This is a genomic window from Bacillus massiliigorillae (genome assembly GCF_000380245.2).
Taxonomy (GTDB): Bacteria; Bacillota; Bacilli; order Bacillales; family DSM-1321; genus Bacillus_AD; species Bacillus_AD massiliigorillae.
In genome coordinates this window covers 978,119-1,035,789 of sequence record NZ_HG428741.1, presented here as the reverse complement: position 1 = coordinate 1,035,789, position 57,671 = coordinate 978,119, and the positions used below count along the sequence as shown (strand labels likewise).

Sequence of the window (57,671 nt, the reverse complement as noted above, 5' to 3'; positions counted from 1 at the left end):
CATTATTAAACTCTTCTACTTCTTTTATTAATTTTCTAATTAACTTTGCTGTCTTTCTTGATATTGGAACAGTACGTATTTTTCTGCTCTTGGTCTTATTAAAAGTTATGGTTTGATTTTCTAAATCCACATCTTGTTTTTTTAACGCTAACGTTTCACCTATCCTACTAAATGTGTCAATGAGTACATGAATCATCACATAATCTCGAAATTCCGTATACTTACTCAAATCCATACTTTTTAATATACCTTGAACTTCTTCAAGAGATAATACAATTATCGCTTTCTCATCCTCTTTCAAATACTTTATATTCTTGAAAATGTGTACACATATATCTTCCTCATCCAGAATCTTAAATGCACCTTTAGCATTTGTAATATAACTATTAATTGTATTATTTTGTAATCCCTTTGTGATTAAGAAATGGATGAAATTTTTAGCATCCTTTTCAGTTAGTTCACTCACATTCTTTTCTTCATTTTCTTTCATAAATTCCCCAAGATGTTTAAAAAACTTTTTATAGTTCCTAACAGTCTCAATACTCAATCCTTCAATTTCTTTATTTTTTATAATGATTGATTGTGCTTCTTCTAATGAAACATCCCCCATCTTATCATTTTCAATAGTTAACTTACGTTTTCTACCCAAATAAAAAACCCTTCTTTCATCCAATTATAAATTAGATAAAAGAAGGTTTTTAACATTCATAACTACTGGTTGTATCAGAGAAATTATGTTCACTTCTGGCTTTATACAGATGGCTTTATAAGTCCGAAATTATTTATACACACAAATTCCGATAACGATACTAAGACATCTCATAAACCCTGATATGAAGCACTATCTCTCCACATTAAAGTATCTCGCCTCAGGATGGGCAAATACTATCGCTGATACAGATGCTTCTGGCTCCATCATGCAACCATCGGTCAATCGAACACCAATATCTTCTGGCTTCAGTAATCTAAATAGCTTCTCTTGATCTTCAAGATTCGGACATGCTGGATAGCCGAATGAGAATCTTTGACCAACGTATTTGGCAGCGAAGCGTTCTTGCATTGTCATGTCGATTGAATCACTAATACCGAATTTATCGCGCATTACTTGATGAATTCTTTCAGCAAATCCTTCCGCTGTTTCAAGAGCAATTGATTGAATAGCATGGCTCTTTAAGAATTCACCACTCTCCTTCCATGCGTCGCTTCGTTGTCTAATACCTTTACCCGCTGTTACTACGAAGAACCCTACATAATCCATTTCTCCCGATGAAACAGGCTTTAAATAATCAGCTAGGCAAAGGAATGGCGCACTTTCTTGTCTTGGAAAATCAAATTCTTCTAACACTTCACTATGGTTTTCTGGATTGTATACAATCACTTTATTACCATCGCTTTGTGCAGGGAAGAATTGATACACCGAATTGACACTATATTCACTTTGTAATAGGTCAGCATATAATGTATCTACTAAATCTGTTAATTGCAGTGCTTTTTCATCCTTTTCAGCTAATAACTTGTCTAATTTTCCTTTTAAACCTAAGTGATGACCGATTAACATTTGACGGTTCACATAAGGCATGATTGTTTGTAATGGATAATCAATTAGCGTATGTCGCTTCGTATCTTCAGGAACTTTTACTTCTGCTGGATTAACAGTAATAACTACTTCTTCTACTTTCTTTTCTTTTACTGGTCTTTGTGCCGCAAGAGCTAAAGATTTCTTTCTTTTTTCATCTAGCGCATCAACAAATTCTTGTTTTCGCTCCTCATCATGCATCGTATTAGCAAGAGCTAGACCGTCCATTGCATCTTTCGCATAAAGAACCGTACCTTCATACTCTGGTGCAATTTTGAAATCCGTAAACTTTCTCGATAGTGCTGCCCCACCAACCATAATTGGTGTATCGATATTTTTTTCTTTTAAATCTTGAGCTGTTAATACCATTTGTTGTGCGGATTTTACTAGCAATCCAGATAATCCAATCATCGATGGCTTATGTTCTTCAACAGCTTCTATAATTTGTTGAGCTGTTACTTTAATACCTAAGTCAACAATTGTATATCCATTATTAGCAAGAATAATTTCTACTAAGTTCTTTCCGATATCATGTACGTCACCTTTAACAGTAGCCAAAATGATTTTCCCTTTAGAATTCCCTGTTTCACTCACTTCCATGAATTGCTCTAAGTGAGAAACAGATGTTTTCATTACTTCAGCACTTTGAAGTACTTCTGCAACAATTAGCTGATTATCATTAAATAGAACACCTACTTCACTCATACCTGCCATTAAAGGTCCATTGATTATATCTAACGGAGCCATTCCTTTCGCTAGAGCTTCGTCCAAGTCAGGTATTAATCCTTCTTTCGTTCCTTCAATAATGTATTGTGCTAATCGTTCTTCAAGCGGTAACTGCTTCGTATCTATTTTCTTTTCAACTTTTTTATCACGGAAATACGCCGTGAATTGTTGAAGAGTCTCATCACTCGTTTCGAATAATAGTTTTTCAGACAGCTCTACTTCTTCTTTTGGAATACTTGCGAAACGCTCTAATTTCTCTGTGTTAACAATGGCGTAATCAAGTCCCGCTTTCGTACAGTGATATAGGAATACTGCATTAAGTACTTCTCTACCTCTAGGTGGTAAACCAAACGACACATTACTTATCCCTAAAATGGCTAAGCATTGAGGTAGTTCTTCTTTAATTGCTCGAATACCTTTCACAGTTTCTAATGCGGAACCAACATATTGTTCATCACCTGTTCCTACTGGGAATACAAGTGGATCATAGATGATATCTTTCGGATTCATACCATATTTATTTACTAACAAGTCATATGAACGTTTGGCAATTCTTAATTTATCTTCCGCTGTGATTGCCATCCCTTTTTCATCGATAGTACCAACAACAAGAGCACCACCATATTTATGAATAAGAGCAGATACGCTTTTGAATTTTTCTTCTCCATCTTCTAAGTTCACTGAGTTAATAACCGCTTTACCTTGCGAATATTTTAATGCTTGCTCAATAACAGCATCATCCGTCGAATCGACTACAAGCGGAACCTTAACTTTTTTAACAACTTCTTTTACAAATTCCTTCATATTACCTAATTCATCATCATCAGGATCAGCTAAACAAATATCAATAACATGTGCCCCTTTTTTCACTTGAGCACGAGCAATTTCAGATGCTTGCTCAAAGGCTTTATCACGAATTAGTTGTTTAAACTTTCTAGAGCCAATTACATTTGTTCGCTCACCTACAAATAACGGTCTCATGCTATCATCGTATAATAAAGAATCTGTACCCGAAACGGCATGATTATGTGTTTCTGAAGGAATTGGGCGCGGAGGAAGTGTCGCTACTTCTTCTACCATTGCCTTTACATGTGCCGGTGTCGTACCACAACAGCCTCCAATAATATTAATCCAACCTTTTTCCGCAAACTGTCTTACTTTACTCGCTAAAGAGGCAGGAGATTCATGATAATGCCCCTCTTCATCCGGTAAACCAGCATTCGGGTAACAACTAATACCTGTATTAGCTAACTGAGACAATGTACGCACATGATCCGTCATAAACTCTGGACCTGTTGCACAGTTTAAACCTACAGCGATTGGTTTCATATAATCACATGAGAAATAGAATGCGTCAATTGGTTGTCCAGCTAACGTTGTTCCCATTGGCTCAATTGTTCCTGAAATAATAATCGGAAGTGTTTTCTTAGTTTTAGCAAATGCTTGCTGAATACCTGTGTAAGCAGCTTTTACATTCAGCATATCTTGACATGTTTCTACGATTAACACATCACATCCACCATCAATTAGACCTTCTACCTGCTCACTATATGAAGCTTGCAAAGCATCAAATGTTGTTCCACCCGTTAAAGATAATGTTTTCGTCGTAGGACCAATTGAACCACCCGCAAAACGGGGTTTTTCTGGAGTACTATATTTCTCACATGCCACTTTGGCAAGTTCAGCTGCTTTTTTATTCAACTCGTACGCAATTGAGCCGAGATTATATTCATCTAGTACAATACTTGCTCCACCGAATGTATTCGTTTCGATAATATCTGAACCAGCTTCTAAGTATGCTTCGTGAATACGTGAAATTGTATCAGGGCTAGTAAATGTTAAATATTCATTACAGCCTTCATATTCTTCCCCACCAAAATCTGCTGCTGTTAAGTTAGCATCCTGAATCATAGTTCCCATCGCACCATCAAGAACCAAAATACGTTCTTTCATTAATGTTGATAAATCATATTTACTCATAGACGATCACTTCCTCTTTCTGCTTTGCATCTATTTCGCGAACGAATTTTGTTAGTTCTACCGTAATGTTATATCGCAAAAATGGTGTAATTAAATAAATACCTTTGAAACGTTCCATCGTTGCTTGTACCAACTCTTTAGCAATAGCTAATCCTTCTCTCTCCGCTTGCACACGATCATTCCCTGCCTTTTCCATCGCACGAAGAACTGAATCAGGAAGTGTAATTCCCGGAACTTCATGATGAATATATTCCGCATTACGATAGCTTGTTAAAGGCATAATTCCCATGAATATTGGTGCTGTTATATGTTTTGTAGCTTGATAGATTTCCTCTACTTGATTCACAGAATAGATAGGCTGCGTTAAGAATGAGTCTGCACCAGCTTTTATCTTTCTTTCCATTCGTCCAACCGCTTTATGAAGGTACTTCACATTCGGATTAAAAGCCGCTGCAACTTTGAAATTTGTTTTCTGCCCTAATGGTTTTCCGCTATATGATAGACCATCATTATATTGCTTCACTAAGCTAATTAAATCCATAGAAGATACATCGTAAACGGATGTTGCTCCTGGAAAATCTCCCACTTTTGACGGATCACCAGTAATAACAAGAATTTCATCTAATCCTAATGTGTGAAGCCCCATTAAATGTGATTGTAATCCAATTAAATTATGATCTCGACATGTTAAATGAACGAGTGGATTAACGCCTTGTTGCTTCAAAATAGAACCCATAGCCATATTACTAATACGTGGTGAAGCTAGAGAATTGTCCGCCATCGTAATAGTATCAGCTCCAGCCTCGATTAATGCTTTAGTTCCTTCTAAATACGCTGAAATATCTAATTTTTTAGGAGGATCTAATTCTACTAGTATAGTTCGTTTATGTTCTACTTTTTTATATAGCGCTTCCTCATTTTCTTGCTGTGCTGTTTCATTCACTTCAATTTTTCTAGGAGAAACATTTTTTTCAAATATCGGTGGAAGCCCATTTAAATTTTTCTTTACTTCTTCAATATGACTTGGCGTTGTACCACAGCAACCACCAATGATTCTTACACCTTGTTCTCTTAGGAGTAGTGCGCTTTTACCGAAATATTCTGCATTTGTTTCGTATTGTAATCGTCCATCAATATACTCTGGTAAACTAGCATTCGGATACGCACTTAATACCGACTTGGATGGTACTGGCACTTGTTCTAAAGAACGAATAGTATGATGAGGGCCTAAGCGACAGTTTACACCAACTGCATCTGCTCCCATATCTTCTAAAATAGGCAATGCTTCACTTAAATGCATGCCATTTTGTAAATAACCTATTTCATGAAGGGAGATGTTTGCGATAATCGGTAATGGTGTTTCTTGTCTAGCGATTTTCAGCACCGTTTCCATTTCTTCAAAATCATAAAATGTTTCTAATATAAGCCCATCTGGATTTTCTAGCAGTAAACTAAAAAGTTGTTCTCTGAAATTTCTTTTAATTTCTTCTAAAGTAATATCCGACTTACGTAGGCTCCTAGTAGCACCGATTGTTCCAAAGACAAAATTATGTTCCAAAGCGGCACTTTTCGCGATTCTCATTCCTTCGCGATTTATAGATGATACTTTATCTTCTAGTCCATATCGTTTCAGCTTATAATGATTCGCACCGTACGTATTCGATTGTAAAATATCGGAGCCAGCATGCACATATGCCTGATGGACGCTTCTTACTAAATCAGGATTAATGATGTTTAATTCTTCATAGCATTGATCCACACCTGTTGAATATAGAAGTGTGCCCATTGCACCTTCTCCAATTAAAATTCTATTCTGTATTTCGTCACGAAAGTTCACGAAGTCTTCACCTCAAATATTTTGTTAGCAACTGCCTCTAGTTTTCTTTTATTCTATTATGAATGGATAATTTTTTGTTTACTACATTGAAAAGCTTGATTTAAATCCGCAATTAAATCTTGCACATTTTCAATTCCTATTGAAAAGCGTAATAAATAATCACTTACACCCTTTTCTTCACGATATTCTTTTGGAATATCAGCATGCGTTTGCGTAGTAGGATATGTTATAAGTGATTCTACACCACCTAAGCTTTCTGCAAAACTAATAACATTTACATTTTTCAACAAATCTGCAACGATGGACACTTCCGTAACTTCAAAGGAAATCATAGCACCAAAGCCACTACATTGCTTCTCCATTATTTCTCTACCAGGATGATTTGCCAAACCAGGATAATAAACACTCTTCACCAATTCATGTTTTTCAAGCCATTCAGCAATTTTTTGAGCATTTTCTTGTTGTCGTTCCATTCTGATTGCTAATGTCTTCAAACCGCGTAATAATAACCACGAATCTTGCGGCCCAAGTATAGCACCCGCACTATTTTGTAATCTTCCTACTTTTGCACTTAATTCTTCTGTAGCAGTAACGACTAAACCACCTATTACATCATTATGTCCACCGATATATTTAGAGGCACTATGAATTACAATATCCGCACCAGATTGAATTGGTTTTTGTAAGAATGGTGTTAAAAATGTATTATCTACAATGGTTAATAAGTCATTTTCTTTTGCTAGCTTACTAATTGCCGCCAAATCTGTTATTTTCATCAATGGATTTGTTGGTGTTTCAATAAACAATGCAACCGTTTCTTCTTTAATTGCTTCTTCTACTTGACTAATACACGAAGTGTCAACATAAGTGGCTGAAATACCATAGTTAACGAAAATCTCTTCCAACAAACGATACGTCCCTCCATATAAATCGTCCGATATCACAATATGATCACCAGATTTAAATAGGAATAGAACAGTTGTAATCGCCGCCATCCCCGAAGAAAAAGCAAAGCCTGCATTTCCTTCTTCTAGTATAGCAATCGCTTCTTCTAAAGCCTTTCTAGTTGGATTAGCCGTTCTTGAATAATCAAAGCCAGTGCTTCTACCGAGCTCTGGATGCTCAAATGTAGCATTTTGATAGATTGGCGTACTAATAGAACCCGTTGCAGGATCTTTCTTTGTTCCCGCTTGAACTAATTTCGTTTCAATATTCATATTTCATCCCCCATTAACATCTTGTTTTCGTATGCATACAAAAAGCGCCCTTCTATTCAGAAAGAGCGCTAGTAATCATATAACTGTAACTTCTCGCTCTCATCGACTAGAATTTTATTTCTACTGGCATTGGCACCGTTCATAAATGATGGTTGCCGGGCATCTCAGGGCCAGTCCCTCCGCCTCTCTAGATAAGAGTATATTATTTAATTTTTTGATATTTCATTTTTTTATCATAATAATGAAATGGTTTTTTGTCAATGGATTTTCCTGAAACTTGTAAATATTATATTAATTGTACTTTGCGAACGTTCCTATCGCGAACAATTATAGTCTACTATCTATGTCTAAACTCATAGTAATTTAAGGCTAGCCCACATATACAAACCCAAAATCCCCCCGCAGCAAATCCAGCCACCACATCACTTGGGAAATGAACGCCTAAATATATGCGGCTAATACCAATTAACAGCACAATAACTGCAAATGAAATCGCAATTACTATATCTAATAGCTTATTTTTAGCAACCTTAGCTAAAACAACTGCTAATGATGTATAAAAAATAAAAGAAGCCATACTATGCCCACTCGGAAAACTATAGCCATGCTCCACAATTAGCGGATAAAAGTCAGGACGTTCTCTTTGGAACAACCATTTCAAGAAATAATTGAATAGCGCTCCTAAGCCTGATGATAGGATTAAATATAATGCATACCGCTTCTTAAAAAAGAAAAATATAGTTGATGCAATAAGCACACCAAGAACGATACCTAGTTTTCCACCAAAAAACGTAATGGCTTTCATAACAAACGTTAACCGATCAGAAATATGACTTTGAATGAACTCAATAATCGTATAATCAAAATTTCGCAATTCATTCTCTTTTAATTCATCGACAAGCCAAGAAAATACGAATGAATATACAACAATCAAACATGCGATTAAAATAATATATTGAATATTTTTCTTCGTTAGTCTTTCTACTTTTATAGAATTCAAATTTTATTCTCCTTCTGCAATGAATACAATATATATTATTTTGTACGTTTTCTTTTATTTCAATCGTTTAATAACTCTACTATCTCCTCCAAAAACAATTCATTATGTCACTATGTACCTTCTGTTTAACATAGCCTGATAATAATACGACTTAAAGAGTAATAGGTTTCATCGTATACCCAGCCTAAAAAAGAAAAAGCTGCAATAAAGAGAAAAATTTCTCATTTCTCTTTATTGCAGACTTTCTGTTTTTAAATATAGTTTTTCGCATATTGCTGACAAGCTTCTTGCATAGCACGATAGGCTACTGTTTCTTCTGGAAATTCTTTTTTACTTGTAGTTGAAAATGCTGTTAATGCATCATTCAGCTCTACTTGTACTTCAAATTCATATGTGGCATTTCCGATTAAATCAATTGTGTAAGTATCATTGTTTTTATGAACTTGACAGTTTACTTTTCCACCAGGATTATAAACTGCGATGTTTTCTTCAACCTTGTTTTCACCTTGCAAGCACGTAACAAGCGTTGAAGCACTCATTGCCGTTCCACAAGCATTTGTGAATCCCACGCCTCTTTCAAATGTTTTCACGAAAATACTTCCACTTTCCAGCAATTTAACAAAGCTCACATTAACACCGTCAGGAAAATATGGGTTTTTACCATTTACATAAGTCGATAATTTCTCTTGAACATCGCTAGCTAATACTTCTGAATCAACAATTGTAATAAAATGCGGATTCGGAACAGCTACCGCAGTAAATGTTAATCCTGGAGCTAACTCTTTCAACTCTTGATTAATGAAAGTTTCACTATTAGCGTTGAATGGTAAATCTTTAACAGCGAATGATACAGGAGAAATTTCCACTTTGAAAGTAGGAATATTTTCAAAAATATCTTCTGTTTGTTCCACTGCTAAAACTGCCTTCATTGTCTCAATGGAAAGTTGCTGCTTCCCTAACAACTCACATGCATAACGTGCCACACAACGTAAGCCATTACCACACATTGACGCTTCCGAACCATCAGAATTGAATACGCGCATTTTCCCATCTGCTATATCACTTTTTTGAAAAACAAAATGCCATCTGCACCGATACCTGTTTCTCGATTACACATCGTTAATGTAAGCTGTGCTCTTTCATCATCCGATAATTGTAATGAATGGCTATATTCATCTAATATCAAAAAATCATTACTTGAACCATGACATTTCACAAATTCCAATTCCATATTAATCCCCCATCTATGTACGTGTCTACAATGTATTTTATTAATACATCTTAATATAATTGTAGCAAAGAGTATAGTGAGGTGTGGAAATTTTGAGAATTAACATTGCTAAATTTGATTAGAGTCATAAGCTAACATCGGAATCCGTTTCATAAACGGTGTCTTTTCCCCTGACGCAAATACATGAAGTTCATGCATTGCTCTCGTACAAGCCGTGTAAAACAACTTGCGCTCAACACTGCTTTCATTACTATATTGAGATGCATCATAAATGATTACTGCATCAAATTCTATTCCTTTTGCTAAATACGCCGGTAAGACTAAAATACCTTTTGTGAACGTATATGTTGTTTGACTCATAAATTGAATATTTATCTCATTAACTAGCGCTTCATATGCTCGCATACTTTCTGCATTTGTTTTGCATATAACAGCAATCGTTTGATAGTTTGATTCCTGTAACTGTTTTAATAACTGCACTAATTGCAACTGTAACATTTCCTCATTTTCTACTTCGATATATGTTGGTTTTTTTCCATTTCTGTTAAAGGCCTCGATTATTTCTCCACCCAAGATAATATGCTTCGTAAACTCAATTATTTGTCTAGTAGATCGATAACTTTTCGTTAATATCATATTTTCTTGTTTACCATCATGAAATATATCACTAGATAATAAAGATGGTGCATTTAGCGTATGAGCAAAAATAGCTTGATTGAAATCGCCTAAAATCGTCATCTTACAATACGGAAACCATTGCTTTAATACCGCAAATTGAAAAGGTGAATAGTCTTGAGCCTCATCAATAAATAAATGACGTATCATAGTGTTCATACTACTTCCTTCTATTTGTTCCTTTAGGTACAAATAAGGCGTTGTATCTTCATAATATAATTCACGTTTTCGAATTTTCTCTAATGTATAACGACAAATCTCTTGCCAATTAACAGGAACATTTATTAAAGACATCCCTCTTTGTAAATCAAACAATTGCTGATAAATTGCTCGAAAATGGATGAACTTTAATTGCTTTATCGCAAGAATAATCGGTTTAAAATGCTTTTGAACTACCTGCTTAGCTAATAGCATCTGTTCTTGATCGAAGTCATTAAATGTATTCTCAGAATATGCCCCTTTACTTTGCAATTCTTGATAAGCATTAATAAACTGTTCGTTTTCCATTAACTCAGCTTCTTCTATTGCCCATTCCTTAGTTCTTTCTATTTTCTCCTTTTTCTTTACTTCTTTTAATAACCATTTTTTCACTTCCTCCATCCGGTTAGATATAGACATCGTTGAATCTAAAGAATAGAAATATTCCGCAATTTGCTTCCTTGTAATCAACGTTTCTCCGCGAAAACGGATTGTTTTAAATATAAGTTGTTGCTTTGAAAGAAAGTCTAAATAATCATCAATTAATACTTTAAAATCCAAGCTAGCTTTATATTGTATCCCTTGCATACGATCATTAAAGGATGGTTCATTTTGCTGTGTCAGTACATATTCCATTTGCTCAAATGGACCTTCAACTTTAAATTCACCATGGATTCGTTTCTCTACATATTCTTGATATGTAGCTTGCTGCATATTGTCTTCTCCTAAGTCTGGCAGTACAGTAGCTACATAGCTATTAAACAAAGGATTTGGCGAAAAAAGCATAATATTTTCAGCTCTAAGTTCATTCAGATGTCGATACAATAAATAAGCAACTCTTTGTAGTGCGGCTGATGTTTTCCCACTCCCAGCAACACCTTGAACAATAAGATATTTACTGTTTTCATTTCGAATAATTTGATTTTGTTCCTTTTGGATAGTGGCTACAATATTTTTCATTTGAGTATTCGCATTATTTCCAAGTACTTCTTTTAATAGTTCGTCCCCAATCGTTACACCTGTATCAAACATACTTTGGATTTCTCCATTTTTGGTGATAAACTGGCGCTTTAAATCCATTTCACCTTGAATAATTCCATCCATCGTTTCATATTGTGCCGGTCCTGGAGAGTAATCATAATAAATACTTGAGATAGGCGCTCGCCAATCATAAATTAGAAAATCTTCTTCATTTTCATCCATTAAGGAAGCAATACCAAGATAGACAACATCTTTATTTGTTTCACCATTCTCCCAAAAATCTACTCTTCCAAAATACGGAGAATCTTGTAAACGCATTAAAGTCTTTAATTGTTTGTGTATTTGTTGGTGCGTTCGCTCTCTTTCAGACAACATTTCGGATTGTTGCTTTATACTCGCCAGTGTTTCCACCGCTTCCTCAGGGTTATCTATATTCACTGTTACATCATCCCAAAAGGTTTTTCGTAGCTGAATGACATCACTCTTTAAACCACCTGAGTCTTGATTTAATTTAGTGATTTTATTATTTATCTCTATTAAAACCTTTTGAATGCGAAGCTCTTCTTGTTTGCGATCGTGATTAAATTCAGTCATTCTAGTCACTCTCCTAAAAATAATAGTTGACAACAGTGATAATTTGATGTAAAATTAAATTGGATACATATAAACTATTTATTAATTGTGTGTTCCAACTTACATTTTATCATAACAATTAGGAAGCGAACAAGACTAAGTTCGTTTTTTTATTTATAAAAAAATCTAAAAACGTCTAGACTAAAAGCCTAGACGTTTTTTTGTATTGATATTTTTATTATTCTTATTTATTTTTACTTCCATCTACAACTACATCTAACTTACCAGTTGCAGGGTCAATTACTAAGCCATGAACGTTTACATCACCCGGCATTAATGGGTGATTTTTAATCACTTCCACACTGTTTTGTACACTTTCAGAAACATCTTTAAAACCTCTTAACCAAGCTTCAATATCAATTCCTGAATGTTCAAGAGTTGAAAAGATTTCAGGCGAAACATTACGCTCCTTCATTTTCTCAACCATTTTATCTACTGATACAGCAGACATACCACAATCATGATGACCAATTACATACACTTCATCAGCCTTCAATTCATAAATTGCAACCATAATACTACGCATAACACTACCAAATGGATGCGAAACGACAGCACCTGCTGTTTTAATGATTTTCACGTCACCATTTCGAATATTCATCGCTTTAGGAAGCAATTCTACAAGACGAGTATCCATACAACTTAGAATTACCATACGTTTATCCGGAAATTTGTCTGTTATAAATGCTTCATAATCTTTGTTCTCTACGAATTTTTCGTTAAATGCTAAAATTTCTTCTAAACTTTTCATAGTAACCCCACTTTGCTTTATGTATTTTTTCAAATTATACCAAAAAACTTTTTAGATTACTTAAGATATGCCTGAAAAATTTTAATTTTTACAATTACTTAATAAACGAGCACATAAACCATATATACATAATCGATCATTTTTTGTAGTCAACGAAGTAAATGTGAGGATAGGTGTATTCAGTTCTTTAAATCGTTCTGCCCATTCTAAAGGCATCCACCCCTTTTGATAAGATGCTAGCATCTTCCCTTCCTGCGTAGGAATAATAAACGATTGCAAAAAAACACTTATATCTATATTCATTCGAATAGAACCATCACTAGCCCTCACCGCCCCATTATACCGCACTAATGATTTCTTCCAATCTTCCTGATAAAAACCAATCTCTTCGCCCATTTCATCATAGAAAACCATATCATTAGAAAACCATCGATTCACTTCAAAAGTCGCTAATATATTTCCCTTACAATCCGTTAATACATAAGCGTTTGGCATAAGTGATAATAAATTATTAGGAATAAACCACTTATACCAAGATGTATTTGAATCATTGATTTCACCAAGCAACTGCCCCTTCCCGTTGAATAACAATACTCTAAGGGTAGGAGCTGGCATAAACACCATCAAAACATCCTTTTCCTCCAAAAGAGTTTTGCTACTTGGTGAAAAAACGCTCGGTACACTTTTATATCGCCTTTTATAAACAAGCGAACAAATAAAATACACACAACTTAAAAACATAAAGAGAATTGTACTCCCATAAATCCCACTCTTATTAAACAAAATGAAATTAACTATAAACATAATGACACTTAGCGCTACAGCAAATAGAGAAAGATTCAAATATATAATTGTAGTTGAATAATAGTATTGCTTTAAATTCATTTGACCACCTTATTAATAAAAGTGACTAAGAAAAAAAGACTACAATCCATAAGATGTAGTCTTTCTTCTCAGTCAGCTTTTTAAAATAAACATTATTAGTTCTGATTATAAAATTCTAAAGATAAATGGAAAACGATATTCTGTACCTTCATAAGCTTTGACAGCCCCAATGATTGTGAAAATAAATCCTGCAATACCAACAATTGGTCCAATAACGAAACCTATTAATAAGAAGGTCAGCAAGAAAGAAATAAGCCCATACACACTATATGAAATGAAAAAGTTAAAATATTCACGACCATGATAGTCGATAAATGATGATTTGTCTTTTTGCAATAACCATATAATAAGCGGTCCAATAAATGCAGTAAAAAAACTAATAACATAAATTAATGCTGCTAACAATCTGTCATCCCTAGATGCCATAATAAAAACTCCTTTTTTCCTTCCACCTTATGATGGAATTCTTTTTCTCTTATAATAATATACGAACGACTAGACTATACGTTTCATTTTTTAATAAAATTATCTAAATATATTTTCCTAACAATAAATGTCTTATACAATTCCAACTTTTTTCGCTCAATTGGATGTTTCGTAATCCCAATTGACTTTAGTTGTGATAAATACCACCCTTTTGAATACTTGTACGCCACTATTAGTGCCCCCCTAACCTCTACATTATAGTATTCAATATATGTACAAAAATGAAATGTATGACAAGCCTTTCCCTGCTTATTTATCGGAAAATTATAAGTTTTCATCCTACAATTTATATATGTTATAATGCTCAGATATGCACAAAGAAATGGGGAGACTATATTGCATATTACACGAACAAGAAAAGAAAAAACCCTATTATTTTTACAAATTATGCTACCTGTCCTTGTCACACAGCTCGGTTTGTTCTCGATGACTTTCGCAGATACTGTTATGTCAGGAAACTATTCTTCAAACGATCTTGCAGGTGTAGCCATCGGTAGTTCAATATGGGTACCAATCAATACCGGCTTAAGCGGTATATTAATTGCCATCACACCAATTGTTTCACAACTCGTTGGTGCCAGAAAAATAAAAGATGTGCCGTATTCTGTTATTCAGGGATCCTATTTATCTATTATTATGGCAATCATTGTTTTATTCATCGGTTTCTTTACTTTGAACCCTATCTTAAACAATATGAGTTTAGAGCCACATGTTCGAGAAGTTGCTCATGATTATTTAGTGGCATTATCCTGGGGAATTGTTCCACTATTCTTCTATAGTGTCTTACGATCATTCATTGACGCTTTAGGACAAACACGAATCTCAATGTTAATAACATTAACCGCATTACCTATCAATGTTCTTTTTAATTATTTTTTAATCTTTGGTAAGTTTGGATTTCCCGAATTAGGGGGCGTCGGTTCAGGAGTCGCTTCAGCGATTACATATTGGCTCATTTTATTTATTTCCATTGTAGTCATTATGAAGATTCATCCTTTTAAAGAATATAATATCTTTAAAAAGTGGATAGCATTTTCATTCAAAGAATGTATATCAATATTGAAAATTGGCATTCCAATTGGACTAGCTATTTTCTTTGAAAGTAGTATTTTTGCGGCAGTAACATTGCTAATGAGTTCGTTTGATACAATCACAATAGCAGCTCATCAAACAGCCATGAATTTTGCATCATTCCTTTATATGGTTCCATTAAGTATTTCAATGGCTTTAACGATTGTTGTTGGATTTGAAGTAGGCGGAAAAAGGTTTAATGATGCTCGTGAGTACAGCCGTATAGGGACGGTATTCGCTGTCGGTATGGCACTAGTATTCGGTATCGTACTATATTTCTTCCGTGCAGAGATTGCATCTATCTATACAAAGGATGTAGAAGTGATTTCACTCGCTTCTCACTTTCTTATTTTTGCGCTCTTTTTCCAGCTTTCAGATGCGATAATGGCCCCGATTCAAGGAGCTTTACGAGGATATAAAGATGTAAATGTTACTTTTATATTATCCTTTTCCTCTTTCTGGGTAATTGGTCTACCAACAGGTTATGTTTTTGCAAATTATACAAGCATGGGCGCATTTGGTTATTGGGTTGGATTAATCGTCGGATTAGCAATAGGTGCAATTAGTTTAGCATCACGTTTGTTATATATTCAAAAACGGAAATTTGTAATAAAAACGATGTAACAACTCATAAAAAGCCACCACCTTTTCATATTATTAGTGAAAAGGTGGTGGCTTTTATTATGTCAAATAACCATAATTCAATGCCTGATTGGGAAGGTTTATCAAAAGAAACAGAAAATGTCCTTGGTGATCGATTCTGGACCGATTTTCAGAAAATCATGCCAAAGAAAACACCTCCAATCGATATTGTTGAAACCGAAACAACAGGCTTTATATACATTGAACTTCCAGGAATCACAAAAAAAGAACATGTTAAAATATCATTTCATGGACAAAATCTAATCATTGAAGGAAATGTTCCGGAGCCTTTTCCTTCTGAGGAACATAAAATAGTGCATAGCGAGAGGTTTCTTGGCGCATTCAAACGTTCTTTTATCATCCCTTTCTCTTTTTCTCACAACAACGTCACAGCGAGCTATGAAAACGGCATTTTTATTTTAAAAATCCCAAAAACCGAAACTCATTTTCATGTTCCTTTCAACATTTCAAAAAAATAATCAAACACACCTTACAATCACATAGGTAAAAGCTTGCATATAATAAAGAAACTAATCTTTTCCTTTTACAAGGGAGGTTTCTTTCTAATGAATCCGTGGAATGTTCTGTTTCCTTTCCAAAAATACATGAAGAATTTCACCGCTGGAACCGAAGGCAAGGATATGGAATCATTTATGTCAAACATGTTTAATAACTGGCAAAAAAGTGGATACAATAATCAAGCGAACACTAATAATACTTCATCATTTTTTGAGCAACAAAGCAGCGATTACGAGGAAACGGTAAATCCAATTGATGCATCTGTCTTTGAGACTCATACCGATGTGTATGTAAGAATACCTATTCAAGATCGTTCTTCCATGCAAAATATGAAAATATATCATACATCCAACACTTCCATCGTGGAAGGATATCCTACTAAAGAAGACCGCCATGTCTTGACACTACCGTCCATCGTTAAGAAAAAAGGAGCAACAGCTCAATATAGAGATGGTACACTCGAAATCCGCCTTGCCAAAGCAACTGATCTACAATACTCAGAAATTAATGTAACTGAGCTATAAGAATAACCGTCAGCCGAATAATGCATTTATTTCTTGTTTGCAACTCAAAAAGCAGTGATACACCTTTCGGCAATATCACTGCTTTTTACATACTTTATTATTTTCCAATAAACATTTGAGTCCAATAGTTATTATCAGCTACATGTCCAATTCCGATATGTGTATAATTTGGATTCATGATATTTTCTCTATGACCTTGACTGTTCATCCAAGCTTTTACAACTTCTTCAGGTGAACGTTGACCTTGAGCAATGTTTTCTCCAGCATAGTTATATGAAATACCGAATTTCTTCATCATATCAAATGGTGAACCATAAGTTGGGCTGTTGTGATCAAAGTAGTTTTTGTCTTTCATATCTTGTGATTTAATACGAGCTACTTTACTTAATTCAACATCTAAAGTTAATGGCTTAAGACCTTGTTTCGCACGCTCTGCATTCGTTAACTCTACTACTTTTTGCTCATAAGCACTAACTGAAGTTGAAGGTTTTTCTTGCTCTGGTTTTGAGTTATCCACTTCTGGCTTACTGCTATCTGGTGTAGTTGTTGGTGGTGTTACCTCTGGTTTTGTTTCTGGCTTTGTTTCAGGTTTATTCTCTGGCTTAACTTCCGGCTTGTTTTCTGGTTTTACTTCAGGCTTAACTTCCGGTTTAGTATTTGGACAAGGATTTACTGTACTATTTGTAATAACGATAGGTTTCACTACAACTTTAGTAGTTACTTTACCATCCTTGCAATTTTGTACAACACTTTGAACTTTTTCATATTGTACTGTATTAGTAGATATATTAGACGCAGCATCTGCGTTCATCGCTCCAAAACCTGTAAATGTTACTGTAGCTGCTGTAGCTAATGTAAATAAAAACTTTTTATTCATGATAAAAAACTCCTCCTGTTAAAGCGTGATTTGTTGTTTACTCACACATCGTAACACGAGTTTTTTGTAATAATAGAACCATATTATTACATTGGAAAAACATCCTATAAAATTATCATTATCTCATTTACCATCATTTTCTAGGACTATCATGAATACTATTACAGCAGACTTCCAGTTATTTTCCAATTATTTACCTCTTTTCAATAAAAAAAGGAAATCCCTCCATTACTGTTACGGGGTTTCCATTTTACTACTAATAAATAATTATTGACACTTTTTGATATGCCTCTTGTTTATGACATTCATTACAAAAAAATGACTATTTTAATATACTTGTAACATAATTCGTTACTTAACTCCTTGCAAATAGATAATAACGGATGATATGTTCTTTCCTAAAACCCGAATTCTAGCATATTTTAAATAATCATCCGATGAAACCATCTTTATTCCTCTTGGTTCTACTTCAATATAAGGTGTTTTTTTTATGAAATTAATATTATTAGGGCTAAGTTCAAGACAAAATGTAATTAGGTAGTCACTTTCATTTATTACGCAAATGCTATATTTTTTTAAAGTTGAAATATCAAACGTAATGGAGGCCTTGCCATCTTTCTTTAAAATCAAGCTTCTTTTTACATCAACAGCCTGTAAAACTGAAGAATCATCTGAAACAGTATGAGGCAATAATATTGACTCAACCTTCTTTAATTTCAAAGACCATTGATTTGGTATTTCTTCACCTATTTCTTTTTCTTGAAAAAAAATTTCGTTGTAATTTATATTTTGAGGTGCTTGTTGCGTTTGATCGTTCTTCATTTTCCCACCTCACCTTTAGTATCCTAATTCATACGTATTCGCATAATAGCTACATAAGAACAAGACACAAAAAAACGTCTCTTAATAAATAAGAAACGTTTTCTTAAAGACAATATTATATACTTGCTGTTACTTTTCCTCAGGCTCACTAGGTTGCCCAATAACAAACTCTTTCTTAGGCATACTATGCATTCCTTCAGCAGTAACATGAGCATATACGTAATACGTACCTTCTTCAGTAAAGTTTTTCTCTAGCTCATATATACCATCTTTACTATGTTGAATAGCAATTTTTTCATGTTTATCACTGAGAGAGCGCCATATTTCGAAACTTACTTCATCAGCATCTTTTACAGACTTGTCTCCATACATAACCTTTGCTTGAAATCGAACAGGTTCATTAATCTTGGCTGATTCAGGATTAATCGTTAGCTTTACATCTAGGTACGCCAATTCTTCATCCGCCTTTTCAGACGTAGACTTCGTTCCACAAGCAGTAAGTAAAAGAACACTAAATAATAACAACCATATTTTCTTCATTCCCTTTTCCCCTTTGTCCGTAAAATACTACAAATCTAATAACGGAAAAACAAGAATTACTTTAGTTCCCTTATGAAGCTCACTCTCGATAGTCATTTGACCTTTGTGTAATTCCATTAATTTTTCCACAATTGATAGCCCAATCCCTGTACCACCATCAAATCGTGATCGTGCTTTATTTACACGATAAAATCTTTGGGTAATTTTCTCTAAATGATCCTCGCTAATGCCTCGTCCGGTATCCTCGATTGTTAATACACAGTTGTTTCCTTCTTCAGTAAGAGTTAACGAAATTGTACCATCTGCCTCCGTATATCTTAAAGCATTTTCAAGAATATTTTGGATGATTTGTTCTAAACGAACCTCATCACCACTTATTATCACTTCTGGATTTAAATCCAGTTTCAGATTTATTTTCTTGTCCTGTAAGATAGATACGTATTTCTCCATGAAATCTTCAATGAACTGTGCAAAAGCGACTGGATTTGGATTTATAACAAAGGTTTTAGATTCTAACTTTGTTAAATCTAATAAATCCTGTACGAGATTTTGCAATTTCTTTGTTTCTCGAGAAATTAACTGTAAGTATTTCCGTTCATCTTCTTTACTTTGCACTAGACCATCTAGTAATGCTTGTGTATATCCTTTTACATAACTAAGCGGCGTCCGTAATTCATGTGAAATATCAGCAAGGAAGTCACGTTTCCGTTCATCCTCTTCCTGAATTGATTGAGACATTTGATTAAATGCTTGAGCAAGGCTACCAATTTCATCTCGACCACTAATATCTATTACTGTAGAATAATCACCTTTTGCCATTCTCATAGCCGCTGTCTTCATTTCTTTCAGAGGCTTAACCATAATGTTAATGACTTTCACCCCAAGGAAGAACATAAGAACAATAAACAAGAACCCTGCAATAAACCAAACATACGTATACTCTTGCGTGAATTCATTCATACTCGTTAATGGAATATAGGAATAAATAATACCTTCTAATCTTCCATTATCTAGTAACGGATAGATAACAGCAACAATATCTCGCTGGAAGCGTTCTTCAAACCCCTTTTTGAAAACAGCCTTACCAGCTAATAATGATTGCCTTTCATCCTCTGAAATTAAAGTCTTATAATCAATCTCAAAAGGAAGACAAGCACTTAATTCACGTGGATTATTAACTACAAATAATTCTCCATGAGTTTTAGAATTCAACCATTCTACTTGTTTTTTAAAGGTATCTGTTAAGGGACCACCTTTATAATCACTCGATAGCTGTTCAACTTGTAATTCCAAGTTTTCCTTCACATAATCAACATATAGCTTCTGATAAAAAACTTGTGACAAACTATAAGCAAATAGAATACTGACTAATGTAATCGTAAAAAGAAAAATCCAAAGCTTTTGCTGCAAACTATAAGACTTAATTTTCATCTGCCGCCTCAAATTTATAACCAATACCCCATACAGTTTGAATATAGTCGGCCGTTTTCAGTTTCATACGAAGTGTTTTCACATGTGTATCAACTGTTCGTAAAGAACCACTATAGTCGTTACCCCATATACGTTCTAATAATTGCTCTCTACTTAATACTTGATTTGTATGTAAAATTAAAAAGTTTAATAATTCATATTCTTTCAACGTTAAAGTAATTGTTTCTTTTCCAACCATAACTTTTCTAGAGCGATTATTAATAGAGATATTTCCGTATACAATTTGGTCTTCTTCTATCGGTTCACTCTTCTTTCCAGCTCTTCTTAATACTGATTCAATACGAGCCATTAGTTCTCCTGGGCTAAATGGCTTCACAACATAATCGTCTCCACCAAGTTTTAGTCCTTTTACTTTATCCCACTCTTCACCTTTGGCACTTACAAAAATAATCGGTACGTCAGAAAAATTTCTAATTTCTTTACAAACTTCAAAGCCATCTTGAATTGGCATCATAATGTCAAGAAGTACTACATCAATATGTTCTGTTCCCAATTTCTCTAAAGCTTCTTTACCATTACTCGCTTGCGTACAATCAAAACCAGAATTCAATAAATACATTTCTACTAAATGCCTCATATCCTCTTCGTCATCAACAACAAGAACTCTATACTTTACCATCTATGTACCTACTCCCTTATAACTAATTGAAACGGTCCTTTTCCGACCTTAATGGTTTTCTCTACGATAAATTTCTCTGGATCAATCACATGAAGTTCATTACTATCGTATGAAGCAAGAACTAATTTTTCTTTTACTCGTTTCATTTCAAAGGGATTCACTCCAACTTTTAAAGAAGCCACTTGATTCATATCTTTATATTTATAGACCGTACTCGTACCGTGACTCACAATATAAACATTATCTTTGTACGACAAAAAATGAATAGGCATCGAAGGCGTACGTAAAGTCTTCATTAACTCACCGCTTTCGGTTGAATAAATATGAACATTGTCTTCTATATGATTCCCTTTACCATGCCCTCCTACCCAAATTTGCTTTTCTTGACTACGAATCATTATTCCTGTTGAAAATGGGTTGATGTTAATTTCTTTTGTGGTTTTTAATGTGTTGGATTGTAAAACTGTAATTTTATTATCATTGAAATTGACTACATATAAATGTTTAGTCCGTTGATCTTCATGAATTGAAATAGGCTTATCGCCTACTTTCACAGAGCGAAGTTGTTTTCCTTGTAGAGAAATAATTCGAATAGAATTGGTCAATTGATCAACTAAAGCTAGCTCTTTACCCCCATTGATTGCACTTATCATAACGATACCTTCCCCTACTTGCCACTCATCAATAAGCTTACCCTTACTTAATGAATACACAAGTATCGAAGACATTTGTTTCCCGTATAGTGCAATTTGATCGTGATTCGGCAATAGGATTGCACCTGTAAAAGGCTTATGAATATCCCACTCTGCCATGATTTGCATGTTTTCACTATTAACAAACGATATGCTACCATCTTTAATATTTACGCTTGCTACAAAAGATGTATCAGATGGAATTGCCGCCAACGTATCTTGCTGGCAACCAGCAATAAGCAACACTGACAATAGAAAAACAATCCCTATTTTTTTCATATAGATCCCCTTATTTCTAATCTCCCACATCCCATTTTACATAATACATGTGAAAAAAGTATGAACTCAGTTTGAAAATATATACATTTATAAAAAAACATACATATTTTTCTATAAAAGTACAAATCATACTTATGAATCCATACATGAAATAAGGTGAAAAAATGAGCTTACGCTATCGTTGTCCAAACTGTAAAACGAATAAAACACGTTTTAATTTACTTGAACAAGTGGTTCATCCAGTGAAAAAAGATCCTCAATCAGGTGATATCATTCAAGAATATCAAAGTGAACAACTAGAGCCCTTTCATTTAGCTTATACCGGACCTAGCTTACGTGTTCAATGTGCTGCTTGTGGTCTAATAGAAGCCGAAAAAACATTTGCTGCTTATGGTGAACTAAATTAACCAACGATATTTTATCATTATTACATTAATATAGTAATATTGTAACAACAAAAAAATCTGGAAAATACTAATGTATTCTCCAGATTTTTCGTTCTTATGGCAAATATACTTCCTTACAGATTGTCTAACTGTTGCACGATTTCATCTTTATTTAAATTTTGACCAATAATAACAATATTAAGTGGCATTTTCATTATTTCTGGAATCATTACTGGTGTACCATACGAATATTGAAATAGATATGGATATTGAGAATGCGTAAAGCCAATATACCCTTTAATTCGGTATACAGTATCAGGTAACGCTCTTAACCAATTCTCAAAACTTTCATATGGAATGGACTTATTAAATGTATAAACAATGGTTTGTAATTGTAAATGCGCAATATCATGTTTAGATGTATTATGCCCTTGCTGCTCACGTGCTTTTCGTCCTTGAAAATCCTTTAATGAAACTTTGCTATGATTCGTAAATAAGCATAGCGCCTCACTATTTAACGACTGAATTTCAAACAAAATTTGAGCACTTTCAGCTTCACTAACTAGATCCACTTTATTTAGCAAAATTGTATCCGCATGTACAAGTTGTTCAATCATTAATTGACGGATTTGTGGAGTGAATTGCTCTCTGTCCCTCCATCTTGAAATATCAACAACCGTAACAATGCCTCTATATTCAAGCTGATCTACTAATATGGGTGACATAATGCTATCCACTACTTCAACAGGATGCGCAGCACCAGTTGTTTCTATATATATAGCATCCAAATTATTCTCATATAATAGTGACTGTAGCTGACCTTCTAACTTCTCAGATATTGTACAACAAATGCAACCATCAAAAAGCTCTTTAAAAGGAACCCCTTCTTCTTCAATTAGAGCAGAATCAATTGAAATGCTACCAAGCTCATTCAATAACACAGCAATTTGTCTACCTGCTTCCTTTTCTTGCTTCATAATTTGTTGCAACAAGGTTGTCTTTCCACTACCTAAAAATCCACCAATTATGTATACTTCTGTTTTACTCATAATCATACTCCTCTTAATATGGTAATGATGACTAGGCAATAGTAACATAGTTCGCATGTATATGCACAATTCAACTCGCATAACCTTCATTTCTTAACGTATTGTATAATTATTTACAATTTTACGAACAACACCTTTATAATAGAAACTATAATGAACAAAATGAGAGGGTTTAAAAATGTTTTATTCTAAAATTTATCCAACATCGTTAAAGCAATTTATGCTAGAACCTACCAATGAGCATTTAAAAGATGTGCTTTTACATAATACAGGGGAGACAGATTTCCTAGATTTTAAGACAAAGTGGATTGATATGACAAAACTAGCGAAACATGTTTTGGCGATTGCTAATTCAGGTGGTGGTTGCATCATCGTTGGAGTTACTCAAAATGACGATTGCACACCTATTCTAGAAGGATTACAAAACAAAGATATTTTAGACAAAGCAGATGTTGATAACAAACTAGAACATTTACTACCAAAATATATAAAATACCGTACGGAAGACTTCATCTTCACACACCGCACACATGAAAAATTACAAGGAAAAGTCTTTCAGGTGCTTATTATTGAATATGATCCAAAATATGTCCCATTTACATCTGTCGTTAATCAAGGGGAACTTAAGTACGGAGCCATCTATATTCGCCAAGGGACAAAATCAATTGAGGCAAGCAATGAAAAGCTAGTTGAAATGATTCTGAGAAAAGTAGAATCTGGTGGATCGAGCGTAACGGAATTCACTTTAAGAGACCATCTACAGCAACTAGATACACTATATGAAGAAGTAAAACAAGAGCATGATTCCGAGTATATTGCTTTTCTAAAAGAGTTAATTGAAGAGAAGAAGAAAAGCATTCGTTCTTATTTGCAAATACATACACAATAAGCTTGCATAAACATTCCTCTACAACCTTGACAGCCTGAGAAAACCAGTAATCCTTCAGATTACTGGTTTTCTACTTTATGCCGCTACCTTCAACAATTCACGATCTTTACGACCATGGAGTAAGAAATAAAGCGGAATGCTAATAATAATCAATACAACCATACTTAAAAAGACTGGACGGTATCCTGTGTGTGGTACAACAAAGCCAAGGATATATGGACCAACACCTAAACCTAAGTCAAATAAGATAAAGTATGTCGCTGTAGCTAAACCAAAACGATGTGGTTCAGTTACCTTTACGGCAACAGCCTGAGCTACTGAATTAAAGTTTCCATATCCAAAACCGATAAACGCAGCAGCTGCCAATAGCATCCAACCTGCCGAAGCTTGACTAAATAGAAACATTCCCACTGCAAAAATAATCAATGCTGGATATGATACGATATTTGCTCCTCGAGCATCCATGAGTTTTCCTGTAATCGGACGTGAAAGTAAAACCACGATTGCATATACTAAAAAGAAGTAACTTGATGCTGTAACAAGATTAATTTCTTCCGCATAAAAGGATAGAAATGACATAACGCCGGAATAGCTAAAACCAACAAGGAAAGCAATAAACGAAATAGGCAATGCCTTTATTTCAATGAATTTAGAAAGAAACGAAGTCTTTCCTTCTTCTTTACCTTTTCCTGTAGCCACAGGTAACTTAATTTTAACAATTGCATAAATCAGAATACAAATGACCGATAAGACCGTATTTAGCGTAAAAATCCATTCAAAATTATCAAGCTTCATTAATAAAATTCCAATAAAAGGTCCAATAGCGGTTGCTAAAATCGCACTTAAACTAAAATAACCAATTCCCTCTCCTTTTCGAGTTGGTGGGAGAATTTGTGCAATAATCGTTCCCGTTGCCGTACCTGCAATACCTACTGCTATCCCCTGTAAAAGACGATTTACAAGCAATAAACTGACACTTGAAGCGAAGAAATAGAAGACAGTTGTTATAGCAAATGCAATAAGTCCTATCCATAGAGTCTTCTTTGTCCCAATAACACCTATTACTCTACCAGTACCTAATCTTCCAATTAAAGAGCCAATAATAAAAATACTAGAAACCAATCCTGCTGTACTCGTCGTTGCATTAAATTCTGTTTTTGCATACGACGCAATTGTAACCATCAGTAAAAAAAACATCAATGTCAGCATGAAGTTGATTGCAGACACTGTCAAAAATTCTTTCGTCCATAACTTTTCCTTTTTCACAAATTATCCTCTTTTCAATAAATTCTCTCGTAAATCCGTCAATAATTTCTCCGCAATCTCTCTTTCTTCATCCGTAATACCTTGCATAATCTCATCTTGAAAAGCATTCATTGTGTGCTTTATTTCTTGATATAAGCGCTCACCTTGTTCTGTTAAATGCATTACTTTTTGCCTTTTATCTACACCTTGTTCAATAAAAATAATCTCTTGTGCAATTAACTTTTGTGCAACAGGTGTAATAGTTGGCTTTTCAACTTGCCAATATGTTGCAACATCCCCAAATGTACCTGATCCCTGTTCAAACAAATATCGAATGATTCCCCATTGGCTAGTAGATATGCAATACTTCATCAAGATCGTTTGCAGTTGATTATTATAAGTTCGATGTAATAATTGCAATTTTAAAAAAAAGAATACAAAATATGCCTCCTTTATTATTAGTTAGTTAGACTAACTAATAATAAAGGAGTTCTTTTGAATTGTAAATAAGTAATCAATTTCACCACACCGAAATTATTATTTATTAGTTAATACAAATCCATCTACCCTTAAAAGTTTTATAACAAAAAATGAAAAAGGCGTACTTAAAGGTATATTCATTTCACCTTTGTACGCCACTATTTCTTATTTAATGTATTCGTTACTTACAAGAAGCTTCTTAATTACTTTTGTTGGTATTTCGAATTCAACCAGGCCCATATATCCAGGAGCAACATCATATTTATCAAATGAAATAACTAGTTTCCCTTCATTTGAAATGTAGAAGTTTTGATTTTTATTAATTTTTTCAAATGGCTCATAGTATTCTTCTTCACCAGTTCCTTTAACCCAATAGAAGATATCCTTGTCTGCTTTCATCTGCGCATGCATTTGTTGCTTAATATTTTCACTAATTACTGAAATATATTTGTCATCTTTAAATAGACTAGGCAAACTGATTAATAGCTCCTTCTTCTTGTCGATAGTGTCATACTTCATCACTGTAGAAGATGAAGCAACTGTATTTGTCACATATCTGCCTATAGATAGGATTCGTTTATTGTCAGTTTTCACTTCATATCCGCTATCGATGCCTAAATGTCCACCTCCATTTTTCTTTAATTCTTCCATATCAGTCATGAATTCTTTATACAGTTTTTCATTTTCCTGAGCATACTTTTCATTTAAACTTTTTTCTAAGTCTTTATTCTCTAGATTTGTAATAGCTGGCGTTTTAATATTGGCGTCAAATGTTTCATCTTTGAAATGATATTCCCTAAACGTCACTAATTTCACAAGCTGACCAACAACAGGTACATCTGATAAAGCATACGCAATAGTTGAACTTATATTTACGCTGGCAATAAATAAACTTGCGGCAACTAATACACCTATTAAAATTCTTTTCGGCGTCTTTCTTTTATGCTGACGAATCGTTTTCTCAACAATCGTTGATAATTCTGCAGGAATTTCAATTTCATTGTATTCTTTTTTCAATTGTTCTAATTTATTCATTTAACTTTCCCTCCGAGTGACTTGTGTCCAGGTCCATTCGTAACAACTTCAATGCTCGATATAGCCGAGTTTTTATCGTATTTGGATTTTCCTCCAATACTTGAGCAATCTCCTCAATTTTTAAATCTTCAAAGAAGCGAAGAATAATAATGGTTTTATACGTATGTGGTAACGATTCAACAGCTTCACGCAAATCAATATCTTCATATCGATCCTCATTACCATGTGCGATAAACTCAATTGTTTCATCTTCTACTAATTGCTCTCTCTTACGTTTTCTTATCAAATCTATTGAAGTATTAATAATTATTCGATAGAACCAGCTTTTAATAGCAGCTGACTCTTGAATGTTCTGAATTGAACAAAGTCCTTTTCGAATCGATTCTTGGACGATATCTAAAGCATCCTGTTGATTTTTCATATAGCTATACGCAAATCGATATAAACTTTGCTGATTTTCTGTAACATAATTTATAAAATCTCTTTCAATTTTCTTTTTGTAAAACATGTTATTACCCCTCTTGATACGTATCAATTTTGAAGTCAATGTTAAGACGTCGTTCTGAAATGAAAAGTTTCATAAAAAAAAATAAAAACAAGATTGCTCTCGTTTTTATTTTCCTCTTATTCATTTTGCTCCATTAGTACACGTAACATTCTATCAGGATAATCTAGAAAAGCTTTCGTTATTTGATAATGCTCGGTCTCTTTATATGTAACTTTATGATAACCATCTTTGATTTCATAAATCGTTGCATTTGGGTAAGCCATTAAAATGGGTGAATGTGTAGCAATGATAAATTGGCACCCCTGCATTACAAGCTCGTGTAATCTAGCAATCATCGTCATTTGACGAGATGGCGATAAAGCCGCTTCAGGCTCATCTAATATGTACATTCCATTCGCTCTAAACTTATGTAGAAACAATGACATAAACGACTCTCCATGTGATTGATCATGAAGTGATACACCACCATACTGATTAATCAGCTTCGCTCCACCAAACTTACGATCTAATTCCTCAATATATGAAGCTACATTATAAAAGCTTTCCGCTCTAAGAAAGAAGCCATCATTTGGTCTAATAGCCCCCTTTGCCACTGTTACATAATCATGTAATAAGGAATGGGAATCAAACGAAGCAAAATTAAAGTTTCGTGTACCACCCTCTGGATTAAAGCCATAAGATGTCGCGATTGCTTCAAGAATGGTTGACTTACCACTTCCATTTTCTCCAACAATAAAAGTGACATTAGGATGGAATTTCAATTCCGATAAGTATTGAACAGCTGGTAAAGAAAATGGATAAACGGAAGTAGACGGTATCTTGTCGCTCCTTAACTTTATACTCTTAATAAAATGATTAAATTCATCTAAAATCATGAAATATTCAAGTCCCCTCGTCTGATTATACCGAAATTCAAGATACTAACATTTCTTCTTATCATACCTTACATCCCTATTGACAGTCATTACGATTGCGAGTATGTTATTATTAGACCAACCGTTCAGTTTAGAGGTTTTGGAGGCAAGTATAAATGAGTAAAACAAATGATGGATTAACTACCAAACTAAAAATCGCAAAAATTGCTGAAGAATTATTTTCTCAAAAAGGCTACGCAGCCACCTCAATGGAAGATATTACAACAGCTTCAGGTAGCAGTAAAGGCAGTATTTATTATCACTTTAAAAGTAAAGAAAAACTGTTTATGTTCATTGTAGAAACAGCAGCAAATGAATGGAAAGAAGAATGGGCTAAAATAGAGGTCAATTGTAAAACGAATACTGAAAAACTATATGCTATTTCAGAACATTATGTGAAAGATTTCCAAAATCCAATCTTTAGCGCAATGGAAGAGTATGGGAACAGCCAAGTTGTGAATGAAGAGGCTACAGCTGAGTTATTAAACATCATCCGAAATCAATATTTTGAAACGTATGAAAACATCCTTAAAGATGGAATTGCTGCTGGTGAATTTATTGATGAAAATCCGCGTGAACTGATGTATATGCTCTTCGCACTTCATAATGGTTTAGGAGTTGCCTATTATGAAATGGATTTCGATGATTTGAAAGAACTATATCGTAAAAGTACAGATTTCTTATTAAGGGGTCTTGCAAAACGTTGATTACTATCCTAGGTCGGAGATTATTTCTGACCTACATTTTTACATATTTATAAACCGAACGTTCAGATTAAAAATAAAGGAGAGAATCCCTATGAAAGATTTATTAAAAAATCGTATCTTTCTCATCATATTAAGTTCAGATTTATTAGACCAAGTTAGTATTTGGATTAGAAATATTGCGATATTGTATTTCGTTATTGAACAAACAAACCAAAATCCTATCGCAATCTCCGCAATTACCGTTTTAGAATTTTTACCTATGTTTCTTTTCTCTTTTATAGGTGGAACATTCGCTGACCGTTGGAATCCAAAGAAAACTATTATTAGCGGTGGATTATTAAGTATCGCCTCTATTCTGCTTATTATCGCTAGTGTTTCACTTGGATATTGGCAAGCAGTCTTCTTCGCTACATTTGTCTCAGCCATTGTGTCTCAATTTTCGCAACCATCATCATCAAAAATCTTCAAAAGACATATTCCTGAAGAACAAGTTAGCACTGCCCTAGGTTTATCACAAAGCTTAACGTCCATATTTGTTATTATTGGACCAATTATCGGAACAACAGTTTATACACAATTTGGTATCCTGCCATCACTTTATCTATTAATATTCACATTTGGTTTATCAACAATTATTACAGTATTCCTACCAAAAGATGCTTCATTAGTATCCGAAACAAAAAACACTGTTTTAACTGAAATTAAAGAAGGATTCAAATATGTTTGGAATAATAATAATTTAAGAAGAATATGCTATATCTTTTTCTTTATTGGAATAGCTGGTGGTCTCCTACAACCACTTGAAGTTTTTCTTGTGACTGATCGATTACAATTACCGAAAGAAGCACTTCAATGGTTAACTTCCATTTCAGGTCTTGGCATGCTAGTAGGAGGAATAATTGCCGCAATCATTGCGGAAAAAATTAGTGGTAGAGCAGTTTTTGTATTTACACTTCTTTTCATGTCTATCTCAACAATCTTGGAGGTTTGGTCAACAAGGTTTGCTTTAACAGCATCTTTAACTTTTTTAGGGTCGTTCTTCGTTGCTTTTATCCAAATCAAACTAAGCACATTAATGATAACGTATGTGGAAGAAGCGTTTATTGGTCGAACAAATGGAATCATTACACCAGTCATGTTAGGTGCTATGCTAATCGGTAATGCTTTATCAGGAGTAATTATGCAAAATACATCACTCTTTATAGTATATTTCATAGCTGCATGTTTCATGGCATTAGCAAGCATTCCTTCATTAGGGCTTACATTCACACAAAACAAGCAAACCACTAATGAAGAATTGATTTCATAAAAATAACCGTCACCGATCCTTTTGAATTTAGAATTTACCTCTTGTTTTAACTTCTAATCAAAAAGGAAGCCATGCAACGGCTTACGACCGAGCATGGCAGGCGTAAGGTTAGATACCACACAAATCCTTATGCTTTCTTTAAACTGAAAATTTTTAAAGCCAAACTGTTTTTTCTGTAATGGATGCACGTTTTTTCGGTGTCGCTTCCTTCAATTCTTTCGGATAACCTGCAAACACGGTACCAATAATTTTTTTGTTTTCCGGGGCACCAATGAATTGATACAAACGCTCATCTCTTACAAGACCTACGCCCCTTGTACGCCATACAAAACCTAATCCTAATTCTTTTGCCGCTAACCACATCGAATGAATTGCACAGCAAACAGCATATACATTATCCTCTGAAGCATCCGCATCTTCAGGAATTTGGTCAGCTGCTACTACAATTAATAATGGTGTACTTTTAACTACCTCTAAAGAACTTTCAATTAAATTAGGCTTAGTCGGAAATCTTTCTAACAAATACTGCTCTGCAAGAATTTCATAGCGTTTCTTTGCTTCCCCTTTTATCACATAGAAATTCCACGGTTCACGCATTCTGTCATTCGGAGCCCAAGTAGCCGCTTCTAATAATGCTTCAATTGTTTCATTCGGCACTTCGGTTGTTTCATAATTACGAATTGCTCTTCTCTCTTGTAATTCTTGTATAATCATCGATTATCGCTCTCTTTCTCATACAATCATAAAATTGTAGCTACTTCTCCCTCAAGAAGTTTTTCAAACCATTTCGTTTTCTCTCGTACTTGAATCACTTCACCTACAAGGAATATAGCCGGATGATTAATTCCTTCTTTCTCAGCTAATTCATGAATGTTTGCTAGATTTCCTGTTACCGTTCTTTGTTGTTTCGTTGTTCCCCATTCAATTACTGCTGCTGGAGTACTATCCCTTTTACCATTGTTTATTAACTGATCACAAATATACGGTAGATTTCCCATTCCCATATAAAAGGCAATAGTATCAATACCTGTAGCAAGCGCCTGCCAATTAATATTGTCCTGTTCCTTGTCCGCTCTTCCATGGCCTGTCACAATAGCAAAGCTTGAAGCATAATCACGATGCGTAACAGGAATGCCAGCATAAAGTGGTGCTGCTATTCCAGCCGTAATTCCTGGTACAATTTCATATAAAATCCCTTGTTTAGCAAGTACTTCTGCTTCTTCTCCAACACGACCGAATACGCCAGGGTCTCCACCTTTTAAACGTGTTACTATTTTACCTTCAAGAGCTTTTTCAACTAGTAACGCATGAATTTCTTCTTGTATAAGTGCATGTTTCCCAGGTAATTTCCCACAAAAAAATGAGCTCAGCACCTTCTTTTGCGTGCGACAATAACTCTTTATTGACTAATCTGTCATAAGCAATAACATCTGCCTGTTGAATGCACTCTAAACCACGTATCGTTAGTAATTTTGGATCTCCTGGTCCAGCACCAACTAGGTATACTTTTCCTGTCTTCATCCTTAATGCTCCTCTTCTTCATGATTCCTATGGTCAAATTACGTTACTGAATTTTACTTTTTTTAAATGTAGAGCAAGCCTGTACCCATTGCTCAGCAACTTTTGGATTAGAAGCAAAATGAAGATGCGTATATCCCGCAACAAGGTTATTTAAAGCATAGCCTTCTTGTTTCACTCCGCTTCTCCCTTTCGTTTCATATGCGGGTTGATAAGTGGAAGTTGTCTTATAAGTCGAATAATGAAATTCATGACCTTTCACTTGTTCGTCTGGACCAAATAAAAAGTTTTCTTCAGTGCCTTTAATTTCCCGGTAACCTAATGCCGCTCGTTTCGTTTGCATCGTAGTATCTCCTGGAATAATACCTACCATTTCAGAAACTTCTCCATTTGTATCCGTAATCGAATTCGTCAAATACATGTAGCCACCACATTCAGCTAATGTTGGCAATCCACTTTCGATTGCTTTTTTTATAGATTGCTTTACACCCACTTCTTTAGCAAGCTCAGCAGCAAATTCTTCTGGAAAACCACCACCAATATATAACCCATCTGCGTCTGCAGGAACCGATTCTCCTTTTAAAGGGGAAAAGAAATGTAACTTTGCTCCATATGCTTCAAGCAATTCGAAATTTTCTTGATAATAAAAGTTGAAAGCTGCATCTTTTGCAACAGCAATTGCGACTGTCTCATCGGTATGCTTATTAAAAATAGAATTTTCCCCTTGAATGATTGGAGTTGTTTCAGCTATAGCAACGAGCTTTTCAAGGTCAACGGTTTCAAGCATTAAATTCCCTAATGTCTCAAAGAAAGCATCTAGTTCTCCTCGTTCAATCGCTGGTACGAGCCCTAAATGCCTACTTGGAATATCAATATCATTTTCTTTCTTTACATACCCAAGTACTGGAATACCACATTCTTGTTCAATAGCTGTTTTGACAATTTTATAATGTCCTTCACTACCAACTCGATTAGCAATAACACCTACGATTTTAGGTTCACTCGAGAAGGTTTGAAAGCCTTTTACAATCGCCGCAACACTACGTGCCATGCTCGCACAATTAACAACTAAAATAACTGGACTTTCTGTTAGAACACTAATTTCAGCTGCAGATCCGTTATTAGAAGTCGGACTCTTCCCATCAAAAAAGCCCATTACCCCTTCGATAATAGAAATATCCGCATCGTTGCTATTTTTCGCTACAATATCTGTAACTGTTTCTTTATCAAACATCCAACTATCTAAATTACGTGAAATTCTGCCTGTAACAGCACTATGATAGGTCGGATCAATATAATCTGGACCACACTTGTAGCCTTGAACGGTATATCCTTTCTTTTGCAACGCTGCCATTAGCCCTAAAGTAATTGTGGTTTTTCCAACACCACTACCAGTCCCTGCGATTACTAATCTTCTATTAGCCAACTGTATCCCTCCTTCGTGCTACGCTATAATTATTAAAATGGAATTACCCCTACTGAAATAGTTGTATTACCTGATTTTTTCTTTACTAAAGCTAAATCGTCAGCACCTGAATAAATACGAACTGCTGGCTCACTAACTCCATATGCACCGGTATATTTATAAACCGTTTCAGATGGCTGCTCTATTTGGGCACTATTTAATTGTTCCGGACTATAATAAACAAACTCCCAATCATATTTAGCAGCAACAGCTAGCAAACCTTCTTCATCTTTCTTCAATTCAATTGTACAAAGAGCTTTGACGCTCTTAATGGATATTTTCAATTCAGCTAGAGTATCAATAATAACTTGTTCAATTTCTTCAGCTGATGTTCCTCGATTACACCCCATACCAATTGCAATGTTTTTTGGCCGATACACAACGCCATTTTGCAGAATATGTTCTTCCTTTTCTGATAAAATACGATGTGTAATCACTAATGCTGCTTGTGGTTCTTCCTTTATAGCTGTTTCAATATTATCGTATACAGTGAAATGTTCAGGCATTGGTCGATCAAAACTCCACCAATTTCGTTCACCCGCTTCTTGAATAATAGCTACTCGTTCTTCATTAACAACAGAAGCACTTACAGGAGTTAGTTTTTCAGCACTATCCCAAACCCAGCCAAACCGGTAGCCGAATAAGTCAACTGGAATTGTTTTCTGAACATCTGATGCAGTAGTAATAATAGCTCTTGCTCCTAAACATGCGGCTACTTCATGTGTTAGCTCATTTGCACCACCTAAATGACCAGATAATACACTAATAACATTTTCACCTTTATCATCAATAACAACTACACCTGGATCTGTTTTCTTGTCCTTTAATATTGGTGCAATCATCCGAACGACTGCACCTAAAGATATAATTAATATAATTCCATCATATTTTTGAAATAGTGCAGGTAAAAGCATGCGAACGCTACCTGAGAATAGTTGAATATTCTTTGCCGCCTCGTCACCTTGTTCGAACTTGCTCATATAATACAAATCCGATTGAGAAAATACACCGTGTAATTTTCTCGATAGCTCAACGCCATGCTTTGTGATAGCCACAATCGCATATTTATGCTTTTGGATAATCGGAGCTAATTCATTTTCTTTTAACTCAATAATCATGATTTCACACCTTTACGGTAACCATGTGTGAAGGTTGCATCATATAGTTTCGAGCGATATTCATCATTATCGTGAATTTCAGGGTCTAATGCCCATCCAGCTAGAATCATTGCATGTTTACGAATACCATTTTTACGCATATCTTCATCTAAATGCTCTAATGTTGTACGAACGATTTTTTGATCTGGCCAAGTTGCACGTTGAATAACCGCAATTGGTGTATCATTTCTCCAACCTGCAGCTTGAAGTTCCTTCATAATTTTCTTCGTTAACGTTGCACTTAAAAACATAGCAATCGTACAATGATGCTTCGCTAAATCTTGTAACTTCTCAAACTCAGGTACTGGCGTACGTCCTTCTGCACGAGTTAAAATGACCGTTTGTGTTAAGTCTGGAATTGTTAATTCAGCACCAATAGCAGCTGCTGAAGCAAACACAGAACTTACACCTGGAATGACTTCATAGCCAATGCCTTCTTTTTTCAGTAAAGCGATTTGTTCCATAATGGCACCGTACATCGCTGGATCACCAGTATGAATACGAGCAACTTTCTTCCCAGCTTTCACACGATCCACCATGATATCGACAATCTCTTCTAAATGCATACCCGCTGTTTTCAATACCTCTGCTTCAGGCTTTGCTTTTGCGATTAATTCATCATTCACTAGCGAATCGGTATATAAAATCACGTCAGCACTTTGTAAAATATTTAGTCCTTTAACCGTAATTAAATCTGGATCTCCTGGTCCCGCTCCTACAATATAGATTTTCATTTTCGCACCACCATTAACGTTAAGTATTCGAGCTCTACACCGTCTAATTCTTCTACATCCCAAATAATTTCTTCATCAGATGTGACCTTTGTAACAACTGATGCTTTTTTCAATAAATCTAAGTCCTTTAAGACTTGCACCATTAAATCTATTACCTTGGCAACTTTGATGAAAATGATGCAATCATGTTCTTCAATGACTCTTTTCATTTCAGCGTAATCATCTGTTGCTGGAACAATCGCTACATGGTCATCACCGTCAGCAAGTGGAATACCTAAACGAGATGCAGCACCATTAATAGATGAAATACCTGGTACCGTCTTAACTGGTACTTCAGGGTGAAGCTGTTTCATTAATTTCATCATATGGATGAATGTACTATATAAAAGTGGGTCACCCTCTGTTAAGAACGCCACATCTTTACCTTCTGCTAACTTTTCCCATACAAGCTCTACTGCTTTATTCCATTCTCTATCTAGAATGACAGGGTCTTTCGTCATTGGAAATACGAGCCCTAACATCTCTTTTTCACTTGGATTAATATATACTTCTGCAATACGATGCGCATAACTTTTACTACCTTTTCGCTTTTTTGGATAAGCGATAACAGGAGATTCTTTAATCATACGAAATGCTCTAACTGTAATTAATTCAGGATCTCCTGGACCAACACCTAAACCGTATAATGTGCCGATACTACTCATTGTTCAGCCTTCTTTCTTTTTGCAGTTATAATGTAAATTGGATTTAATGGTACGAAACGATTCATATGTAAAATCGGCTTACTTCTCGAAATTTGTGTAAGATTAATAGATGTCTCAAATCCTGAATCTTTGAATGCTTGATTCGCTAAATACAAGTTTTCAATCGTTGCAGCATTCAATACGATTCGTCCATCTTCTTTCAATCTCGTACAACATGTTTGAATTAGTTCAGCCATTTCTCCACCAGTACCACCTATAAAGACGGCGTCAGGATCAGGAAAATTCTCTAAACCAAGTGGAGCTTTACTATGAACAGCCGTTAAATCCACTCTGAATTTATGTTGATTTTGAAAGCAGTTTTCTAGGTCTGCTTCATTTTTTTCCATCGCATAAACTTGACCTTCGCAAGCAATTTTTGCTACTTCAATTGCCATGGACCCGGTACATGTTCCAATATCCCAAACGATGCTATTCTTTTTAAGCCTCAAAGCTGCAATGCTTAGTACACGAATTTCTTTCTTTGTTATTAATCCTTTGTCAGGCTTACGTTGTGAGAATTCTTCATCGTCGATACCTAGTAACCATTCAGGGCTTTCTCCCACCTTCTTTAAAATTACAACATTTAAAGGAGAAAACTTCTCTTGCTTCATCATCTCTAAATCATACCAACCGAATCTTTCATTCTCCGATTCTATGTTCTCAGCAACAAATGCTTCATACTCTGTCATCCCAAATCGTAGCAAATAATCAGCTATCACATTCGGATTATTATTCTCATCGGTAAGTAAAACAACTTTCGCTTTCCCGTCTATTCGTTGTGCTAATCCTTTCATACTTCTACCATGAACACTTGCAAAATAGGCATCTTGCCACGATTCGCCCATTCTTGCAAATGCTAGTTGAATGGAACTTAAGTAAGGATATATTTCTAGTTTCATTTTCTTAGAAAGATAGCCACCAATTCCGTAGAAAAGCGGATCACCTGAAGCGAGAATAACTGTACTTCTCTTCTCTTCCAGCAATCGTTCGGTTAGCTGTTTTAATCCATTTTTTATAATGATTTTTTCTCCTTTATAATCAGGAAAGAACTCTAACACACGCTCTCCGCCGACTAACACTTCACTATCTTCGATCCAAGATTGATAGAGTGGTAAAAGGCTTGCTTTTCCGTTATCACTTATCCCAATTAGTTTCATTGATTGTGTCAATGCCATCCACCCTTCCGAGTACTTCGCCTTTCATGGAGTATATCGTTGTACTTAATTCCATTTCTCCCTTTACTTCTCGTAATGATGAAAAACAACATGCTTCACAAAGAAGGTCGAAAAATGTCTTATTATTCTCGCGAAGCATAATATCACCAACTTGTGAAGCTGTATTGGCTTGTTCAACTTCCTCTATTACAGCTTCACTCGCTCCTGCGTTCTTCGCTACATTTGCTAAAAAATGAAAGTTTATCGGTGCACTTTTTGAATGAACCATCATTACACCTTGAGCTACTTTCGAGAATTTCCCCATCATGCCAACAAGTGATACTTTTTTAATCTCTAATCGTTTACAATGTTTTAGCGTAAAGCCAACAAAATCACCCATTTCAATAAAGGCTTCCTCCTTTAATTCCGGGTATTGAGCGATTGCATATCGCTCACTTCGTCCACCTGTTGTGAGTACTAAATGATCGCAACCTCCAGCTTTTGCTACACTTATCGCTTGAACAATACTCGCTTTATATGCCGCACTTGAAAAAGGAACAACCGTCCCTCTCGTTCCAAGAATAGAAATACCGCCTATAATTCCAAGTCGTCCATTTAATGTTTTCTTCGCCATCTCTTCACCTAGTGGTACAGAGATAACGACCTTTATTCCTTTTGAAACACCATATTCATCAATAATCTGTTGCACTGTTTCATGAATCATTTTTCGTGGTACTGGATTAATCGCCGCTTCACCAACAGCAATCGCAAGTCCAGGTTTCGTCACTCGACCCACACCAATACCACCATCTAATACGATGCCTGGCTCATCTAACCATTGAACAGTTGAAATGATTAATGCTTTATGAGTAGCATCCGGATCATCACCTGCATCTTTAATCGTTTCAGCACTCGCAATACAATCACTATAATCACAATTTTCAATCTTGAAAGTTGCGTCTTTCCCAACGGGTAAATGTATCGTAGCTTCTGTTTGCCGCTCGCCTGTAATTAATGCCAATAACGCCGCTTTCGTCACAGCTGTTGCACATGCTCCCGTTGTATAACCTTGACGTAATGTCGATGGATCTTTTGGTACCTTTTGCATAATGTTATTTCTGTTCAGCTAATAATGTAATGGCATTCAATGCAGCTACTGTGATTGTACTTCCACCTTTACGTCCAATATTAGTTATGAATGGAATATCTAGTTTAGCAAGCTCTTCTTTTGATTCAGCAGCAGAAACGAATCCAACAGGAAGTCCAATAATTAAGTCCGGTTTAGCTACTCCTTCTTTGACAAGACGAATCAATTCAAGTAATGCCGTCGGTGCATTACCAATAGCATAAATGCCACCTTCATTTTCTTCTAACGCTTTTCTCATTGAAATAATTGCTCTTGTCGTATTTAAACGTTTTGCTTCTTTCATAACATCTTCATCTGATATATATACATGAAGCTTACCACCATGTTTTTCAATACGATTTTTATTCGTACCAACTTGAATCATTTGAACGTCAGCAATTACATTTCTTCCATTTCGAATTGCTTGAATTCCAGCTTGAACAGCATCTTTATGAAATACCACACTTCTACCTAATTCAAAATCTGCTGAGGCATGAATAATACGTTGTACAATCGGATATTGTTCCTCAGTAAAATGATGCTCTCCAATTTCTTCAGTAATCATTTCAAAACTTTTACCTTCAATTTGTTGTGGTTGTACCGTTAACGGTTTAAACTCTGTATGAAAATCCATTTTCTTTTCCCCCATTTATCGTAATTGATCTTTTACTGATTGAACCAATGTGTCAAAACTTGAATACACATTGACATAATTAACTTTTGGTCTGGCAATCATGATTGTTTCAATCCCACTTTCCAATGCTGCTTCAAGCTTTTCATCTACTGAACCAACCTTGCCACTCTCTTTTGTAATCATTAAAGTTACGCCGTAATTGTTATACAATGCCTTGTTTAGCTCTTTCGAAAACGGACCTTGAATAGCAATGATATTCTTTTGTTCTACACCGAGCTGCTGACATTTTTCCATATTATCTAGACGTGGCAACATTCGGGCAATCAATCTAGTATCCTCTAAACCTAACAATTTTTCTGTGAAGATTTGTAATGTTTTACTACCAGTAGTTAGCATAATTACGCCACGCTTCGTTGCTGCTAACTCTGCTGCTTCACTATAATCATTCACAATTGTTAATTTTTCATGCTCGAAAGACTGCACGGTTCTTTCATATCTAAAATACGGAACGTTCGCACTATTAGCTGCCTGAAGAGCATTTTTTGATGCATCCTCAGCAAAAGGATGACTTGCATCCACTATTGTTTCATAGCCGTTTTTCCTTACAATTACAGTCATTTCCTCAGCCGTTAATCGCCCTACACGAACTGGTATATTTGCTTCTTTCAAGCTTTTTTCTGCTGATTCTGTCACCACGGTCGCCATAATTTTGAAACCTTCTTCTGTCATACGGATAGCTAATTCTCTCGCATCACTTGTACCTGCTAAAAATAAAATCATTTTGTAGTCTCCGCATGATGATGATGCTGCTCATGGTCGTGATCGTGATGATGATGTCCGTGATCATGGTCATGGTCATGATGGTGATGATGATCAATATGTTCCATAGCGTCTATACGATATTGACATGTATCACAATTCATCTTCACATCTCCTAGTAGTGCTTCCTCGACACGATCCTTCAACACATCTTGCAAGCTAGGATGATAACCAAAGTAATCTGCCAACACAATTTCACAATCAGTATATTGTTCTTTATAATTAGCTACCCATTTCGCCATGCGCTCCATTAGTATGCCTGTAAATAAGAAATACGGAAGCATCACGATTTTTTTAGCACCTAGCTTAATACAGCGTTCAACACCTTCATCCACAGATGGAGCTGTCACACCCATGAAAGCATTTTCTACATATTTAAACTGCAGCTTTTCCCATAGCAATCTTGAAATCTTATAAAAATCACTGTTTGCATCTGGGTCACTACCGCCTCGACCAATTAATAAAATCGCTGTATCATCATCTTTAGCTGTTGTATCAATACCAGCTTCCTTTATACGAGTTACTAGTATATCTAACACTTGTTCATGGATACCAATCGGACGTCCGTATGTAAAACGAACAGTCGGATATTGCAAACGAGCTTCGTCAATCGCAGCTGGAATATGAATTTTCGAATGACCAGCTGGTAAAAGAATAATCGGAATAACATAGACATCCGTTGCTCCTCTATTCACACACGCCTCAATTCCTTGTGGTATATTAGGTGTTTCAAATTCTAAGAAACAAGTCTCAATAATTAACTCCTGACTCATACTTGGAAGCATATTTTCTACAAATTTACTTACTTCCTTGTTACCTTCTTTTAATTGACTACCGTGTCCAACAAACAAAATAGCTTTCATCGTTGTTTCCTCCCTTTAATCCCCACAAGGTGCAGGCTCAATTTCAATCTTCGGAGCCATATCCTGATATTTATATCCTTGAATTTCTTTTACTCGTTTAAAATATTTAAATAAACGCTCATTTGGATGCGCTTTTTCTTTGTATTCTTCAATTATTGCTGTCACTTTATCTATAATTTGCTCTGGAGGAATTCCTTCAGCTACAGGTTGACCAGGGTGAGCTGTTCTTCCCACTGGTTTCGCTCCGAGGAACAAATCAAACTTACCTTTCCGAAACACAATACCGATATCATCCATAACCGCTTTATAACAAGCCATACCACAGCCGTTAATGCCGACAGTTAATTCTTTAGGTAGCGATAAACCACCTAGTGTTCGCTGTATTTCTTCGGCATATGGAATGGCATCCGTTTTTTCTCCATCACAAAAATCACAGGCTTTTACAGTCAAAACATCCCCTATAGGTGAAAGTAAAAATCCTGCATTTGATAACTTGGATGTAACCGTCTCCGGATCACTTGTTGGTATTCGTAAAACAATTTGATGATTTGGTGTGTATTCCATCGTTCCTTTTTCACCAACTACTTCAACTAAAGTTGTCATTTGCTTCGTTGTAAACTGTTTATTCGCAACTCCAGGACTTACTGCTAATTCAAAAATCGACTCAATCTTTTGCTGCACATATGTAATTGCCTTTTCTCCTAATTCTTCCTCATCACCATCAATCATGGATAACGCTTGAAGTGCCATATCTAGAGAAGAAACTTTTTGGAAGGGCAAATCAATAGTAGGAGCTTTCTCCACGACTTCCGTTGTTATCTGTTCATCTATAGAGCTCATTGATTCTAATGACCATGGCTCTGCTTCTTTACGTAAACGTTGATGTGGTTTTAACGGTTGCTTCTCTGAGCCTAATGTGTATTTACGTTGATATCCTCTAGGGGTAATCATTTTATTGTCATAGAAAAACGTAGAAGAGTTCCCAATAACAACGGTAGTTAACATACCGATTTCATGATTAAGCATTTCACTTAAAGTCGTCATAATAACACTTTGTCGGTCACGATAAGCACTTTTTACTAATCCAACTGGTGTATCTGGTGAACGGTATTTCAATAAAATCCGTTGTGTTTCAACGATTTGTCTAGTTCTTCTACCACTTCTCGGATTATATAATGCGATAACAAAATCCGCTTGAGCCGCCGCTTCTACTCGTTTAGCAATTAAATCCCAAGGTGTTAAATGATCACTAAGTGAAATAGTACAAGAATCATGCATAATCGGTGCTCCAAGTAAAGAAGCACATGAATTAATGGCTGAAATACCCGGAACAACTTCGATTTCTACTCCTGTTGCTTCCGTCCAACCTTTTTCGATTAACACTTCATACATCAATCCAGCCATACCATATACTCCTGAGTCACCGCTCGATATGACCGCAACCTTTTTACCAAGTTCAGCTTGTTTAACTGCTTCTTGAGCTCGACTTACTTCTTCTGTCATTCCTGTACTAACAACTGTTTGCTTAGTAAGTAATCCTCTAATTAAATCCACATATGTTTTATAACCAATTATTAAATCACTTTCTTGAAGTGCTTCCACTGCGCGAGCTGTAATATGATCAAAACTCCCTGGTCCAAAGCCAACTACATATAGTTTTCCTTTTTCCATCAACTAAACATCCTTTCCCCACCATGATGTTAGGTACTCTATGTTACAATTACTTCTTCTTTGAAATACCTTTGATTGCTGTATATTCTTCATTTCTTGTCATTTCACCATTAATTACTTCATAGCTAACATACTCTCTTAAAGGAGCTTGATTATAAGTTCTAACAATCTCTCTACCAACATCAGCAGTTAGAGAACCGTACCAATTCCCCTTTGGATATTCGATTACCACTGGGGCGTCTTTACATCTTCCATTACAACGAGTTCTAGTCGTATGAATCTTATCGTCTAATCCAAGTTTCGTAATTTCATCACGTATCGCTAACGTTACTTCCTCCGCATCTTTTCGATTGCAACTACTGCCATTGCACATAAACAAATGTGAGCATGTCCCATTTAAGTTCCAAGTTGTCATTTCCCATCCCCCAAATCTTGTATTCCCCCATAATGAGTCATTCTTTTTTTCGAAAACAAAATTAGAAAAACACGACTTATCGCTCCTAATGGCGAAAGTCGATGTCTTTTCTTATACTTTATTCCTTTAAAGAATTTAAACTTTCGTAAAGTATAAAAAAATCCTACTCTCAAAGAATAGGATTTCATAAAAAAGCCACATGTAAGAAACAGAGATTCAAGAAATCTCGTTTATTCCAAATCAAAATTAGCTCTTCCACTCTTCCCTCCGAAAAGTTCGACTCGACATTAAAAGCAGGTCTCCTGGCTTAGCTTCAGTTTACTCTTGTACCTTCCCGGCTCTTAACCAGTGGTATTCACAATTTCATCAGCTTTACAGTAGCGGGGGCTGCATCGGTCTTTCACCGATTTCCCTTTTACCTTTTGCATACAATCTATACAAAAGGAACTTTTAACATTTAATTAATTTTATTATTAAAATTGTTGTAAATATTTCAAATTTTAAACTACGTACATCATACACTATATTCATTTTTTTTCAACAAAAAAATGATACTGCTTATTATTCCTGACTTTAGTACCACTAAAAAATAATGCAGTAAAAACCTACCAAATTTTTATTTTTCTAAATATTTGTGGAACTATATGTTTTTTCATGCTACACTATTCCATGGAATTTATAACTACATATGCTTTATGGTGTGAAATATTATTTAGAGAGTATTTCGCTTAATAGGGAATCCGATGTAAATTCGGAGCGGTCCCGCCACTGTAACGAGGAGCTTTATTATTTTAAGTCACTGTTTTATAGATAAAATGGGAAGGCATAATAAAGTGTTGAATCGAAGCCAGGAGACCTGCCATAAAGGTTTATCAATCTATTACCTACGAGGATAGGTGTGCGAGTATAATAATTTGAATTTTTTATTATTAAATCAATCATTTTATTTACGAATCGGGCACTTCTCCCACTTTGGGACAAGTGTTTTTTTGTGCTTTACTTTCTATCCACGTTGTTTTTTGATCGTACACACTGTTAGTTCTAAATTCTAAAACTTACAAAGGAGATTAAAAAATGCGTAAAAAGGCTAGCTTTAAAATTATGTACTTTATTTTATTTTTACTTCTTGTACCTAAGCAAGCATTTGCCATGCACATTATGGAAGGCTTCCTACCAGTCGAATGGGCAATTTTTTGGTGGGCTATTTCGTTGCCATTCCTAATTGTTGGCTTACTTGCAATAAAAAGAAAAATAAAAGAAAATCCAGAAACAAAAATGATGCTCGGTTTATCTGGAGCGTTTGCATTTGTATTATCAGCATTGAAAATCCCTTCCGTTACAGGAAGCTGCTCACATCCAACAGGGGTTGGCTTAGGGACGGTTTTATTCGGACCTGCTGCGATGAGTGTCATTGGTTTTATCGTTTTGTTATTCCAATCTTTATTATTAGCTCATGGTGGATTAACAACATTAGGTGCCAATACATTTTCAATGGCCATTGTCGGGCCGTTAGTATCATATTTCATTTTTAAAAGCTCTCAGAAAGCAGGATTTTCTTTTTCGATTGCTGTATTTTTGGCAGCTGCATTAGGAGATTTGGCTACATATGTAATGACATCTGTTCAACTAGCTTTAGCTTTCCCATCAGAAGCAGGTGGTTTTGTAGCTTCATTCACTAAATTCTCAGGAATTTTCGCATTAACACAAATTCCATTGGCAATTAGTGAAGGTATTTTAACAGTTGTTGTTATGAATGTTTTACGTAAATATAACGTGAAAGAATTAAAAATGTTGCGCGTGTTTTCTTCAAAGGAGGCACATTAATATGAAAAAAAATCTCGTTCTCATTTTAATTGTCGTTCTTCTTGCTGTGTTTCCACTATTCATTCAAAAAGGTGCTGAATTTGGTGGAGCCGATGGTAAAGCTGAAAGTGAAATCGGTAATATCGCGCCAGATTATGAACCATGGTTTAGTTCCATTTGGGAGCCACCAAGTGGTGAAATTGAAAGCTTATTATTCTCACTACAAGCAGCAATTGGCGCTGGATTCATCGGCTACTTTGTTGGCTTGAATAAAGGCAAACATAAAAAATTTACACAAAAAAGAAAAGAAGAATAACATGTTATTAATTGATAAATATGCTTATTTTAACAGACTAAGTGAAACACATCCTGTAGAAAAAATGGTTTTCTCACTTACTTTAATGATTTTTTCTTTAGCTGTTAAAAACGTACTTGTTTCACTCATCACTTTTATAGTGATGAGTGCTTTTACTATTTTTGCGGCTAAAATACCGTTTACCTATTATGTAAAACTATTATTATTACCTGCTATGTTTCTACTATCTGGTCTTGTAACTTTACTTCTCTCATTTGCTGATTTTCATTCCGTTACAATGGAGACTATTTGGGAATTACAAGTAGGTAAATGGGTGATTTTCATTACGAATGATTCAGTCCAACGGGCCGCTACACTTTTTTTTACGGTTCTCGGAAGCATTAGTTGTTTATATTTTTTAACATTAACGACACCATTAACGACGATATTTGATATATTACGAAAACTAAAAGTTCCCAAACTCTTAATTGAACTGATTGAGCTAACCTATCGATTTATTTTTGTTTTTCTTGATACATCACTAGAAATATTCCGATCACAACATGCTAGACTCGGCTACTTTACAATTAGACAAGGTATTCAATCGCTCGGACTTCTCATCTCAACATTATTCGTGCAAGTATTTAGACGTGCCAATGAACTAAACATTGCTATGCATGCAAGAGGATATCATGAAGACCTCAACTTTTTACAGGCAACATATCATTACTCTACTAGGAATTGGGTCATCATCATTAGCATATTCACTGCTATTGCGATGGTCTATTATGAGTTTGGGGGCATAATATAAATGGATAATTATTTTGATATAATTAACTTAACACATCGATATGCCGATGGAACCGTTGCTTTAAACAATCTTTCTTTAACAATAGGCAAAGGTAAAAAAATCGCATTATTAGGCAATAACGGTGCAGGTAAATCTACGTTATTTCTACATTTGAACGGAATTTTAGAGCCTTCTAGCGGTACGATTCAATTTAATGGAACAAAGATGAAACATGACCGCAAATCATTGTTTCATTTACGTAAACAAGTGAATATTGTATTTCAAGATCCGGATTCGCAATTATTTTCTTCTAACGTACTTCAAGATATATCATTTGGGCCACTAAATTTAAATCTATCTCAAGAAGAGGTCCTACGAAGAGTAGAGTGGGCCATGCAGCAAACAGAAGTAGAACAATTCAAACATAAACCAACGCATTTCCTAAGCCTTGGACAAAAGAAACGAGTGGCGATTGCTGGTGTTTTGGCAATGGACCCTGATGTATTCATTCTTGATGAGCCTACGGCTGGTTTAGATGCTTATTTTTCCAAACAAATTATGAACGTATTAGACCTTATTCACGGTCCAAACAAAACCATTATCTTATCTACTCACGATGTGAATTTAGCCTATGAATGGGCAGATGAAATCATTGTCATGAATGATGGTGAGATTATTTATACTGGAGACCCCATTTCAATTTTTCGTAAGAATCATTTAGTACAGCAAGCTCATTTAGAGAAACCTTGGATCTTAGAAACGTTTGACGAGCTTTTACAAGGTAAACAACTGTCTTCGAACGTGGAAGTACCTAGAAGAAAAGAAGAGTTATATACTTTAATCAAGAAAGTTGAAATAACGGTTTAACAACAAAAAAGAGATGATCAGCTAACGCTGTATCATCTCTTTTTTCATATAATCTTACTTCATTTTTTCAGTAAGAATTTCAACTGCTTTATTTAATTGAGTGTCATTCGCTAAGATTTTTTCACGAAGTTTATTCATTAAAGCAAGTGTCGTTTTATCTTTCAAAATTCCGTTCTGTTCTAACTTCACATCTTTTTGAAGTTGCATAACAGCCGTTTTTGTATTTTCATCATAAATGCCATCAACTTTTCCTGGTTTATAGCCAAGTGCTTCAAGCATTTGCTCTGCTACTTTCACTTCTGATGATGTAGTACCCTCTTTCAATTCCTTGTCAGGCGAAATATACGTTAGATGTGCATACGATGGTAATGCCACCTTCACATCCGGTTCAATTCCTTTTTTATGAATCCAAGTACCATTTGGAGTTAACCATTTACCCGTTGTATATTTAATATTCGACCCATCTTCTAGGTCTTTCGCTGTTTGAATTGTCCCTTTACCGAATGATTTCTCACCAACAAGAGGAATTCCTGCTGATTCTTTAACAGCCGCAGCGACAATTTCAGATGCACTCGCACTTCCTTCATCAATTAAAACAACAACTGGGAATGTTGCAACATTGCTATTTTCTGATTTAATAACTTGTTTATTACCATTACGATCTTCGATTTGGAAGAGTGCTTTATCTTTAGGAACAAACATACTAGCAATTTGCATAGCTTGTTCCATAATGCCACCTGGATTTCCTCTTAGGTCTAAAACTAAACCTTTCATCCCTTTAGCTTTCATTTCTTCTAAAGCTTTCGTAAGTTCGACAGTTGTATTATCAGAGAATGAAGATACATGAATCTTGGCAATATTATTATCTAGCATTTCAGCATAAACTGTTTCAATAGGAATCGTATCTCTAACTAAATTAACTGTGAAAGGCTCTTCTTGTCCTCTTTGAATAATCAAAGCAACCTTTGTACCTTTCTTACCTCTAATTTTAGATACTGCTTCTGTTGAACTTAAACCCTCAAGACTTTTACCATTTACACTTAAAACAATATCATTTGGCTTTAATCCGGCTTTTTCAGCTGGAGAACCTTTTATTGGTGATACAATCACGATTTTCGAATCTTTCTCTTGTATTTCAGCACCAATACCTTCAAATGATGATGAAATCACATTGTGGAAATTCTCAGCTTCTGCAATATCCATATAATCAGAATATGGATCATCCAGCGAATCAATCATTCCATTAATCGCACCATTTACCAATTTTTCTTTATCTACCTTTGTATAGTACTGGCTTTCAATTGTATCAAATGTTTCATAAAGCTTATTAAATTCCGAGCGTTGGTTCACGATATTTGGCTGAACTTTCTCATCTCCGAATGTTAGCGCAATCGTAGTAATACCTGCTGTTAAAAAAATCAGCAAGAACACACCCATGATAAAGTGAAATTTTTTAAACTTCACATAGGATGGATTTTTGTGCTCGTCCTTCACCTTGTTTTCCTCTTCCATATTCTCACCACTTTCACTCACATACGCGTATATCCGCCTGATTTATCATAACATTTAAATTTCTTTAACAACATTAAAGTATTCTTCTAATGTCAAACCTTTTTCGTAGATCGTTTTTGCGAATTCTTTACCTACATAACGGAAATGCCATGGCTCATATTTGTAGCCCGTAATATTCTCTTTTCCTTTCGGGTAACGAAGGATAAAGCCATATTTATGAGCATTTGTAGCCAACCATTTACCTTCTGGTGTATTCTCGTACTCCTGCGTTAAAAGTAAATTAACAGAGCGACTAGAAATATCCATTGTTAAACCTGTTTGATGTTCACTTTGACCTGGAATAGCAACAGCTTCCTCAGCTTTTTCTAATCCATGTTGTTGTACTTCTGCATCGAATAGGACTTTTTGTCTTGCATACGAACGGTAACCTGAAACTGCGTACAACTCAATACCCTCGGCTTGAGCTCCATTGAACATTTGTTCAAGTGCAGTAGCTGCTTCCTGTCTTAACAAAGCTTTTTCAATTTGTTCATCTCCAAAAGAATAATGAACATTTGCACGAACAAGATCAGATGGAATATAAGAATCCGACAGATAATACGTCTTATTCACTAATACGAGAGTATTCTCTGAGTTTTGTATAACCTTCTTCCCACCTGTTTCAACAATTTGATTGAAGTATTGTGCTGGTAATGTTAAAACATCATCAGCAGCTTGTCCATTCTTTTCTTCTTGCTTTTCAGAAGTTTGCTGTTCTTTAGAAGAGTTTCCCTCATCGTTCGTAAAACTATTCTGTAGGGATTGACAACCACTTAACAACGTTACTGAAATAAGCGCCCCTATTAATTTTCTGTTCATATTCAAATGTCCTCACCTTTGTTTTCTTTCTTTGGCTATCTTTATTGAAATAATAAAAAAGAATGCCTAATCTCTATTGTATACGAATAAATCGTAACAGCATAGTGACAGGGCATTCTCTTTGTTACATTCATACGTTTTATTCTTTAATAGCCGCTTCTAGAGCTACTTCAATCATTTCATTGAAAGTAGTTTGTCTTTCTTCAGAAGTAGTTTCTTCACCTGTTAATAAGTGATCACTTACAGTTAATACGGAAAGAGCTTGTCTTCCAAATTTCGCTGCAATTGTATATAACGCTGAAGATTCCATTTCTAAAGCTAGAATTTGATATTGAGCCCATTTCTTATGGTCTGCATTATCATTATAAAACATATCTGCTGTAAATACATTACCTACTTTTAAATTAAGACCTTTTTCAACACCAGCATCAAATGCGTTCTTTAATAATTCAAAGTTAGCTGTTGGTGCATAATCAATACCAAATGTTAATTGGTTTGCTCTTGAATCTGTTGAAGCAGACATTGCAAGAATAACATCTCTTACTTTTACATCTTCTTGAATTGCTCCACAAGTACCAACACGGATTAGCTTCTTCACATCATAGCTTTGAATTAATTCATTAACATAGATTGAAATTGAAGGTACACCCATTCCTGTTCCTTGAACAGAGATTTTCTTACCTTTATAAGTACCAGTATAGCCTAACATACCACGCACTTCGTTATAGCATGTTGGATTTTCTAAAAATGTTTCAGCAATATATTTTGCTCGTAATGGGTCACCCGGTAATAAAATAGTATCAGCAATTTCGCCTGGTTTTGCTCCTATATGTACACTCATCGTTAAATCCTCCTAATAACATATTACAATCCTTACTATACCATAACTTTTTTACCTTATTGAATTGTAAGATGGTTGCAAATAATTAGACTATCTTTCACTTCAATACTATTATTCCCAACTATAATAAGCTAATTCTTCATTAACATAGAATTATTTTTCACATATAAGTAGCTTACAGCTTAAAAGGGCACACAAAAAGTAATTAATATCACTTTTTGTATGCCCCCTTCATTAAGAATAACGTGAAATAACTTGAGTAAGTTTTTCCTTCATATACGGCACATCTTGTTTTGATAAATCTAAACGCACCATTGTCTCATCAACATCAAGTGCTTCGGCAAACAAACCAGCTAAGCCTCTTGCTTTTCGATCTACTTCTAATAATACTTCAGCACGATCCGTATTTACTTGATAAAATACAAATTCCAATTCATCTAGTAAGCCTCTAAACTGACCACTAGTAGGGACAAATTCAAACTCTTGAATATAAGGCATTCTTTTTCTAAATTTATATGGAGCTTGTTCACATTTCGCACTTCTAAGCTTAAAACCTAAATCAGTAAGTGCTAAAAACGCCGAATGGATAAGTGGCGTTGGAGTAACTTTAATATAATCTTCATCTTTTGGATCTACAGCATTTTTAATATCTAAACCAGTCGCAATCCATACTTTTGTAACGCCATATGTTAATGGTGTATCGAGAGGTAAAGTAAATGAAAAAGGAATATCCTTCACTTCATTTGCAGCAATTGAAAAGGGCTCATTGATTCGAATTCGTTCAATTGTTGCTGTTTCATGATATTTTTTATCGCCACTTTCTTTTTCATACTTCGTATGTATCGTTAAATAGATTTCATCTATTTGTTGTTCAACATTCCCTCCAGTAATTTCTACAACTCCCTTTACTTGATCTCCTGGATAGAAAGAATCTTTTTCTAACTTCGTATCTACTCTTGCACTGCCCATTCCTAAACTTGCTAAAAATTTGTTAAACATCGACATGAGAATTCCTCCACAAAGTATTATTTCATATGTATTTCGTATAAAGCATCATATGCTGCTTGAGCATTCAAAAACGGTGGTTGTAATAAAAGTAGTTTTTCAAGATAGTTTTGAACTTGAATGGGAAGCTGTAGTTCCTCTTGCCAACTTCGTTCTTTTTTATTGGTCGGTGTGTAATTGGAATATAATAAAAATAATAAGAAGTGACCAATATTATATAAATCACTAATATAGCTTGGTGCTTTTTTAGGATTTTTCACTTGTTTATAATCACATTTTGGGTCTTCATAACATGCTAAGCCAAAATCAATGATAACTAATTCATTATTACGTAGGAGAATATTTGGAATTCGTAAATCGCGGTGTACAATTCCATGACTATGTAAAATGATGACCATTTCTAATAATCGACCAATCACATTTATAGATTCTTCAATAGAAAATGAAATACCGTCACCAAATATAATCTCTTCAAAGGTTTTGCCATCAATATAGTCCATCGAAAAATAAGGAATACCTGCTATATTCCCCACTTCCTTTATAACAGGTATATTAGGGTGCATTTCTTTCTGTAGAAAAGTAATCTCCTGTTGAAAGTTTTGCATGATTTTCTTCTTTTTTACATGCTTTCTTCGCAATCGTTTCAAAACAAATTTTTCATTTGTTACTTTATTTTGAATTAAATAAGCAAATCCATATGAACCTCTTCCTAATAATTGGACTACTTCATATGGTCCCATTTCTTCAATAGCTGCATAGAATAAATGATGATATTTTTTTTCACCGAAATCGCGAAGAAACATAGATGCACATCTCCTTATTAGCTACTGAAAAAGCTGCGTGAACTAAAGAAACTACGTGAGCTAAAAGAACTTTTCTTATAGCCTTTTTTGTAATGCTTATGCCCATAGTAGTTATGCTTGTGTGAATAATGTTTCATATCACTGCTCGAATATCTTTTTTTATGATGATGACCTGAATTGTTACCTATGATTGACTTGATTATTTTCTTAAACATCTCCATCACTCCTTGCATAAGTATACGACCTGTGAAATAAAAAGTTTCAAACTTTTTTTGTACAATATATGCTTAAAATGAAACTTGTAGAGCCTTTCTTTGTATTTTTCGCAAAAACTATTAACTAACCAATTTCACATAACTGATAAAGCAAAAAGAGGCGTCCAAAAAGTGGTGAAACATCACCTTTTGGACAGCCTCAATCTGCTATTCTTCCATTTCTTCATCTATAATACACTTATCAAGTAAGTACTCAAAGGTTATATCAGCAAGTTCTTCAAGTTCTTCAACAGTTGGCACATATCCTCGCTTAGTTAGCTCCTGAAAAAAATAATTTGCGATTTCTTCCGTATCAATTACGACCTCAATTTCACGCAAAAAGATCGCCCCCTTTTTTATACCTTCATGTGTTCAATTGTTATAATATTACATTTTAATATAAAGTAAAATAGCTATTTTACTTATATTGTAAATAACATTTTTGATTATTGCGTCTGAGAACTATTTTTTCTTGATTTTTTACTTACTTCTGAAGACACTCCTTTTAATTTCAATAAAGTAAGTAGCATTACCTTCTTATATTCATCATCCTGAAAAACTTTATATAGTTCAGCATAATCATTATAAAGGTCTAAAAGGTTATCGATTAATTGCTTTCTTTCCTTATACTCCTGGAGCGTTTTCCACTCCTGTTTCCGGATAACATTTTGCGGCACTTTTTCTTTCGTTCCTGGACTTTTCTTAATCGGAAACAACAAGCCTAATTTTTGAAAATATAAATCCGCACTTTCAGCATCTGCGATTAACACTAGCTCATCTTCTTGAGCTTCTAACCATTCACCATCTGATAACCTTGATAACTCATACACAACATCTTCCCATGCATTTTCCTTATAACGCCAAATCTCAGTACGGAAACCAACCACTTTAAAGTATTCCTCTTCATATCCTTCAACTTGGACTAAGTCGCCAAAGAAAAACTTATATTCGATATTGATTTGCTCTTTCTCTTGCAGGATATGACCATCGTACTCTTCAATAGAAACTAAAAGCGGTTCCATATAAAGCCCTTCACTGTAATTCACTTCGTATACAAAACAACCTTCAAGAAATTTAACATCTGTTATGTTACCAACAGTGCCATACATTGTAATGACAACTGTATCACCTACTTTGTACTTCGCATTTTTCTTATTTCCCATTAGAGACATCCCCCAGAGCAGATCATAATTTACAATAGTATATGCATGTTTCTGTCGTAGGTTATTGATATTCAACGTAATAGGCATTTATATCTTCTAAAAGTTACATGGCGAAGTACACTAGGCAATTACTTCAATATTATAGATATTCAGTTCCATAAAAAATAACAACAAAATTTCTTAAATTCTTATAAAAAATAAGAATAATGTTTTATCTACTTAGCTGATAATCCTCCCAAGCATCATCAAAAATAGTCATACTTTTAAGATAATGCCCATTCATTTCTAAATAAGAGCTAATTTCCTGATAATCAGTAGAATGCGTCGGAAAACTATGGTCTTGAAATGCATCGTATGCAAATTGAGTTATATCATCAACAATTTTCGGTTGTCTATATGTTTGTAAAAACTGATAAAACGACTTCACTATGGTAACCTCCACTACTTAAATAATCTTACTTTGCTTATTAATATAGCTAAAGTTTAATTATTCGTCTAGATGGCTTATATAAGTGTGAGGAAAATTAGTTATTGAATAAACATTTCTTGTTTAACTCACTTCATAAGTACATAGTATTTCTTATATATTCTTGAAAATTCAGACTGACTTATATCAAATTCTTTAGTTATCGCATCAATAGCTAATTTATCATCTCTGTATAGGCGATAATACGTTCTTCCTTTAGTTAACATATTAAAAAACCATTCATAGTATTCAATTACTTCTTTCTCTAAAATACCATTACTTGTTTGATCGTGTTCATAGGAATATAGTAATTGCTTATCATTCCTTAACAATGCTTTACTAAGTATTTTAGTATCATTAATGATTAATTCCCCACATGAAAAATCAATCAATTTCTTGACACAAGCTGTATTATTGTATTCCATAGATTGCTTCCCCTCTATAGAAGATAGATGAATATCCTCTTCATAATAAAGGTTTGGTGTTTCATTAAATTTAAGATAAAGACGTAGTCGCTGATAGGCCATATCAAAACGAGTAAATTGCTGCATCTCTGATAATTCAAAAAACGCATTATGTAAATGTAATTTTATTTCAACTTTATTTGTATTAAATGTTTGTTTAAAAGTAATGTCTTTCACATAGTTGCCAAATGTATATTGTATTTCTTTAGTAGCAATCTTTTTAAATTCCATGAATTTTTCATGCCTAGAAGTACTATCATGGCTTAAAATAAGACATGGTACTATACAAACTAATAACAAAAAAATCATTTTAATCTTCATAATTATTTTGTCCTTACTATCATTTTTTTATAGGTTACAAGCTAATCTTCATATTTCTGTGAAGTCTGGATGTTTATTTTCAAACATTAAATGCTGTTACTCCTTTTTAAAAATGTAAAAAGCCATGCAATAAATGCATGGCCATCATTAACATATTAGTATTATGTGTTCTTAAAATTTTCTTAATTCCAACGTCCCGCTTTACTCATCTCAAGCAACGCCCAAATGACGTTAAACATTAGGATAGCAACCGTAATAGGCACTGCTTGAAGCCAATTCTTCCCGTACTTTTCTTTAATGACTCCGACATAATATCCACATAAAAATAATACAACCATTGCAGCAATCATCATTCCTGTTATCGCGAAATACATAACCGTTCGCCCCTTTATCCCTGTGATCACGTTCTATAAAAATATCATATATAATTTTTCTTATATAACGACAAAGGAATGATGAAATAAATGTGAAAAATGGAATTTTGTCACAATTCCTTAATAATCAAAATCGAAGTAATTTCTCTTCAGCAAACGCGGTTTATTCATCAATTCTTCAAACGAGAGAACCGATTCAATATTTTTCGTATTAATAATAAATAATTGATTTTCAATTTCCCTTACTCGTTCATCTGTTTGATACGTCGCTTGGCAGTTATCACAATAATAAGAAGGTACATCTGTAATCTCAATTGCCTTTGTACCATCTGGAAGCTCCCAATAAACAGAGGCTTCTATCTTTCTAGCAGTCTCTTGCTCACACCATACACATACTTCATTCATTGTGCTTCCTCCGTTTTCCCACTTGAATCTTGTATATTCTTTGATTGAGCTTGAAATTTCTTTTCTTTAAGCGTATCTCGTCTTTCTCTATTATCTTTAATCGTGGCATGTTTTGGGTCCTCATGATATTTCTCACGTTTATTGTATCGCTCTAAATTTTTTGGAATGAGATTGTATTGTTTATCATTTAATAAGCCTGCGATTCCAACTGTACTGTCTTTCTCACTATATTCCGGATAAACACTTTGGAAATAATCATCTGCAAGACCAGGCACATAGTTTTCTGGCTCTGGATAAGTAGAAATAACGCCTTCAAAATTACGAAGAACGGTTTTATTTGGAGATTGAGACAGAATATAATTCGGCTGCAACGCTATTTTTCCACCACCGCCAGGGGCATCACAAACAAATGTAGGCACAGCATAACCGCTCGTATGCCCTCGCAACCCCTCGATAATTTCCAAGCCTTTAGAAATCGGTGCACGAAAATGACTTATTCCTTCTGACATATCACATTGATAAATATAATAAGGACGCACACGGATTTTTACTAAATCATGCATGAGCTTCTTCATGATTGGGATACTATCGTTAATACCCGCTAAAATAACAGCTTGATTGCCCACAGGAACTCCCGCATTCACCAGCATTTCACAAGCTTTCTTCGACTCTTCTGTAATCTCTATACTTGTATTAAAATGCGTATTCAACCAAATCGGATGATATTTCTTTAAAATATTACATAGGTTTTCTGTAATTCGTTGTGGAAATACAACAGGAGCTCTTGTGCCAATTCGAATAATTTCAACATGTGGAATTTCTCGTAGATTTTTAATGGTATATTCTAATATTGTATCGTTTATTAATAGACCATCACCGCCAGATAATAGAACGTCACGAACTGCTGGGGTATTACGTATATATTCAATGGCTGCATCTATTTGCTTCTTTGGAACACCCATTCCAATTTGACCTGAAAACCTTCTTCTAGTGCAATAACGACAGTACATTGAGCATTGATTTGTTACTAAAAATAAGACGCGATCTGGATAACGATGTGTCAGACCCGGAGTAGGTGAATCTTCATCTTCTTCCAACGGGTCCTCCTTATCATACTTCGTCTTATACATCTCTTTTCCAATTGGAACCGATTGCATTCTAATTGGACAACGTGGATCATCTGGATTCATAAGCCATGCATAGTATGGCGTAATGTTAAGAGGAATGGTTTTCGTAGATATATAAACTCCTTCTTCTTCTTCAGGAGTTAAATTAATAACTTTCTTTAAATCATCCAATGTGCGAATGGTATGTGTTAACTGCCATAACCAATCGTTCCATTGCTCATCTGTTACATCTTTCCAAAGCTCTATATCTTTCCAATGTCTCGTTGGCTTGTATAAAGATTGTTTCATATATATACCTCCTTGCACTTTACATATAAATATGCAAGGAATGTTCCAAACGTCTAGAAACGTGGAGAAAATAGGTCTATTGACTCACCTACATGTTCTTCAACTTATATTGTAATGTTTGTCGAGGGATTTGCAGTAATTGCGCCGCTTTTAATACATTACCTTCCGTTTGCTGTAATGCCATTTCTAGAAGCTGCTTTTCCTTTTCCTTCAAAGCTTCTCTTAACGGTGGAATAGTGCTACTCTTCCTCTCATGCGAACGTTGATTAAAGAAAACCGGTAAATCTTGTACTTGAAGAATAGAAGAATCACTTACATTCATCATATATTCAATACAATGCTTTAATTCACGGACATTACCAGGCCATGTATGCTGTAACAATTGAAATTCTAGCTCCTTTGTCATTCCCAAAACCTTCAATTGAAATGATTTATTAAATCCCTGTATAAAGTAGTTAGCAAGTAAAAGAATATCTTCTTTTCGCTCACGTAATGGTGGAAGCTGAAAGCTCAAGACATTTAAGCGATAATATAAATCTAAGCGTAATACATTTTCATTCAACGCTTGCTCAGGGTGTATATTCATAGCGGCAATAACACGAACATCAACGGCCACATTCTTTGTTGCCCCTACTCTTCGAATGACACCATCTTCAATCACTCTTAGGAGTGCTGTTTGAAGCGACATGCTCATTGATTGAATTTCATCGAGAAACAATGTACCTCCATTTGCAAGTTCAAACAAACCAGGTCGATCGATAGCTCCTGTATAACTTCCTTTTGCCGTTCCAAATAATATACTTTCTAATAAGGCTTCTGGAAGTGCTGCACAATTTTGAGCAATAAAAGGCCCTTTTTTCCTCGGCGAGGCATTATGTACCCCTTGAACAAATAGCTCCTTACCTGAACCACTTTCCCCAAACACTAAAATAGAAGATGATGATTTCGATGCTTTCTTAGCC

Annotated in this window: 60 protein-coding genes, 1 pseudogene and 3 riboswitches (2 of these 64 running past the window's edge); of the genes and pseudogenes, 11 read left to right on the top strand and 50 right to left on the bottom strand. The window is 34.8% G+C overall.

Annotated elements, in window-relative coordinates; all coding sequences use genetic code 11:
* From TX86_RS04915 to TX86_RS27725, 12 genes are all read right to left on the bottom strand, one after another.
* A protein-coding gene (locus TX86_RS04915; RefSeq protein WP_154663049.1) for a tyrosine-type recombinase/integrase crosses the window boundary here: on the bottom strand, positions 1-673 show its 5' portion. The gene continues 320 nt to the left of window position 1, outside the view; the window shows 673 of its 993 coding nt (coding positions 1-673); the start codon lies at positions 671-673; the stop codon falls past the left edge of the window.
* A gap of 168 nt (positions 674-841) precedes the next feature.
* Positions 842-4,282 (bottom strand): methionine synthase, encoded by a 3,441-nt coding sequence (gene metH / locus TX86_RS04910; protein WP_042346781.1) that lies wholly within the window; start codon positions 4,280-4,282, stop codon positions 842-844.
* Positions 4,275-6,119, bottom strand: a complete 1,845-nt coding sequence (locus tag TX86_RS04905; protein ID WP_081707561.1) for a bifunctional homocysteine S-methyltransferase/methylenetetrahydrofolate reductase — start codon at positions 6,117-6,119, stop codon at positions 4,275-4,277. The genes metH and TX86_RS04905 overlap by 8 nt, the downstream gene beginning before the upstream one ends.
* Before the next feature lie 56 nt (positions 6,120-6,175).
* Entirely contained in the window at positions 6,176-7,336 is a 1,161-nt protein-coding gene (locus TX86_RS04900) for a trans-sulfuration enzyme family protein (protein ID WP_042346779.1), read from the bottom strand.
* A gap of 96 nt (positions 7,337-7,432) precedes the next feature.
* A riboswitch (SAM riboswitch) is annotated at positions 7,433-7,534 on the bottom strand.
* A 139-nt stretch (positions 7,535-7,673) separates the two neighbouring features.
* A complete protein-coding gene (locus tag TX86_RS04895) occupies positions 7,674-8,336 on the bottom strand; it encodes a phosphatase PAP2 family protein (protein ID WP_230203568.1) in 663 nt (220 codons plus the stop codon).
* 251 nt (positions 8,337-8,587) lie between these two features.
* Positions 8,588-9,379: a diaminopimelate epimerase gene (gene dapF, locus TX86_RS04890; protein ID WP_336469847.1), complete on the bottom strand. Its 792-nt coding sequence runs from the start codon at positions 9,377-9,379 to the stop codon at positions 8,588-8,590.
* 11 nt (positions 9,380-9,390) lie between these two features.
* Positions 9,391-9,567, bottom strand: a complete 177-nt coding sequence (locus TX86_RS27550) for a hypothetical protein (RefSeq protein WP_336469846.1) — start codon at positions 9,565-9,567, stop codon at positions 9,391-9,393.
* Between the two features lie 108 nt (positions 9,568-9,675).
* Positions 9,676-12,015: an RNA polymerase recycling motor HelD gene (helD, locus tag TX86_RS04885; RefSeq protein ID WP_042346777.1), complete on the bottom strand. Its 2,340-nt coding sequence runs from the start codon at positions 12,013-12,015 to the stop codon at positions 9,676-9,678.
* A gap of 223 nt (positions 12,016-12,238) precedes the next feature.
* The gene (locus TX86_RS04880) at positions 12,239-12,805 is read right to left on the bottom strand and encodes a beta-class carbonic anhydrase (RefSeq protein WP_042346775.1); all 567 of its coding nucleotides are present in this window, start codon (positions 12,803-12,805) and stop codon (positions 12,239-12,241) included.
* An 81-nt stretch (positions 12,806-12,886) separates the two neighbouring features.
* Positions 12,887-13,432 (bottom strand): hypothetical protein, encoded by a 546-nt coding sequence (locus TX86_RS04875; protein ID WP_154663048.1) that lies wholly within the window; start codon positions 13,430-13,432, stop codon positions 12,887-12,889.
* Between the two features lie 363 nt (positions 13,433-13,795).
* Positions 13,796-14,116, bottom strand: a complete 321-nt coding sequence (locus TX86_RS04870; protein ID WP_042346771.1) for a DUF4870 domain-containing protein — start codon at positions 14,114-14,116, stop codon at positions 13,796-13,798.
* Between the two features lie 83 nt (positions 14,117-14,199).
* Complete coding sequence (locus TX86_RS27725) at positions 14,200-14,454, bottom strand: DUF2639 domain-containing protein (protein WP_439096720.1); 255 nt, start codon at positions 14,452-14,454, stop codon at positions 14,200-14,202.
* A gap of 58 nt (positions 14,455-14,512) precedes the next feature.
* Here TX86_RS27725 and TX86_RS04865 point away from each other — a divergent pair, with 58 nt between their 5' ends.
* From TX86_RS04865 to TX86_RS04855, 3 genes are all read left to right on the top strand, one after another.
* A complete protein-coding gene (locus TX86_RS04865) occupies positions 14,513-15,871 on the top strand; it encodes an MATE family efflux transporter (RefSeq protein ID WP_230203567.1) in 1,359 nt (452 codons plus the stop codon).
* Between the two features lie 59 nt (positions 15,872-15,930).
* A complete protein-coding gene (locus TX86_RS04860) occupies positions 15,931-16,368 on the top strand; it encodes an Hsp20/alpha crystallin family protein (RefSeq protein ID WP_042346768.1) in 438 nt (145 codons plus the stop codon).
* 87 nt (positions 16,369-16,455) lie between these two features.
* A complete protein-coding gene (locus TX86_RS04855) occupies positions 16,456-16,932 on the top strand; it encodes a hypothetical protein (protein ID WP_042346766.1) in 477 nt (158 codons plus the stop codon).
* A 97-nt stretch (positions 16,933-17,029) separates the two neighbouring features.
* On the opposite strand, the gene TX86_RS04850 is transcribed toward TX86_RS04855, so the two are convergent.
* The 6 genes from TX86_RS04850 to TX86_RS04825 all read right to left on the bottom strand — a co-directional run bounded on the left by TX86_RS04850 (position 17,030) and on the right by TX86_RS04825 (position 22,252).
* Complete coding sequence (locus TX86_RS04850) at positions 17,030-17,809, bottom strand: CAP domain-containing protein (RefSeq protein ID WP_042346765.1); 780 nt, start codon at positions 17,807-17,809, stop codon at positions 17,030-17,032.
* Positions 17,810-18,160: 351 nt separating this feature from the next.
* The gene (locus tag TX86_RS04845) at positions 18,161-18,631 is read right to left on the bottom strand and encodes a DUF6385 domain-containing protein (protein WP_042346763.1); all 471 of its coding nucleotides are present in this window, start codon (positions 18,629-18,631) and stop codon (positions 18,161-18,163) included.
* Positions 18,632-18,760: 129 nt separating this feature from the next.
* The gene (locus TX86_RS04840) at positions 18,761-19,171 is read right to left on the bottom strand and encodes a FixH family protein (protein ID WP_042346762.1); all 411 of its coding nucleotides are present in this window, start codon (positions 19,169-19,171) and stop codon (positions 18,761-18,763) included.
* Between the two features lie 27 nt (positions 19,172-19,198).
* Complete coding sequence (locus TX86_RS04835; RefSeq protein ID WP_042346760.1) at positions 19,199-20,602, bottom strand: sensor histidine kinase; 1,404 nt, start codon at positions 20,600-20,602, stop codon at positions 19,199-19,201.
* Positions 20,592-21,281 carry a response regulator transcription factor gene (locus TX86_RS04830; RefSeq protein WP_042346758.1) on the bottom strand — a complete coding sequence of 230 codons (690 nt, stop codon included), beginning with the start codon at positions 21,279-21,281 and terminating at the stop codon, positions 20,592-20,594. Before TX86_RS04830 ends, TX86_RS04835 begins: the two co-directional genes overlap by 11 nt.
* 8 nt (positions 21,282-21,289) lie before the next feature.
* Positions 21,290-22,252 carry a YncE family protein gene (locus TX86_RS04825; RefSeq protein ID WP_042346757.1) on the bottom strand — a complete coding sequence of 321 codons (963 nt, stop codon included), beginning with the start codon at positions 22,250-22,252 and terminating at the stop codon, positions 21,290-21,292.
* Positions 22,253-22,416: 164 nt separating this feature from the next.
* Here TX86_RS04825 and TX86_RS04820 point away from each other — a divergent pair, with 164 nt between their 5' ends.
* Entirely contained in the window at positions 22,417-22,659 is a 243-nt protein-coding gene (locus TX86_RS04820; RefSeq protein WP_042346755.1) for a hypothetical protein, read from the top strand.
* A 113-nt stretch (positions 22,660-22,772) separates the two neighbouring features.
* On the opposite strand, the gene TX86_RS04815 is transcribed toward TX86_RS04820, so the two are convergent.
* The gene (locus TX86_RS04815) at positions 22,773-23,687 is read right to left on the bottom strand and encodes a CobW family GTP-binding protein (protein ID WP_042346753.1); all 915 of its coding nucleotides are present in this window, start codon (positions 23,685-23,687) and stop codon (positions 22,773-22,775) included.
* 178 nt (positions 23,688-23,865) lie between these two features.
* Here TX86_RS04815 and TX86_RS04810 point away from each other — a divergent pair, with 178 nt between their 5' ends.
* Complete coding sequence (locus TX86_RS04810) at positions 23,866-24,576, top strand: AlbA family DNA-binding domain-containing protein (RefSeq protein WP_042346751.1); 711 nt, start codon at positions 23,866-23,868, stop codon at positions 24,574-24,576.
* 75 nt (positions 24,577-24,651) lie between these two features.
* Here TX86_RS04810 and TX86_RS04805 read toward each other — a convergent pair whose 3' ends face one another.
* The 5 genes from TX86_RS04805 to TX86_RS04785 form a co-directional block, all read right to left on the bottom strand.
* Entirely contained in the window at positions 24,652-25,842 is a 1,191-nt protein-coding gene (locus tag TX86_RS04805) for an MFS transporter (protein ID WP_042346749.1), read from the bottom strand.
* A gap of 3 nt (positions 25,843-25,845) precedes the next feature.
* Positions 25,846-26,148, bottom strand: coding sequence for a MarR family winged helix-turn-helix transcriptional regulator (locus TX86_RS04800; protein WP_230203566.1), 303 nt, complete (start codon positions 26,146-26,148; stop codon positions 25,846-25,848).
* Between the two features lie 318 nt (positions 26,149-26,466).
* Positions 26,467-27,336, bottom strand: coding sequence for an anti-sigma-V factor RsiV (gene rsiV, locus TX86_RS04795; RefSeq protein WP_042346744.1), 870 nt, complete (start codon positions 27,334-27,336; stop codon positions 26,467-26,469).
* Entirely contained in the window at positions 27,329-27,844 is a 516-nt protein-coding gene (gene sigV / locus TX86_RS04790; RefSeq protein WP_042346742.1) for an RNA polymerase sigma factor SigV, read from the bottom strand. The genes rsiV and sigV overlap by 8 nt, the downstream gene beginning before the upstream one ends.
* Before the next feature lie 116 nt (positions 27,845-27,960).
* Positions 27,961-28,719, bottom strand: a complete 759-nt coding sequence (locus tag TX86_RS04785; protein ID WP_042346740.1) for an AAA family ATPase — start codon at positions 28,717-28,719, stop codon at positions 27,961-27,963.
* 155 nt (positions 28,720-28,874) lie between these two features.
* Between TX86_RS04785 and TX86_RS04780 the strand changes: the two genes are divergently transcribed.
* Positions 28,875-29,465, top strand: a complete 591-nt coding sequence (locus TX86_RS04780) for a TetR/AcrR family transcriptional regulator (RefSeq protein WP_042346738.1) — start codon at positions 28,875-28,877, stop codon at positions 29,463-29,465.
* A gap of 91 nt (positions 29,466-29,556) precedes the next feature.
* Complete coding sequence (locus tag TX86_RS04775; RefSeq protein WP_042346736.1) at positions 29,557-30,774, top strand: MFS transporter; 1,218 nt, start codon at positions 29,557-29,559, stop codon at positions 30,772-30,774.
* A gap of 153 nt (positions 30,775-30,927) precedes the next feature.
* On the opposite strand, the gene TX86_RS04770 is transcribed toward TX86_RS04775, so the two are convergent.
* The 13 genes and pseudogenes from TX86_RS04770 to TX86_RS04710 form a co-directional block, all read right to left on the bottom strand.
* Positions 30,928-31,488, bottom strand: a complete 561-nt coding sequence (locus TX86_RS04770) for a nitroreductase family protein (RefSeq protein WP_042346733.1) — start codon at positions 31,486-31,488, stop codon at positions 30,928-30,930.
* A 26-nt stretch (positions 31,489-31,514) separates the two neighbouring features.
* Positions 31,515-32,295, bottom strand: a pseudogene (gene cobA / locus TX86_RS04765) (uroporphyrinogen-III C-methyltransferase).
* Between the two features lie 43 nt (positions 32,296-32,338).
* Positions 32,339-33,718, bottom strand: a complete 1,380-nt coding sequence (locus TX86_RS04760; RefSeq protein WP_042346731.1) for a cobyrinic acid a,c-diamide synthase CobB — start codon at positions 33,716-33,718, stop codon at positions 32,339-32,341.
* A gap of 32 nt (positions 33,719-33,750) precedes the next feature.
* Positions 33,751-34,872 carry a cobalt-precorrin 5A hydrolase gene (locus TX86_RS04755; RefSeq protein ID WP_042350167.1) on the bottom strand — a complete coding sequence of 374 codons (1,122 nt, stop codon included), beginning with the start codon at positions 34,870-34,872 and terminating at the stop codon, positions 33,751-33,753.
* A complete protein-coding gene (cobM, locus tag TX86_RS04750) occupies positions 34,872-35,648 on the bottom strand; it encodes a precorrin-4 C(11)-methyltransferase (RefSeq protein WP_042346727.1) in 777 nt (258 codons plus the stop codon). The genes TX86_RS04755 and cobM overlap by 1 nt, the downstream gene beginning before the upstream one ends.
* Entirely contained in the window at positions 35,645-36,352 is a 708-nt protein-coding gene (cobI, locus tag TX86_RS04745) for a precorrin-2 C(20)-methyltransferase (protein WP_042346725.1), read from the bottom strand. The genes cobM and cobI overlap by 4 nt, the downstream gene beginning before the upstream one ends.
* Positions 36,349-37,566, bottom strand: a complete 1,218-nt coding sequence (cbiE, locus tag TX86_RS04740) for a precorrin-6y C5,15-methyltransferase (decarboxylating) subunit CbiE (protein ID WP_195892860.1) — start codon at positions 37,564-37,566, stop codon at positions 36,349-36,351. Before cbiE ends, cobI begins: the two co-directional genes overlap by 4 nt.
* On the bottom strand, positions 37,526-38,653 hold the full coding sequence (locus tag TX86_RS04735) for a cobalt-precorrin-5B (C(1))-methyltransferase (protein ID WP_042346719.1): 1,128 nt from the start codon (positions 38,651-38,653) through the stop codon (positions 37,526-37,528). Before TX86_RS04735 ends, cbiE begins: the two co-directional genes overlap by 41 nt.
* Positions 38,654-38,657: 4 nt before the next feature.
* Positions 38,658-39,305, bottom strand: coding sequence for a precorrin-8X methylmutase (locus TX86_RS04730; RefSeq protein ID WP_042346718.1), 648 nt, complete (start codon positions 39,303-39,305; stop codon positions 38,658-38,660).
* Between the two features lie 15 nt (positions 39,306-39,320).
* Positions 39,321-40,085, bottom strand: coding sequence for a precorrin-6A reductase (gene cobK, locus TX86_RS04725; protein WP_042346716.1), 765 nt, complete (start codon positions 40,083-40,085; stop codon positions 39,321-39,323).
* Positions 40,082-40,987 carry a sirohydrochlorin chelatase gene (locus tag TX86_RS04720; protein ID WP_042346713.1) on the bottom strand — a complete coding sequence of 302 codons (906 nt, stop codon included), beginning with the start codon at positions 40,985-40,987 and terminating at the stop codon, positions 40,082-40,084. Before TX86_RS04720 ends, cobK begins: the two co-directional genes overlap by 4 nt.
* 15 nt (positions 40,988-41,002) lie before the next feature.
* Positions 41,003-42,658 carry a precorrin-3B C(17)-methyltransferase gene (cobJ, locus tag TX86_RS04715; protein WP_042346710.1) on the bottom strand — a complete coding sequence of 552 codons (1,656 nt, stop codon included), beginning with the start codon at positions 42,656-42,658 and terminating at the stop codon, positions 41,003-41,005.
* A gap of 49 nt (positions 42,659-42,707) precedes the next feature.
* The gene (locus tag TX86_RS04710; protein ID WP_042346708.1) at positions 42,708-43,073 is read right to left on the bottom strand and encodes a (2Fe-2S) ferredoxin domain-containing protein; all 366 of its coding nucleotides are present in this window, start codon (positions 43,071-43,073) and stop codon (positions 42,708-42,710) included.
* Between the two features lie 275 nt (positions 43,074-43,348).
* Positions 43,349-43,540, bottom strand: a riboswitch (cobalamin riboswitch).
* Between the two features lie 212 nt (positions 43,541-43,752).
* Positions 43,753-43,951, top strand: a riboswitch (cobalamin riboswitch).
* A gap of 196 nt (positions 43,952-44,147) precedes the next feature.
* On the opposite strand from TX86_RS04710, the gene TX86_RS04700 reads away from it, so the two are divergent.
* The 4 genes from TX86_RS04700 to TX86_RS04685 are packed head-to-tail and all read left to right on the top strand — an operon-like array spanning position 44,148 to position 46,828.
* Positions 44,148-44,897: an energy-coupling factor ABC transporter permease gene (locus tag TX86_RS04700; RefSeq protein ID WP_042346704.1), complete on the top strand. Its 750-nt coding sequence runs from the start codon at positions 44,148-44,150 to the stop codon at positions 44,895-44,897.
* A 1-nt stretch (position 44,898) separates the two neighbouring features.
* Positions 44,899-45,192 carry an energy-coupling factor ABC transporter substrate-binding protein gene (locus TX86_RS04695; protein ID WP_042346702.1) on the top strand — a complete coding sequence of 98 codons (294 nt, stop codon included), beginning with the start codon at positions 44,899-44,901 and terminating at the stop codon, positions 45,190-45,192.
* Between the two features lies 1 nt (position 45,193).
* A complete protein-coding gene (cbiQ, locus tag TX86_RS04690) occupies positions 45,194-45,982 on the top strand; it encodes a cobalt ECF transporter T component CbiQ (RefSeq protein WP_042346700.1) in 789 nt (262 codons plus the stop codon).
* Positions 45,983-46,828 carry an energy-coupling factor ABC transporter ATP-binding protein gene (locus TX86_RS04685; protein WP_042346697.1) on the top strand — a complete coding sequence of 282 codons (846 nt, stop codon included), beginning with the start codon at positions 45,983-45,985 and terminating at the stop codon, positions 46,826-46,828.
* Positions 46,829-46,882: 54 nt separating this feature from the next.
* Here the strand turns inward: TX86_RS04685 and TX86_RS04680 are convergent, their stop codons facing one another.
* The 13 genes from TX86_RS04680 to TX86_RS04625 all read right to left on the bottom strand — a co-directional run.
* On the bottom strand, positions 46,883-48,340 hold the full coding sequence (locus tag TX86_RS04680; protein ID WP_042350166.1) for a lmo1851 family serine protease: 1,458 nt from the start codon (positions 48,338-48,340) through the stop codon (positions 46,883-46,885).
* A 54-nt stretch (positions 48,341-48,394) separates the two neighbouring features.
* Entirely contained in the window at positions 48,395-49,198 is an 804-nt protein-coding gene (locus tag TX86_RS04675; RefSeq protein WP_042346695.1) for a M15 family metallopeptidase, read from the bottom strand.
* Positions 49,199-49,337: 139 nt separating this feature from the next.
* On the bottom strand, positions 49,338-50,039 hold the full coding sequence (gene deoD / locus TX86_RS04670; protein ID WP_042346692.1) for a purine-nucleoside phosphorylase: 702 nt from the start codon (positions 50,037-50,039) through the stop codon (positions 49,338-49,340).
* A gap of 234 nt (positions 50,040-50,273) precedes the next feature.
* Positions 50,274-51,044 (bottom strand): sporulation protein, encoded by a 771-nt coding sequence (locus tag TX86_RS04665; RefSeq protein ID WP_042346690.1) that lies wholly within the window; start codon positions 51,042-51,044, stop codon positions 50,274-50,276.
* 20 nt (positions 51,045-51,064) lie between these two features.
* Positions 51,065-51,847 (bottom strand): serine/threonine protein kinase, encoded by a 783-nt coding sequence (locus TX86_RS04660; protein WP_052343534.1) that lies wholly within the window; start codon positions 51,845-51,847, stop codon positions 51,065-51,067.
* 422 nt (positions 51,848-52,269) lie between these two features.
* Positions 52,270-52,440: a YozD family protein gene (locus TX86_RS26095; protein ID WP_081707558.1), complete on the bottom strand. Its 171-nt coding sequence runs from the start codon at positions 52,438-52,440 to the stop codon at positions 52,270-52,272.
* Between the two features lie 107 nt (positions 52,441-52,547).
* The gene (gene yodN, locus TX86_RS04655) at positions 52,548-53,264 is read right to left on the bottom strand and encodes a germination protein YodN (RefSeq protein ID WP_042346687.1); all 717 of its coding nucleotides are present in this window, start codon (positions 53,262-53,264) and stop codon (positions 52,548-52,550) included.
* A gap of 211 nt (positions 53,265-53,475) precedes the next feature.
* On the bottom strand, positions 53,476-53,691 hold the full coding sequence (locus TX86_RS04650; RefSeq protein ID WP_042346685.1) for a YozE family protein: 216 nt from the start codon (positions 53,689-53,691) through the stop codon (positions 53,476-53,478).
* A 128-nt stretch (positions 53,692-53,819) separates the two neighbouring features.
* Positions 53,820-54,425, bottom strand: coding sequence for a hypothetical protein (locus tag TX86_RS04645; RefSeq protein ID WP_154663047.1), 606 nt, complete (start codon positions 54,423-54,425; stop codon positions 53,820-53,822).
* Between the two features lie 272 nt (positions 54,426-54,697).
* Entirely contained in the window at positions 54,698-54,889 is a 192-nt protein-coding gene (locus TX86_RS04640) for a hypothetical protein (protein WP_042346682.1), read from the bottom strand.
* 120 nt (positions 54,890-55,009) lie between these two features.
* The gene (locus TX86_RS04635) at positions 55,010-55,294 is read right to left on the bottom strand and encodes a YokU family protein (protein ID WP_042346681.1); all 285 of its coding nucleotides are present in this window, start codon (positions 55,292-55,294) and stop codon (positions 55,010-55,012) included.
* Positions 55,291-56,709, bottom strand: coding sequence for a lysine 2,3-aminomutase (kamA, locus tag TX86_RS04630; RefSeq protein WP_042346679.1), 1,419 nt, complete (start codon positions 56,707-56,709; stop codon positions 55,291-55,293). The genes TX86_RS04635 and kamA overlap by 4 nt, the downstream gene beginning before the upstream one ends.
* A gap of 88 nt (positions 56,710-56,797) precedes the next feature.
* Positions 56,798-57,671 carry the 3' portion of a sigma-54 interaction domain-containing protein gene (locus TX86_RS04625; RefSeq protein WP_272867242.1) on the bottom strand. The gene runs 506 nt beyond the window's last position, so the window shows 874 of its 1,380 coding nt (coding positions 507-1,380); its start codon lies off the right edge, out of view — the gene reads right to left on this strand; its stop codon occupies positions 56,798-56,800.

Bases quoted from the DNA above. Each gene is read 5' to 3' on its own strand.
- metH (WP_042346781.1), bottom strand. From the start codon at position 4,282: ATGAGTAAATATGATTTATCAACATTAATGAAAGAACGTATTTTGGTT.
- TX86_RS04900 (WP_042346779.1), bottom strand. From the start codon at position 7,336: ATGAATATTGAAACGAAATTAGTTCAAGCGGGAACAAAGAAAGATCCT.
- dapF (WP_336469847.1), bottom strand. From the start codon at position 9,379: ATGCGCGTATTCAATTCTGATGGTTCGGAAGCGTCAATGTGTGGTAAT.
- TX86_RS27550 (WP_336469846.1), bottom strand. From the start codon at position 9,567: ATGGAATTGGAATTTGTGAAATGTCATGGTTCAAGTAATGATTTTTTG.
- helD (WP_042346777.1), bottom strand. From the start codon at position 12,015: ATGACTGAATTTAATCACGATCGCAAACAAGAAGAGCTTCGCATTCAA.
- TX86_RS04880 (WP_042346775.1), bottom strand. From the start codon at position 12,805: ATGAAAAGTTTAGAAGAAATTTTAGCATTTAACGAAAAATTCGTAGAG.
- TX86_RS04870 (WP_042346771.1), bottom strand. From the start codon at position 14,116: ATGGCATCTAGGGATGACAGATTGTTAGCAGCATTAATTTATGTTATT.
- TX86_RS27725 (WP_439096720.1), bottom strand. From the start codon at position 14,454: ATGAAAACTTATAATTTTCCGATAAATAAGCAGGGAAAGGCTTGTCAT.
- TX86_RS04860 (WP_042346768.1), top strand. From the start codon at position 15,931: ATGTCAAATAACCATAATTCAATGCCTGATTGGGAAGGTTTATCAAAA.
- TX86_RS04855 (WP_042346766.1), top strand. From the start codon at position 16,456: ATGAATCCGTGGAATGTTCTGTTTCCTTTCCAAAAATACATGAAGAAT.
- TX86_RS04850 (WP_042346765.1), bottom strand. From the start codon at position 17,809: ATGAATAAAAAGTTTTTATTTACATTAGCTACAGCAGCTACAGTAACA.
- TX86_RS04845 (WP_042346763.1), bottom strand. From the start codon at position 18,631: ATGAAGAACGATCAAACGCAACAAGCACCTCAAAATATAAATTACAAC.
- TX86_RS04840 (WP_042346762.1), bottom strand. From the start codon at position 19,171: ATGAAGAAAATATGGTTGTTATTATTTAGTGTTCTTTTACTTACTGCT.
- TX86_RS04835 (WP_042346760.1), bottom strand. From the start codon at position 20,602: ATGAAAATTAAGTCTTATAGTTTGCAGCAAAAGCTTTGGATTTTTCTT.
- TX86_RS04830 (WP_042346758.1), bottom strand. From the start codon at position 21,281: ATGGTAAAGTATAGAGTTCTTGTTGTTGATGACGAAGAGGATATGAGG.
- TX86_RS04825 (WP_042346757.1), bottom strand. From the start codon at position 22,252: ATGAAAAAAATAGGGATTGTTTTTCTATTGTCAGTGTTGCTTATTGCT.
- TX86_RS04820 (WP_042346755.1), top strand. From the start codon at position 22,417: ATGAGCTTACGCTATCGTTGTCCAAACTGTAAAACGAATAAAACACGT.
- TX86_RS04815 (WP_042346753.1), bottom strand. From the start codon at position 23,687: ATGAGTAAAACAGAAGTATACATAATTGGTGGATTTTTAGGTAGTGGA.
- TX86_RS04810 (WP_042346751.1), top strand. From the start codon at position 23,866: ATGTTTTATTCTAAAATTTATCCAACATCGTTAAAGCAATTTATGCTA.
- rsiV (WP_042346744.1), bottom strand. From the start codon at position 27,336: ATGAATAAATTAGAACAATTGAAAAAAGAATACAATGAAATTGAAATT.
- sigV (WP_042346742.1), bottom strand. From the start codon at position 27,844: ATGTTTTACAAAAAGAAAATTGAAAGAGATTTTATAAATTATGTTACA.
- TX86_RS04785 (WP_042346740.1), bottom strand. From the start codon at position 28,719: ATGATTTTAGATGAATTTAATCATTTTATTAAGAGTATAAAGTTAAGG.
- TX86_RS04780 (WP_042346738.1), top strand. From the start codon at position 28,875: ATGAGTAAAACAAATGATGGATTAACTACCAAACTAAAAATCGCAAAA.
- TX86_RS04775 (WP_042346736.1), top strand. From the start codon at position 29,557: ATGAAAGATTTATTAAAAAATCGTATCTTTCTCATCATATTAAGTTCA.
- TX86_RS04770 (WP_042346733.1), bottom strand. From the start codon at position 31,488: ATGATTATACAAGAATTACAAGAGAGAAGAGCAATTCGTAATTATGAA.
- cobM (WP_042346727.1), bottom strand. From the start codon at position 35,648: ATGAAAATCTATATTGTAGGAGCGGGACCAGGAGATCCAGATTTAATT.
- cobI (WP_042346725.1), bottom strand. From the start codon at position 36,352: ATGAGTAGTATCGGCACATTATACGGTTTAGGTGTTGGTCCAGGAGAT.
- cbiE (WP_195892860.1), bottom strand. From the start codon at position 37,566: ATGGCATTGACACAATCAATGAAACTAATTGGGATAAGTGATAACGGA.
- TX86_RS04735 (WP_042346719.1), bottom strand. From the start codon at position 38,653: ATGCAAAAGGTACCAAAAGATCCATCGACATTACGTCAAGGTTATACA.
- TX86_RS04730 (WP_042346718.1), bottom strand. From the start codon at position 39,305: ATGGATTTTCATACAGAGTTTAAACCGTTAACGGTACAACCACAACAA.
- cobK (WP_042346716.1), bottom strand. From the start codon at position 40,085: ATGATTTTATTTTTAGCAGGTACAAGTGATGCGAGAGAATTAGCTATC.
- TX86_RS04720 (WP_042346713.1), bottom strand. From the start codon at position 40,987: ATGAAAGCTATTTTGTTTGTTGGACACGGTAGTCAATTAAAAGAAGGT.
- cobJ (WP_042346710.1), bottom strand. From the start codon at position 42,658: ATGGAAAAAGGAAAACTATATGTAGTTGGCTTTGGACCAGGGAGTTTT.
- TX86_RS04710 (WP_042346708.1), bottom strand. From the start codon at position 43,073: ATGACAACTTGGAACTTAAATGGGACATGCTCACATTTGTTTATGTGC.
- TX86_RS04700 (WP_042346704.1), top strand. From the start codon at position 44,148: ATGCGTAAAAAGGCTAGCTTTAAAATTATGTACTTTATTTTATTTTTA.
- TX86_RS04695 (WP_042346702.1), top strand. From the start codon at position 44,899: ATGAAAAAAAATCTCGTTCTCATTTTAATTGTCGTTCTTCTTGCTGTG.
- cbiQ (WP_042346700.1), top strand. From the start codon at position 45,194: ATGTTATTAATTGATAAATATGCTTATTTTAACAGACTAAGTGAAACA.
- TX86_RS04685 (WP_042346697.1), top strand. From the start codon at position 45,983: ATGGATAATTATTTTGATATAATTAACTTAACACATCGATATGCCGAT.
- TX86_RS04680 (WP_042350166.1), bottom strand. From the start codon at position 48,340: ATGGAAGAGGAAAACAAGGTGAAGGACGAGCACAAAAATCCATCCTAT.
- TX86_RS04675 (WP_042346695.1), bottom strand. From the start codon at position 49,198: ATGAACAGAAAATTAATAGGGGCGCTTATTTCAGTAACGTTGTTAAGT.
- deoD (WP_042346692.1), bottom strand. From the start codon at position 50,039: ATGAGTGTACATATAGGAGCAAAACCAGGCGAAATTGCTGATACTATT.
- TX86_RS04665 (WP_042346690.1), bottom strand. From the start codon at position 51,044: ATGTCGATGTTTAACAAATTTTTAGCAAGTTTAGGAATGGGCAGTGCA.
- TX86_RS04660 (WP_052343534.1), bottom strand. From the start codon at position 51,847: ATGTTTCTTCGCGATTTCGGTGAAAAAAAATATCATCATTTATTCTAT.
- yodN (WP_042346687.1), bottom strand. From the start codon at position 53,264: ATGGGAAATAAGAAAAATGCGAAGTACAAAGTAGGTGATACAGTTGTC.
- TX86_RS04645 (WP_154663047.1), bottom strand. From the start codon at position 54,425: ATGGAATTTAAAAAGATTGCTACTAAAGAAATACAATATACATTTGGC.
- TX86_RS04640 (WP_042346682.1), bottom strand. From the start codon at position 54,889: ATGTATTTCGCGATAACAGGAATGATGATTGCTGCAATGGTTGTATTA.
- TX86_RS04635 (WP_042346681.1), bottom strand. From the start codon at position 55,294: ATGAATGAAGTATGTGTATGGTGTGAGCAAGAGACTGCTAGAAAGATA.
- kamA (WP_042346679.1), bottom strand. From the start codon at position 56,709: ATGAAACAATCTTTATACAAGCCAACGAGACATTGGAAAGATATAGAG.